Consider the following 54,817-nt stretch of genomic DNA (forward strand, 5'->3'; position numbering starts at 1 on the left):
TTCCGCTGATCTCGGCGGTGGGGCACGAGACCGACACCACGCTGATCGACCATGCCGCCGACCGGCGCGCGCCCACGCCCACGGCGGCCGCCGAGATGGCGGTGCCGGTGCGGCTGGAGCTGATGGCAGCGGTCGACGGGCTGGGCGGGCGGCTGCGGCGGGCGGTGTCGGAGGCGGTGCGCGGGCGGCGGCAGCGCCTGACCGACCTTGGCCGCGCCTTGCCGCGGCCCGAGGTGGTGCTGGGCGGCGCGCAGCAGCGGCTCGACCAATGGGCCGAGCGGCTTCCGGCGGCGCTCAGGACCGCGGTGCTGAAGAAGCGCGGGGTGCTGAGCGAGGCCTCGGCCGGGTTGCGGCCCGGCGCGGTGCGGGCCGGGATCGCGCAGCGGCGGGAGCGGGCCCAGAGGGCGGGGACGCGGCTGGGGCCGGAGCTGTCGCGGACGGCGGCGCGGGCACGGGAGCGGCTGGAGGCTAGGGCCGGGCGGCTGCGCCCGGCGCTGGTGCGCGACCGGCTGGCGCGGGGCGCCGAGCGGGTGGCGGGGCTGGCCGCGCGGCTCGAGGCGGCGCAGCGCGGGCAGGCGGAAACGCGGGGGCGCCGGCTGGAGAGCCTGTCGCGGCTGCTGGGCTCGCTCGGCTACGAGGAGACGCTGAAGCGCGGCTTTGCCGTGGTGCGCGAGGGCGACGAGGTGGTGACCAGCGCGGCGCGGGCGAAGGCGGCGGTGGCGCCGCTGGAGATCCAGTTCGCCGACGGGCGGATGGTGCCGGGCGGCGGCGCAGTGCGGAAGAAGGCCGCCCCCAGGGAGGCGCCGCCGGAGCAGGGGGACCTGTTCTAGCGCGGGCGGTGCGGCGCGGCCGGTTGCGCCCTGCGGGGGGGGGCAGATTGCCCGGCCTAGGGCTCAGACGCCCACATCGGGGCCGAGGCAGAGCATCGGCTCGTCGGCGTCGGTGACCTCGTAGAGCTCGGTCTGGGAGGGGTCATCCTCGAAGAGCGCGCGCATGCCGCCGGGCTCGTTCCAGAAGGTCCAGCATTGCGGCGAGCCGGGCTGGTCCTCGTAGACGAAGCAGATGAACTGCTCGGCCTCGTACCAGTAGCCCTCCTTGCATTGCCCGTCGAGAAACGACCAGCGGACGCGGTTGCCGGGCAGGTATTCTTCCACGCCGTAGGCCTGACCGTGGTTGTTGTAATAGAGCGTGCGGCCCTGGGTGTAGGCGTCGAACTCGGAGGCCGACATCGGCTCGGCGGCGACGGCGGGAGTGGCGGCGGCGAGGGCCGTGGCGAGGAGGAGAGAGCGCATGGGGTCCGGGGGCCTGTGGTTTTGCCGCAGCATGGCAGATGCGGGCGGGTGGCGAAAGGGCCGGGCCTGTCACGCCCGCGCGATCTGGCTCTCCGCCGCCGGTGCTGCCGCCTGCGTGGGCGTTCTGGCGCGCAGGCGGGCGACGCGGGGGTTCATCACCCGCCGCCAGAGCCGGGGCATCAGCGCCAGCGTGGCCATGCTGGGCAGGGGCGCGGGCAGCATCGGCGCGCCGGAGGGCAGGGTGAGCGCCGGGTAGGGCGTGGCGGGGTGGGCGTGGTGGTCGGAATGGCGCGGCGCGTGGAGCATCATCAGCGAGGAAAAGACGTGGGGGGCGTTCCAGCTATGGGCGTCGGTGACGGGCTCGTACCTGCCGCCCGGCAGCTTGGCACGGCTGAGGCCGTAGTGCTGGACGTAATCCGACATCAGCAGCTGCGCGGTGGCGTAGGCGGCGAGGCCCGCATGGGCGGTAAGCCCGGCGGGGCCGAAGGCGAGGGCGGAGAGGGTGAGCAGGGCGGCGGCACCGGCGATGTACTCGAGGTAGGGGTTTTGCCAGCGGGGCTTGCCGGCACGGGCGAGCATCTCGCGCTCGGCGGCCAGCCCGGCGCGGAAGCTGCCGGACCAGGCGCGCAGCGCGAAGCGGTAGTAGCTCTCGTCCAGGCGGGCGGAGTTCGGGTCGTCAGAGGTGGCGACGAAGCGGTGGTGCACCTTGGGGTGGGCCGAGGCGTGGTGGCCGAAGAGCAGCGAGACATAGACCCAGCGCCCGAGCGCGCGCGGCAGGCGGGAGCTGCGGTGGATCAGCTCGTGGGCGTTGGAATTGGAAACCTGGCCCATGAAGAGGCCGAAGGCGAGGAAGGCCAGCACGCGCTCCCAGGGGGCGAGGCCGGTGGCGCCGGAGACGGCGGCGATGCCGAGGGCGAGCAGGCCGAAATGGGCGAGGGCGAGGCTGGCCGAGAGCGCGTCGGCCCAGCGGCCCGGCTCGGTCGTGCCGGTAGGCCGGGTGCCGAGGCGGCGCAGCACCTGGTCGGTCACGGCGGAGAAGAGGGTGAGGTAGAGGGCGGCGGCGATGATCCACCAGCCGCCCGCGATACCGCCCGCCGCGAGCAGCGCGACCGGGGCGAGGGTGATGGCGGCGAAGAGGACGGCGGGGGGCATGAGGTCTCCGGGTTTGCGCAAGGATAGGAGCGGCGGGGGGCAGAAGGAAGGGGGCGATGTGGCGCGGGTGGGGCGGTTGGTCGGGGCGGGATCGGGTGGCGGGCGGCGCAGGGGGGTGGCGCTCCCACCCGCCCACCCCGCGCCACCCCCCTGCGCCGCGGTGCGGAGCCTGCGCGTTGGTGGGGGGGGGCCGGTGGCGCGCGGGGTGCTTGTGGAGGGGCGTGCCGGTGCGGTGAGCTATGCCGGTGGTGGGACGCGTGCAGGTGGTGGGCATCGCGCCGGTGGCCGAGGCGGCGTGCGTTGGTCGGAGCAGGGAGCGCGGGCCGGCGCGAGGGCGGGTGGGGCCTTCCATGTCGGGGGCCGAGGGATTAGGTCAGGAGGGCAAGCAGGAGAGGGGCGGATGGCGTTTTTCAGGAAGCTCAAGGACAAGCTGTTCAAATCCAGCTCGAAGCTGGACGAGGGGCTGGAAGCGATCGTTGCCGATGGCGGCGAGGCGGAGGCGGTCGAGGAGGTGGAGGCCGTCGAGGCCGGCATGTTGGTGACGGCAGGGGTGGGGGCGCCGGAGGGGGCGTCATCCGAGCCGGTGCCGGCTGCGCCGGAGGTGCCCGCGCCGGAGCCCGAGCTGCCGCCGGTGCCCGAGCCCGAGGTGCCCGAGCCTGACCTCCCGCCCGCGCCTGAGCCCGCGCCCGAGGTGCCGCCTGCGCCTGGGCCCGGGCCGGAGATACCCGAGCCCGACCTGCCCGAGCCGGAGGTGCCGCAGCCCGAGCCCGACGTGCCGCCGATCCCGGTGCCGCCTGCGCCGCGCGCCGGGGAGGAGGCCGCGCCGAAGCGGGCCGGCTTCATTGGCCGGATGCTGGGGCGGGGCGAGGCCACGGTGGTGCGCCGGGTGCTCGACGACGACATGGTGGAGAGCCTCGAGGAGCTGTTGATTGCCTCCGACATGGGGGTGGACACCGCGCTGCGGGTCACCGCGAACATGGCCGAGGGGCGCTATGGCCGGAAGGTCTCGACCGCCGAGATCAAGCAGTTCCTGGCCGATGAGATCACCCGGATCATGGAGCCCGTGGCCCGCCCCATGCCGCTTTATCCCACCCGCCCGCAGGTGGTGCTGGTGGTGGGGGTGAACGGCTCTGGCAAGACCACGACGATCGGCAAGCTGGCCTCGCAGTTTCGCGCGGCGGGCAAGAAGGTGGTGATCGCGGCGGGCGATACCTTCCGGGCAGCGGCGGTGGAGCAGTTGCAGGTCTGGGGCGAGCGGGCGGGCGTGCCGGTGATGACGGCGCCGGAGGGCAGCGACCCGGCGAGCCTGGCCTTCGACGCGATGACGAAGGCGCAGGCGGATGGGGCGGACCTGCTGATGATCGACACCGCGGGCCGGCTCCAGAACAGGGCCGACCTGATGGAGGAGCTCTCCAAGATCGTGCGCGTCATCCGCAAGAAGGACCCGGACGCGCCGCACAACACGCTGCTGGTGCTGGATGCCACGACCGGGCAGAACGCGCTCAGCCAGGTGGAGACCTTCCAGAAGATGGCCGATGTCTCGGGGCTGGTGATGACCAAGCTCGACGGCACCGCCAAGGGCGGCGTGCTGGTGGCGCTGGCCGACAGGTTCGGCCTGCCGATCCATGCCATTGGCGTGGGCGAGCAGATCGACGATCTCGACGCCTTCGACCCGCGCGAGTTTGCCGAGGCGCTGACCGGCGCCGGGTCGGGCGCGTGATCCGCGCGGCGGCGCTGGCCTGCCTGCTGCCGGGGCTGGCGGCGGCGCAGGAGTACGACACGATGGACCGCGCCCAGTGCGAGGCGCTGCTGAAGCGGGCCGACATGGTGCAGATGGGCGCGGTGATCGAGGCCGCGGTGCTGGCACCGGAGGACGGCTGGTGCCGCTACGCGGGGCTGCGCCTGAAGGGGCCGAACGGCTACATGGATTACGGGCTCGACCGGGCGCGGCTGCGGATCGGCGGCGCGGAGCGGCTGGAGCACGGGCTTCCGCCGCTGGCGGTGGAGCTGGAGATCGAGGGCGCGCATTTTGCCTACACGGGTGGGCTGGATGCGGGCATGCGCTGGCTGATGACCGAGCAGATGAAGGCCGATGGCGGCATCGGGCTGGTGCTTCGGGCGCATTGGGACCGGGAGGCGAAGGCGCTGGTGCTGGAGGAGGCCTCGGCGGATTTTCCCTGGGACAACGGGGTGCGGCTCTCGGCGCGGGTCGAGGGGATCGACCTGACCGACCGGGTTTCGACGGAGCGCTCGGCGCCCTTTGCCGGGGTCACGGCGCTCGAGCTGGAGTTGGTGACCCACGGGCTGTTCGAAAGCGTTTTCATGCTGCCGATCGGGCCGTTGCTGCTTGAGGGGGCAGAGGAGCCGGAGGCGCGGGTGGCGGAGCTGAAGCAGGCGGCGCGGGCGGTGGTGGCGGGGCTTCCCGAGGTGCTGCTCGACGAGGCGTCGCGGGAGGCGGCACTGGCTCTGCTCGAGGACCTGCCGCATCCGGTGGGGCGGCTCCTGGTGCAGGTCGCGGCGGAGCCGGGGCTGGGGATGGCGCAGGCGGGGCCGCTGGCCCTGGGCGCCGCCGCCACGCCCGAGGGGCTGGCAGCGGTGCTGGCGGGCGTCAGCGTTGCGGTGGACTACGCGGGCGACCGGGCGCCCTAGCTATCCGGCCAGCCGCAGAAGGACGATGCCGCCCACGATCAGCCCGATGGCGGCGAGGCGCGCGGGCGAGGCGGGCTCGCCCAGCACGAGGATGCCCAGGGCGAAGCTGCCCGTGGCGCCGATGCCCGTCCAGATTGCGTAGGCGGTGCCCAGCGGCAGGCTGCGCATGGCCCAGGCCAGCAGGGCGAAGCTGGCGATCATGGTGACGAGGGTGACGAGGCTGGGGCCGGGCAGGGTGAAGCCTTGCGACTTTTTCATCGAGTAGGCCCAGAGGACTTCGAGCAGACCGGCGAGGAGGAGGGCGACCCAGGGCATGGAGGACTCCGTGCTGCACGGGTCGTCCCGAGTTTTGGGGGAAGCGCGGGTCGTCCCGCAGGGCTCATGTAGGCCCTTGGGCCAGGCGGATCAACCCTCGCCGCCCAGGCGCATCAGCACCTTCAGCAGCCAGAGCACGCTGATGGTGATCGCCGTGGCCATGGCGGCGAGGGGCAGCTGGCCCGCGCCGCAGGCGAGGCCGACGCCGCCGGCGAGCCACATGGAGGCGCCGGTGGTGGTGTTGCGCACCGTGTCGCCCTTGGTGAAGATGATCCCCGCCGCGAGGAAGGCCACGCCCGCCGTCACCGCCTCGATCAGGCGCAGCGGATCGACGCGCATGTTTTCCTGCGGGCCGAAGCTGAGTTCGGAGAGCTGCTGGCTGATGACGATGAAGAGGCAGGCGGCCAGGGCGATGAGGATATGGGTGCGCAGGCCCGCGGGCTTGTCGCGCCACTCGCGCTCGAGCCCGATGAGCCCGCCCAGCACCGCCGCGGCGAGCAGCCGCACGAGGGCGACGGGCCAGGGCACCGCGGCGAAGGTGCCGGTGAAATCGGCGGCGATGGTTTCCACGCTGGTCTCCCCGTGTCGGTTGACATGACAACCCCGGTCGACCGGGACGGTTCCGGTGGGCGCTTGCGGGCCGGGGGGCGAGGCGGCAGGGTGCCGGGTGTGCGCGACGAGGCGGAGGGCAGGGGTGGTGAAGCGGGTGAGGCCATGGGCGGCGGCGGTGTGCTGCATCTGGATCTGGGCCGGGCCGGGTGCGGCGCAGGTGGCTTGCAGCGAGATCGTCGACATGGTGACGGTCTGGGCCGATGTGCGGGGCGTGGAGGTGGAATTTGGTCCGCAGAGCCGTTTTGACGACGCGATGCAGGGCTGCACGGCCACGGATGCGACGATCCGTTTCGATTCCGCGCCGCTGGTGCTGACGGCCGAGCGGATCTCGGTGGAGGGGGTGACGCTGGAGGCCTGGGTGCGGGGCGCGGCGCAGGATCCTGGCATCCTGGTCGTGCAGGCCGAGGGGCTTTCGCCGCTCGGGGCCGGGCGCGCCTGGGACTTCGGGGCGCAGGTCGGCTGGGACAGGGCGAAGGGGCGGCTGGTGATCGCCGAGGGCGAAGTGCGGGGCCCGGCGGATGCGACCCTGCTTTCGCTGCGCGGGGCCCTGCGCCTGGCGGACCTTGCGGTGGACGCCTTGCACATGCGTGCGGAGGGACGCGGGGCCTTTGACGCGCTGGTGCTGCCGCTGCTGGCGCGGGAGTCTCCGGAGGCCTGGAGCGGGGCGCTCGCGACAGGGCTGGAGGCACTGCCGGAGGAGGTGGCCCCGCGCGAGAGCCGGGTGGCGCTGGCAGGCTGGCTGGCGCAGGCCGGGCCCGATGCGGGCGGGTTGACCCTGGTGCTGAGGACCGGGGCGCCCCTGGAGGTTGCACCGCTCCTCGCCGCGCTCCGGGGCGAGGGCGCGCTGGGGCCGGCACTGGCGGGCGGGGCCTTGCAGGCGTGGTTCGAGCCACCGGCGGCCGAGGGGCAGGCCGGCGAGTGAACGGCGCAAAGATCGCGGTTTTCATGGCGGGCGCAAGCGCAGTAGGCTGAGCGGCAAAACCTCATCAGGAGTCGCCTGCCATGAAATTCGCCGCCGCCGCCGTCTTTGCCTCGCTCTTCGTGACGCCTGCGCTTGCTCAGGACCTGCCGGACCTTCAGGGCCGGGAGATCACCGTGGTCACCGAGAACGCCTATCCGCCGTTGCAGTACATGAAGGACGGCGAGGCGGTGGGCTGGGAGTATGACGCGATGGCCGAGATCGCCGCGCGGATCAACATGACGGTCGCCTACGAGAACATCAGCTGGGACGCGATGATCCCCGCCGTCTCGGAAGGGCAGTACGACCTCGGAATGACCGGGATCACCATCCGGGACGACCGCAGGGAGATGGTGGATTTCTCCGATGCCTACATGCGCAGCGAGATGTCGATGCTGGTGCGGGGCGACGAGGCGCGGTTCGCCGATGCGGCGAGCTTTGCCGCCGACGACGACCTGCTGGTGGCCGCCCAGCCCGGCACCACGCCGTTTTACGTTGCGGTCTACGACGTGCTGGATGGCAACGAGGCCAACCCGCGGGTGAAGCTCTTCGAGACCTTCGGGGCGGGCGTGCAGGCGCTCAGGGCGGGCGACGTGGACCTGGTGCTGACCGACGGCGTGGCCGCCGAGGGCTACGTGGCGGCCTCGGACGGGGCGCTGAAGGTGGTGGGCGAGAAGCTGGGGACAGAGGACTTTGGCTTCATCTTTCCGAAAGGCTCCGACCTCGTTGCGCCGATCAACGCGGCGATCGCCTCGATGGCCGCGGACGGCACGCTGGATGCGCTGAACAAGAAGTGGTTTCTCGACACCAAGCTCGGCGAGTGAGGGAGCGGCCCGGCGAGAAGGACTTTCCGTGGTGGCTGGTGATCCTGGCCGCCACGGGGGCGGTGCTGTTTGCGCAGGTCGTCGCGGATGATCTCTATGCGCAGGTGCTGGAGACCCTGAGCAAGGGCGTGGCGATCACGGTTTTCGTGACGCTGGTGGCCTTTTCGCTGGCGACCCTGCTGGGGCTGGTGCTGGCGATGGCCTCGATGTCGCGCTGGCTGGTGGCGCGGCAGGCGGCGCGGCTCTACGTGGAGATCGTGCGGGGCGTGCCGATCCTGGTGCTGCTGCTCTACGTGGCCTTCGTGCTGGCGCCGGCGCTGGTGGTAGCGGTGAACTGGGTGCTGACCTCGCTGGGGGGCGAGGGCATCCGGACGCGGGATTTTTCGCTGCTCTGGCGGGCGATCATCGCGCTGACCATCGGCTACTCGGCCTTCATCGCCGAGGTGTTCCGGGCCGGGCTCCTCTCGGTGCCGGAGGGGCAGATCGAGGCGGCGGAGGCGCTGGGGCTGAGCCCCTGGCAGAGGTTCCGGCTGGTGCGACTGCCGCAGGCCTTTCGGGTGATCCTGCCGCCGCTGGGCAATGACTTCATCGCCATGATCAAGGATTCGAGCCTGGTGTCGGTGCTCGGCGTGACCGACATCACCCAGCTCGGCAAGGTCACGGCGGCGGGGAACTTCAGGTATTTCGAGACCTACAACGTGGTGGCGCTGCTCTACCTGGTGATGACGGTGAGCCTGTCGCTCGTGCTGCGGCGGGTGGAGAAGCGGTTGGCGGTGGGGCGGTAGGTTCACGCCGAGTGATGCACCTGCCCGATGCGGCGCTGACGGCTGGACCATCCCGCAAAGCAAATATATGCCCTCAGCATGAGTTCGTGGATCACCTCCCTGGAAGGCACCGAGGCCGGGCATGTGGCGGCGCTGGGGCTGGCGCTGATGGCGGCCTTTCTGCATGCGGTCTTCGGGGCGTTGCAGAAGGGGCGGCATGATCCGTGGATGAGCCGGGGGGCGATCGACTTCTGCTATGGCGCGATGGCCGCGCCTTTCGCGCTTTTCGTGGTGCCCTGGCCCGAGCCGCACATGTGGGTGATCTTTGCCGGGGCCTACGTGATCCACGTAGCCTACAAGATCTGCCAGGCGATGACCTATACCCGTGGCGCCTATACGGTGGTCTACCCGGTGGTGCGGGGCACCGGGCCGCTCTTTGCGGTGATCGGCGCCGGGCTGGTCTTTGGCGAGCGGTTCACCGGCGGGCAATGGGCCGGGGTGGCGGTGCTGCTGGCGGGGATCTACGGGCTCGCGGTCTACAACCTGCGGACCGTCACCCTGCAGCGCGAGACCATGGTGGCCGCCCTCGGCTTCGCCGTGCTGACCGGGCTCTTCGTGGCGCTCTACACCACCTATGACGCCTATGGCATCCGCGCCACGGCGGACCCCTTCACCTTTCTGGCCTGGTTCTTCTTCATCGACGGGCTGGGATTTGCGCCCTGGGTGGCGATGCTGCGCTATCGCCGGATGGCCGAGCCGCCCGCGCTCGGGCCGCTGATGGCGCGGGGGATGATCGGCGGCGTGGTGGCCTTTTTCTCCTTCGGCGCGATCATGCTGGCGACCCGGCTCGACAAGGTGGGCGAGGCGGCGGTGCTGCGCGAGACCTCCACCGTCTTTGCCGCGCTGATCGGGTGGCTGCTGCTGGGTGAACGGGTCGGGCCGCGACGTTTGGCCCTTATGGCCTTGATCGCGGCGGGTGCGGTGATAGTTGAGATGGCAGGTTGAAACGGAGATGAGCATGGCAGAGAAGAACGTGCCCGGATGGGTGAAGACGGCGCTGGAGTTCGGCCCGGTGCTGGGCTTCTTCGTGGCCTTCTTCCTGCTGAAGGGGGAGAGCTACATGCTCTTCGGCCACGAGGTGAAGACCTTCACCTACATCACCTTCTGGTTCGTGCTCGCCATGGTGATCTGCATGGGGGCGCTCTGGGCGCTGACCGGCGCGCTCAGCCGCATGCAGGTGATGACGCTGGTGCTCGTGGTCTTCATGGGCGGGCTGACGGTGGTGCTCGACAACGACCTCTTCCTGAAGCTGAAACCGACGATCCTTTACGCGCTCTTCGCCGGCATTCTCGGCATCGGCCTGCTGCGCGGGCAGAGCTACCTCGCCCGGCTGATGGAAGGCCTGCTGCCGATGACCCACGAGGGCTGGATGATCCTGACCCGGCGGTTCGTGATCTTCTTTGCCGTGCTGGCGGTGGCCAATGCGGTGGTGGCCTTTGCGCTGAGTTCGGGGGTCTGGGTGACGGTCAAGACATTTGGCCTGCCGGCGGCGCTCTTTGCCTTCATGATGACGCAATATCCGCTGATCGAGAAATACGGGACCGAGGGCGAGCGGGGCGGCAAGTGAGTTTGGCCGGTCGGGCCTGTAGCGGATAGTCGGGGCAGGGCATTTCATGGAGTTCTGGATCGTGGCCGCGCTCGCGGCCTTCATGATGGGGCTGTCGAAGGGCGGGGTGCCGATGCTGGCGATGCTCTCGGTGCCGATGATGTCGCTGTTCATGGACCCGGCGCTGGCGGCGGGGCTGCTGCTGCCGCTCTACATCGTGGCCGACTGGTACGCGGTTTACCTGTTTCGCCGGGCGTTCTCGGCGCGGCTCTTGAAGATCATGCTGCCGGGGGCGGTGGCGGGGATCGTGGCGGCCTTCTTTGCAGTGTCGCTGGTGCCCGGTGATGCAATCAAGCTGCTGGTGGCGGGCATCGGGTTTTACTATCTCTTCGGATCGGTGAAAGGCCGGTTTGCGCGGCAGGCGCCCGCGCCGCGCGAGGCGGACGTGCCGCGCGGCGTGTTCTGGGGCACGTTGGCGGGGTTCACAAGCTACATCTCCCATGCCGGCGGGCCGCCGTTTCAGGCCTATGTGCTGCCGCAGAAGCTGGACAAGATGGTGTATCTCGGCACGGTCACGATCTTCTTTTCGGTCGTCAACCTGCTGAAGGTGCCGCCCTACATCATGGCCGGGCAGATCACCGGCGCGAGCCTGGGCGATGCGGTCTGGCTGGCGCCCTTTGCCCTGGCCGGAGCGTGGAGCGGCTCACGGGTGGCGCGCTGGCTGCCGGAGAAGGCGTTTTACCTGCTGGTGGAGGTGGCGCTGGCGGTGGTGTCGGGGAAGCTGGTTTGGGAGGTTTTGGTTGGGTGAGGATGCACAGACAGGTATCGACGGAAGATGAAGCTCATTGCCCTGCCGGTAGCGCTCCTTGTCTTTGTGATGGCGAACGATACGCTACTTGAGGAAAACGGCGCCGAGAAGAGAGACGCATGGGATGAAAGCCCTTAACACTGGGACATCTTCCTGCTTATCTGATTTAGTCCATGATGGCGTTCTTGGGAGAAACAGTTTGCTTCGACTAGCTTTATTACTTGCCTCGGTGGGAATTGGTATGTGTTGCGCCAAGAGCGCTTCTGCCCAAGACTCCATTGCTCGCTGTGTTAGTATCAAGAATGAGGTCGCGCGTCTGAACTGCTATGATGCTGCAGCGTCCTCATTCGCGGATGTCGATCGTGAGGGCCGACCAGTAGAAATACCTACCAAGCCAACCGTGGCAGACGGGACGGGGAAATGGAATTATCAATCTTCTTCGGACCCGCTGACAGATGAGGCTGTTTTCACTGCTTATGTGACGTCGGACTATCCGTCCGCCGGAAGGGATCCTATACTTTTTGTAAGGTGCAAGAGCAACTCGATTGACGCCTACATTGCTTGGAACGAGTATCTTTCTGACAATACCACGGTCACCGTGCGCTTCGGGGATGACGAACCTGAAACCTCAAACTGGGCTTCGGCTGTCGACGAAACAGCAACCTTCGTTCCGGGCGGAAGATTACAAGCCTTCCTGACACGCATGATGACTGTCGATAAGCTCACGGCGCGGATTCAACCCTATAGAGAAGGGCCCGTAACGGCGGTATTCGATCTTACTGGCATGAAGACGGTTTTCGATCCTTATAGGGATTTATGTCGTTTGGAGAATAGTTGACTGGCGTTTGTTCTATTCGAGGGCGGTGAGGATCCACTTTGGTGCGAATACCTCGTTATGGTAGCTCATTGCCCGTCCGGTATCTCCCAGAAGGCTTCCGTTGAAGCCTGAGACGGCCAATTTGCCATTCTCGAAGTCCCGTAGGTTCTGGAAAAAGACCCTTATCAAATAGATCGGGTTCTGCCCACCTTCACGTCCCCAGATGAATTGGCAGCCCAACTCGCGGAGCATCGGTTCGGGAAGCGCATAAAGGCCTTGCCCATCGTCAGAAAAAACAATCGAATCAAAGTCGCCGTCAATGAGCCTGCCGATTTGGAAGATGCTTCGAACGCCAACAATGACAGTCGCATCTGCAGGAACATACACGATGTCGAGCCAGAGTTCGCGACCTTTCCGTTCGACGTCAAAGATAACCCCTTCGGAGCTTTCCGATGCGTTCAGGTAGTTTTGTATCTGATTCATCGATACAGATTGGGGCTTCAGATACGGTTCCGGCGCGGTAAACTCCGGCCACTTCGTACAATCTGTCTCGGCAGGCACCGCGTGGCCCAAGAGGCACATTGTTAGAGCTGTCAGTACTAGTGATCGCACATTCATTGTCTCTCAACCATAGAGTCATACTCACAATGCAGGAATAGTAGGGCAGAGCAATCGAGAATGATATGACCGCTCGGAATTAAACCCGAGATTACTCCCGCTTCCCGAACAACACCTTCTGTGCGTCCTTGTCGTCTTGCAGATTGGCCCGCTTGTCGGCGGCCAGGGCCTTGCCCTTCTGCACCGCGGGTCGGCTGCCCACGAGGTCAAGCCAGCGGGAGAAGTGGGGCTTGTCGGAGATGTCCTGCTGCTGGCCTTCCCAGAGGATCGCCCAGGGCCAGATTGCCATGTCGGCGATGGAGTAGTCGGAGCCGGCGACGTATTCGTTTTGCGCCAGGCGCTTGTTCAGCACGCCGTGGAGGCGGTTGACCTCGTTGCGGTAGCGGTCTTTTGCGTAGGGCAGGTCGTTGGGCGGGTCCATCGAGGGGGCGTATTTGAGGAAGTGGTGGGCTTGGCCGGCCATCGGGCCGAGGCCGCCCATCTGCCACATCAGCCATTCCTCCACCGCGATGCGCTCGCGTTCGGTGGCGCCGTAGAAGCGGCCGGTCTTGCGGGCGAGATACATCAGGATCGCGGCGCTCTCGAAAACCGAGATCGGCTGGTCGCCCGGCCCGTCATGGTCGACGATGGCGGGCATGCGGTTGTTGGGAGAGATGGCGAGGAACTCGGGCTTGAACTGGTCGCCCGCGCCGATGTTCACCAGATGCGTCTCGTAGGGCAGGCCCATCTCCTCGAGCGCGATGGAAACCTTCCAGCCGTTGGGGGTGGGCCAGTAGTAGAGGTCGATCGGTGCCATGGGGTTCTCCTGAGTGGGTCAGGGGTCAAGATGGCGTACGGTTTCCGGCGGGCAAGGCGAAAGTGGCGAGACGGACGAGATTTGCCGCCATGCGGCGCGGCGCGGGGGCGGGCAGGGCGGCGCGCAGGCGCGGCAGCAGCGAGGCATCGGAGAGCGCCGCGCGGTAGAGCGAAAACAGGCCGGGGGTGAGGTAGGTGGCGCCGTGGCAGACCCAGGCCTGGGGCGCGGCGACGGGGTGGCCGAGCCGCGAGAGCGTGGCGCGGGCTTCGGCGCAGGAGAGGTCGAGGTCGCACCAGCGGGCGCGGCCGGCCATGCCGCGGGCGAGGGTGGTGCATCCGCGCCGTCCGGGGGCGAAGCCGTACTCCATCAGCAGGTCGAAGGCGCGGTTCTGGCGGGCGGTGACGTTGAGCACGTCGAGCGCCGCGCCGGCGGCGCAGTCGAGCGCATGGGCGGCGGGCGCGCGAAACTCGCAGGCGGCCAGCAGGATGGCGCGGTGGGCGGTGCCGGGGGCGAGGTGGCGCAGGGCCTGAAGCGCGACGCGGGCGCCGAGCGAATGGGCGATCAGGGTGATGCGGCGGGAGGGCGCCAGCGCGGCGGCAACCTCGACCAACTCGGCCAGCGCCCGGCCCGCCTCGGGCGCCCGGCCGTAGGCGCGCCAGATCGAGCCGCGGCTCTCCCAGCCGAAGCCCAGCGCCACCGGCGATCCGGCCGTGCCCGTGCCGAGGCGGCGGCCCCAGGCCTCGGGGCAGGTGGGCCCGTAGAGTTTGCGGTGCGGGCAGCGGGCGGGCTGGCCGGGCGAATAGGAGAGACCGTGGACCATGATGGCCAGCGGCGCATCGGGCGCGGTCTCGGCCAGCGCGGAGCGGAGGCGGGAGACGGTGCCGGCGGGGTCGGCCAGGCGGTTGCCGTCGGCATTGGCATGGGTCAGAGGCATCGGGACCATCCCCACGGGCTCGGGCCGCGGCGCGGGGCCGCCAGATCTGGTGGCTTGGTGCCTGAGGATTACTACGTCTGCATTAAGCGCCGGTTACAGCGGTGTGACAGGGCGCTAAGGTGTCTTGGCCGCCACGCGGGCCGGGAACGGGCAGGGCATGGCGGCGTTCGGAAGACATGGGATTTGACATGACGGCACATCTGCGGGCCCTCGGCTGGCTGAAGCGAAACGTGGAGCTGCGGGTGCTGGCCGGGCTGGTGCTGGTGGTGGCGGGCGGCTGGGCCTTTGCCGAGCTGGCCGACGAGGTGCTGGAGGGCGAGACCCGCAGCCTCGACGAGGCGCTCCTGATGATGTTTCGCACGCCGGGCGACCTCGCCGACCCGATCGGGCCGGGCTGGGTGGAGGTGATGGGGCGCGACGTGACCGCGCTGGGCGGCGTGCTGGTGCTGTCGTGCTTCACCTTTGCGGTGGCCGGGTTTTTCGTGATCCGGCGGGCCTGGGGCACGGTGGCCTTCCTGCTGGCCTCGGTGGGCGGCGGCATCGTGCTGTCGCAGGGGGCCAAGCTGGCCTTCGACCGCCCGCGCCCCGAGGTGGTGCCGCATGGGGTGGAGGTGATCACCTCCTCCTTCCCCTCGGGCCATTCGATGATGGCGGCCGTGACCTACCTCACCCTTGGCGTGCTGGTGGCGCGGGTCATGCCGAGCCGCGCGCTGAAGGCCTACGCGCTGGGCCTCGCCGTGGCGCTGACAGTGCTGGTGGGGGTGAGCCGGGTCTACCTGGGCGTGCACTGGCCGACGGATGTGCTGGCCGGGTGGCTCGCCGGGGCGGCCTGGGCGATGGCCTGCGTGCTGGGCGCGCACTGGCTGGAGCGGCGCGGCGCCGTGGAGCCGGCGGCCCCGCCCGGAGATGCGGGGCCGCCCTAACCCTCTTAGTCGAGGACTGCCGAGAGCAGGCCGAGGACGGCGACGACCTGGGCGGTGTCGCTGTCGATCCGGACGACGCGGTTGTCGATTACCCGGTATTCCTGCCCGCGGGCCGGTTTGGGCAGGCGGCGGAGTTCGTGGGCGCTGAGGCGACGGGCCTGGGAGCGGGCCTCCTGCCGATCCTCGCGGCGCTCGTCGCGGCGGGCCTCCTGCCGGTCTTCGCGGCGCTCCTCGCGGGCGTCCTGGCGGCGCTTCTGCACGCAGGCGCGGCTCTCCTTGCCGAAGCATCCCCGCGCGTCGGGCGCGGCGGAGAGCGGCGCGGAGAGGGCGATGGTGCTGGCGAGGATGGCGAGGCCGGTGAGGGCGGGGGTGGTGGCGCGGGTCATGGGGTTTCCTCCTGCTCGGGTTGCGCTTGTGGAGGGTTGAACGCGCGGGGCTGCGGGCTCTGTCGCAGAAAAATCGGCGGCGGCTTTATGGGGCGAGGGATTGACCGTTGCCCTGTGCGGGCGTAATTGAGCGGCACAAGTGGCGATTTGTTCACCGGATTGCGGGCCACTCTAAACACTTCCGCTAAAGAGGTCAGGCAGAGGGAGCCCCTCGTCGCTTGGCAGCGGTGAGGGCTTTTTGTTTGGCGAAGGAGGCCAATCATGTCTGACCAGAAATCGGGCCAGAAATCGGGCCAGAAGACCCGGACCAATCTCGTTCACGGTGGCACGCGGCGCTCGCAGTACGGCGAGGTGAGCGAGGCCATCTTTCTTACCCAGGGCTTTGTCTACGAGACCGCGGCGCAGGCCGAGGGGCGGTTCGAGGCGCTGGGCGAGGACGAATTCATCTATGCCCGCTACGGCAACCCGACGGTGCGGATGTTCGAGGAGCGGATCGCGCTGCTGGAAGGCGCGGAGGATGCCTTTGCCACGGCTTCCGGCATGGCGGCGGTGAACGCGGCGCTGGTGGCACCGCTGAAGGCGGGCGATCACGTGGTGGCCTCGCGGGCGCTCTTTGGCTCCTGCGAGTACATCCTGAGCGAGATCCTGGTGCGCTTCGGCGTCGAGGTCGACTTTGTCGACGGCACCGATCTTTCGGCCTGGAAGGCGGCAATCCGGCCCGACACGAAGCTGGTGTTCTTCGAGGCGCTCTCGAACCCGACGCTGGAAGTCATTGATATCAGGGGCGTCTCCGAGCTGGCCCATGCGGTTGGCGCGCTGGTGGTGGTGGACAACGTCTTTGCCACTCCGATCTTTCAGCGGTCGCTGGAACTGGGGGCGGATGTGATCGTCTACTCCGCCACCAAGCATATCGACGGGCAGGGCCGGGTGCTGGGCGGCGTGGTGCTGGGCAGGCGGGACTTCATCCGCAAAACGCTGGAGCCCTACCTCAAGCACACCGGCGGGGCGATGAGCCCGTTCAACGCCTGGGTGCTGCTGAAGGGGCTGGAAACGCTGGACCTGCGCTGCCGCGCACAGGCGGAGAACGCCGACAAGGTGGCGCGCGCCCTGGTGGGGCATGAGAAGGTGGCGGCGGTGCTCTACCCCGGCCTGCCGGACCATCCGCAGCACAACCTTGCGCTGGCGCAGATGGAGAAGCCGGGCACCATGGTGAGCTTCGAGATCAGGGGCGGCAAGGAGGCGGCCTTCCGGTTTCTCGACGCGCTGGAGGTCGTGGTGATTTCCAACAACCTCGGCGATGCCAAGAGCATCATCACCCATCCGGCCACGACAACGCACCAGCGGCTCTCGGACGAGAAGAAGGCGGCGCTGGGGATCACGCCGGGGCTGGTGCGGCTGTCTCTGGGGATCGAGGATGGCGAAGACATCCTGGCCGACGTGATGCGGGCGCTGGAGATGGCCTGACGGCCCTGGCTTCGGTTTTTCACATCCCCAAGGAGACAGTGCCATGAGCGCCCCTGTTCCCGCCCCCGAATTTCGTCATCTCACGCTCTGGCCCGCCCGTGGCGCCCGGTTCGGCGATGGCAGCCTTGCCGCGCCGAAACCTGCCGATCCGGTGAAGGATATGGCCGAAACTGCTGTGGATGTGTCGCCCGCGACCCAAGGATAGCTTGCCAGAGCGGTAGGATGCCCCATATCAGGGCGCATGGCCCGCACCCGTTTGAAAGGGGGAAATTGCCATGAACATCCATGCGGCCGCGCTCGATGCGGCGACGGAGGAGGAGGCCCGCGCGGCTCTGGAGCTGCTGCGGCGCTGGGCAAAGGGAGCGACCCCGGAGGAGGTGGCCGCGCTCGATCCGGCGATCGCCCGGCTCCTGCCCGATGCGCCGTTGCCGAATTATCCCGCGCTGGCGAGGGCTTATCCCGAAGAGTTCAAGGTGGACGAGGCCTACAAGGCCGGGCTGCCGGACTTGCAGAACGGGCCGTCGAGCCTTATCCGCGGCGCGCGGCAGCATATCGAGCATGTGGGGATTTCGAACTTCCGCCTGCCGATCCGGTTTCACCGGCGGGACGGCGGCGACATCACGCTGGAGACCTCCGTCACCGGCACCGTGAGCCTGGAGGCGGAGAAGAAGGGCATCAACATGTCCCGCATCATGCGGACCTTCTATGCCCGCGCCGAGGAGGTGTTTTCGCTCGACGTGGTCGAGGAGACGCTGGAGGCCTACAAGGGCGACCTGGAGAGCTTCGACGCCCGGATCCAGATGCGGTTTTCCTTTCCGATGAAGGTGGGGAGCCTGCGGAGCGGGCTGGAGGGCTATCAGTATTACGACATCGCCATGGAGGTGGTGGATACGGGCGGGCGGCGCAAGAAGCTGATGCACCTGGATTTCGTCTACAGCTCGACCTGCCCCTGCTCGCTGGAGCTTTCGGAGCACGCGCGGCGGGCGCGGGGGCAGCTTGCCACGCCGCATTCGCAGCGCTCGGTGGCGCGGATCTCGGTGGAGTGCCTGCCCGGCCAGCGGCTGTGGTTCGAGGACCTCGTGGAGCTGTGCCGCCGCGCGGTGCCCACGGAGACGCAGGTGATGGTGAAGCGCGAGGACGAGCAGGCGTTTGCCGAGCTGAACGCGGCCAACCCGATCTTCGTGGAGGATGCGGCGCGCAGCTTTTGCGAGGCCCTGCAGGCGGAGCCGCGGGTTGGAGATTTCCGGGTGGTGGCGAGCCATCAGGAATCGCTGCATTCGCATGACGCGGTGGCGGTGCTGACCGAAGGCGGGACCTTCGCGGCGCAGAGCCTTGACCCCAGGCTGTTCACGACGCTGGTGCATGGCGGCTGAGGCCGGCTGCGATTGAATTTCTCGCCCTGCACGGAATCAAGCCGAAGGCGCCGTGCAGCGCCGACCCGCCCCCCGGGGCGGCGCTTTGGTGAGGCCAGAGCTTACCACGAAGGTTGAGCTACCACGGCACGATAAAGTGCCCCGCAGAATCGTCGGGAGCGCCACCCCGCAGGTCGGCGCTGCACGGCTTGCGTTGCTGAAGTTTGCAAGGGGAGTAGGGACAAGTCCCGACCTACAAGGGTTTCGACATGCGGGTGAGGTGGTGGGTGGTGTCGCCGGCCGTGTAGCTGCCGGTGTGGCCCGTCGCGGTGAAGCCCTCGCGCTCCCAGAAGGCGCGGCCCCTTGGGTTGGCCTCGAGCACCGCGAGGGTGAGGGCGGGGCTTGAGGCCGCGCGGGCGCGGGCCTCGATATCGGCCAGGAAGATCCGGCCGAGGCCTGCGCCGCGCGCCCAGGGGCCGAGCAGCAGCAGGCCGAGGTAGGCGTCGCCCGGTTGCGGAAAACCGAAGGAGAGCTCCGCGAGGCCGGAGAGCCGGCCATCGAGAAAGAGGCCGAGGCGGTGCGCGGCGGCGGGGTCGCAGCCGGGCGGGCCGTCGGTGAAGAAGGCGCGGGCCTTTGCGGCACCGGGGGGTTGTCCGTCGGCCATGACAAAGTAATCGGGCGCCTCGGCATAGAAGGCGGTGATGGCGGCGAGGTCGCGCTCGGGCGTGAGCGGGCGGATGCGGGGCGGGGTCATTCGGCTGCAGCGCGGCGCATGAGGCCTTCGCGGGGGGCTTGGCTCGCGGGGAGCTTGACCTCGGAGGCGAGGCCGAGGGTTTCGAGGATGCGGATGAACCAGAAGCCCGGGTCGAGCTGGCCCTTCTCGACGCCGAGGCGGGCGGAGTGGGGGAAGGCGTGGTGGTTGCCGTGCCAGTTTTCGCCGAAGGTGACGAGCGACCAGCCGGGCAGGTTGTAGCCCTGCACCGGCAGGCCCGCGATGTGCCAGCCCTGTTGCCCGCTCCGATGGCAGAAGTGGCCGACCATCCAGTGCAGGGTGAGCGAAACCCAGACCCGCAGGCAGATGCCCCAGAGCACCCATCCCCAGCCGCCGAGCAGCCAGAGGGCGAGGGCGAGCGGGAGTTGCTGGGCCATCCAGCTGCGCTCGACGAGGCGGTGGAACGGGTCGTGGGCGACCTGCGGCTCGATCTCGAGCCGGGGCGGGCGCTCCAGCTGGTAGCGGCACATGAGCTGCCAGTAGCCGTCCTTGAAGAACCCGGCACCGTGGGAGGGATGGGGCGGGCAGAGCGCCTGCCTCTGGTGCCAGTCGCGCATGTCGTGGGCGCGGATCATGCCCAGGGGGCCGGCCATGCCCACGAGGGTGCCGAGCCAGACCAGGAGGCGCTCGAGCCAGCGCGGCGTGGTGAAGCTGCGGTGGATCAGGAGACGGTGCATGCCGACGGAGTGCCCGGCGCAGATGGTGAGGGCGGTGAGGGCGAGAAACGCCGCGAGGCCGCCCCAGGAGGGGAAGAGCGCGAGGGCGGCGAGGCCGCCCAGCCCGTGCCCGCCCCACCAGAGCGCCTTGGCGGGCTCGAAGACGACCCGGCCGGTGGTGGCGTCGCATCCCGGCCCGGCCTTCACCCGCTCGGTATCGACCAGTTTCACCCCGCTCTCCTCACCCGCTGTGACCTATCGGAACATAAAGCGTCGTATTGGAGCAATCGGAATGTGACCAAGCCCATAACGTCGGCCCGGAACCGGATTGACGCAGGCCCGCGGGCCGCTACTCCGGTGCCTCGGAACACTCACCCCGCAAGGACGCCACATGAGCACCTACACCCTGACCGTGACCTGCCCATCGACCCGTGGAATCGTGGCGGCGATCTCGGGATTTCTGGCCGAGAAAGGCTGCAACATCACCGACAGCGCCCAGTTCGACGATCCGGGCACCGGCAACTTCTTCATGCGGACGAGTTTTGTCAGCGAGGAGGGTGCGAGCCTCGCGGCGCTGCGAGAGGCCTTCGGGGCGGTGGCGGAGCCCTTCGCGATGGATTGGGCCATTCATGACGATGCGCAGAAGATGAAGGTGATCATCATGGTCTCCCGCTTCGGCCATTGCCTGAACGACCTGCTCTACCGCTGGCGGATCGGCGCGCTGCCGGTGGAGATCGTGGCGGTGATCTCCAATCACCTCGACTACCAGAAGGTGGTGGTGAACCATGACATCCCGTTCCACCACATCAAGGTGACCGGGGAGAACAAGCCGCAGGCCGAGCAGCGGATCATGGACGTGGTGGAGGAGACCGGGGCCGAGTTGGTGGTTCTGGCGCGCTACATGCAGGTGCTGAGCGATCAGATGTGCCAGAAGATGGCGGGGCGGATCATCAACATCCACCACTCCTTCCTGCCGAGCTTCAAGGGCGCGAATCCCTACAAGCAGGCCTTCGAGCGCGGGGTGAAACTGATCGGGGCGACGGCGCATTTTGTGACCGCCGACCTCGACGAGGGGCCGATCATCGAGCAGGACACGGTGCGGGTGACCCATGCGCAGAGCGGAGAGGACTACGTGAGCCTTGGCCGCGACGTGGAGGCGCAGGTGCTGGCCCGCGCGATCCATGCCTTCATCCATCACCGGGTGCTGATGAACGGCAACAAGACGGTGGTCTTTCCGGCCTCGCCGGGCGGCTATCGTTCGGAGCGGATGGGGTAGGCGCAGGTCGGCACAAGGTCCGACCTGCAGCGGGTGGGTTGGCCCGGCGGTTCGCCGCGACCGCCCGCGCCCGTGGCGGGGTCGGAGTGGGGGCGCTGCCCCCACACCCCCGAGGTATTTGGACCAAGAAGAGGGGGCGCGGCGCGCCTCGATCCCGGCTCGGGGCCGGGCCGGGCGGGAGACTGCGCCGTGGATCGGCGCGGGGAGCGGGGGGCCGGACGTGGCGGGCAGGGGCGCGCGTTAACCTTGATTTCGGGTTAACGCGGGGCGGTGGCTTGACACGCCGCGCGGGCCACGCCAACGGTTTGCCTCATGTTTGACTTCCGCCCTGTCGGCTATGTGATCGGCCTTCTCACCGCCATTCTCGGGGCCATGATGCTGCTGCCCATGGCGGCGGATCTCTATTATGGCAACAGTCATTGGCCGGTGTTCCTGGAGAGCGGGATCATCACCATGCTCTGCGGCGGGCTGATCGCGCTGGCCTGCGCCAACGGGGTGACCGAGGGGCTGACGCTGCGCCAGACCTTTCTGCTGACCACGCTGGTCTGGGTGGCGCTGCCGCTGTTCGGGGCGATTCCCTTCATCCTCGGCGAGACCGAGGCGCGGGTGGTGGATGCCTTCTTCGAGGCGATGTCGGGGCTGACGACCACGGGCTCCACGGTGTTTACCGGGCTCGACTTTCTGCCCCAGGGGATCCTGCTGTGGCGCGGCATCCTGCAATGGCTGGGGGGCATCGGGATCATCGTCGTGGCGATGGTGTTCCTGCCCGAGCTGAAAGTGGGGGGGATGCAGATCTTCCGGTCGGAAGCCTTTGAGACCATGGGAAAGATCCTGCCGCGCGCGACCCAGATCGCGGCGCAGATCTCGGTGATCTACCTCGGGATCACGCTGGCCTGCCTGCTGACCTACCTGATCCTCGGCATGAACGGGTTCGACGCCCTGGTGCATGCGCTCACCACCGTCTCGACCGGGGGGTTCTCGAATTACGACGCCAGTTTCGGCAAGTTCCAGGGGGCGCCGGAATATGCGGCCTCGGTGTTCATGGTGCTCGCGGCGCTGCCCTTCGTGCGCTACGTGCAACTGGTCAACGGCAACGTGACGCCGCTCTGGCGCGACAGCCAGGTGCGGGTGTTCCTGTCGATCATCGCGATCCTCGTGCTGATCACCACCCTGATCCTGACCTCGGTCTTTCCGCATCACTGGGAGCAGGCGATGCGGGAGGGGCTGTTCAACATCACCTCGATCATGACCGGCACCGGCTACGCCTCGGTGGACTACATGAAGTGGGGCGGATTCCTGGTGATCATGTTCTTCTTCATCGGGCTGATCGGGGGCTGCGCGGGCTCCACCGCCTGCTCGGTCAAGATCTTCCGTTACCAGCTGCTCTTTGCCTCTATCCGGAGCCAGATCCGCACCATCCACTCTCCGTCGGGCATCTTCACCCCGCGCTATGACGGGCGGCCGGTGGGGCAGGATGTGCTGTCTTCGGTGATGAGCTTCTTCGTGCTCTTCACGGTGTCCCTGGGCGTGCTCGCGGTGATGCTCAGCTTCACCGGGCTGGACTTTACCACCTCGATCTCGGGCGCGGCGACGGCGATTGCCAACATCGGGCCGGGTTTGGGCGACATCATCGGGCCGGCGGGCAACTTCAGCACGCTGAACGACACCGCCAAGTGGCTGCTTTCGGCCGGGATGCTGGTGGGGCGGCTCGAGGTGCTGGCGGTCTACGCGCTCTTCACGGTCAACTTCTGGCGGTCGTGATCGAGGCGGGGGGGCGTGGGTGGACCGCGCCAACCGCCCGACCCTATTCCCAGCAGCTCACCAGCACGGTCATGTCCTCGGCCAGCGTCGTGATGTCCTCGGGGGCCAGCGCGGAGCCGCTCTCGGAGGCTGCGGGGGAGAGGCCGGCGGCGGAGAGGAACGCGGCGATGGCGGGCACGGAGGCGGCGAACTGGACGTTCTCGGGAAGCTGGCGGCTGCCGTCGGCCGGGCGGGCGAGCAGCATGCCCATGACCGCGCCGGACTGGTCGATCACCGGGCCGCCGGCATCGCCGGGCAGGGCGGACAGCTCGAGGCGCTGCATGCCCTCCTCGCCGTTCAGCCCGCGCAGGTCGGCCAGGGTGCCGAAGGTGACGGTGGGCAGGCTGAGGGTGTCCTCGTAGCTGTAGCCGGCCACCGCGACCTCGGACTTGAGCCGGGGCGTGGCGGCGGCGAAGCGGGCGTGGCCCAGGGGCGACAGCGGCTGGCGCGGTTGCAGCAGGGCGAGGCCCAGGGTGTCGTTGCGGGCGGCGATGTCGGCTTCGTAGGCGTCGTCGATGGTGACCTTGCCGCAGCGGCCCAGCACCTCGGTGGTGGTCAGCACGGCACCGCGCTCGTCGATGTAGAAGCCCGAGCGCGACAGTTCGGGCGTGCGGATCTCGAGGCCGGCCATGAGATCGACCCGCTGCTCCTCGGCGCCGGTGCCGGCGGTGTCGGGCAGGATCGCGGCGGTGGGCGTGAAGCTCTCGCGCATCTGCTCGACCACGGCGTTCATGATCCTGGCGTCCTCGGGTTTCCAGACCAGGGTGAAGCCCTTCACGGCGCCGCCGTCGAGCCGGGCGTAGGTGTAGCTCTGGATCTCGGCGTTCTCGCCTCTCAGCACGAAGCTGCGCTCGGAGCGGCTGCGCTCGCCCTCGGGCGGCACGATGGTGAGGGTCTGGAGGATGTCGTAGAGGCCGTAGAGGGTGCGCTGGTCGCCGGACTGGGAGATGAGCAGGAGGCGCACGCCGCGGTCGTCGGAGGGCGTGTAGTGCACGAAGGGCGGCTCGACGTGGTCGAACTGCACCAGGCCCAGCGGCGCGATCACCTCGATGCCGGCGCGGTCATCGGCCAGCTGTGCCAGGCCGAGGGCCGAGAACTCGGCGCGGTAGCCCTCGACCAGCTCCCGGCGCTGGGCGGTGGTGAGCACGCCGGTGGGCTCGTAGCCCCTGGCGGCCTGATACTCGGCCATCGAGCGGCGGGTGCCGGGGCCGAAGGCGGCGTCGATGGCGCCCTGGTAGAAACCCTCCCACTTGAGCGCCTCCTGGAGCAGGGCGCGGCCGTCGCGGTCGAGCTGGGCCTCCGAGCGACGGGCCTGGGCGGGGGTTTCATCGGGCAGCGCGGGCTCGGGCGCGGGCGTGGCCTCGACCATGGCCTCGGGCCGGGGTTCGGCCTCGCTCCCGGCCTCGGCGGTCACCTCCGGCGCGGGGTCTGCCGCCGTGCTGGGCGCGACGGGCGGGGCGTTCAGCGTGTCGGCCCCTACCGGCCAGAACTGCTGGCGGAACTGCTGGGGGAAGGCGATGAAGCTGTCGACCGGCACCAGGCGTTCGCGCTTCAGCGCGGCCAGCTCGCGGTCGGCGTCGTCGGGCGCGTAGGGCCCGAGCGCGATGGCATACCAGCCCGAGCGCATCCGGAAGCCCGCGATATTCGGGAAGGCGGCGGCATAGGCGCGGGCACGGGCCTCGGCCTCGGCCAGGGTGGGCTGGGCCTCGATCTGGACCCAGACGGTGCTCTGGGCCGTGGCCATGCCCCCGGTCACCACCGCAACCATCAGCCAAATCGCCGCAATAATCCGCTTCGTCACAATCGTCATGCCCTGCTCTGTCCCGTTCCCTGTCGGGGCGCCGAAGGGGGGCGCCCCGCTTGATTTCGGGCAATCTATCAGCCCGGTCGGCGGGTGCACCCCAAATATCCGTGTGCCGGAGGGCAACCCGGAGCGGCGCGGCAGGGACGCCACAGGCAAACGGTTTGACCGGCGCGAGGCCCGGCACTATTGAGGCGCTGCACCACGAAACCCGAGGATAGCCGCACGATGGCCGAGCCGATGAGCCCCGAGAAACCCCGTTCCTTCCAGGAGATCATCCTGCGGCTTCAGGCCTATTGGGGCGGCAAGGGCTGCGCCGTGCTGCAACCCTATGACATGGAAGTGGGCGCAGGCACCTTTCACCCGGCCACCACGCTGCGGGCGCTGGGCAGCAAGCCTTGGGCCGCGGCCTATGTGCAGCCCTCGCGGCGGCCGACCGACGGGCGCTACGGCGACAACCCCAACCGGCTGCAGCATTACTACCAGTACCAGGTGCTGATAAAGCCGAGCCCGCCGGACCTGCAGGAGCTTTATCTCGGCTCGCTGGCCGCCATCGGGATCGACGCGAGCCTGCATGACATCCGCTTCGTCGAGGACGACTGGGAGAGCCCGACGCTGGGTGCCTGGGGGCTGGGCTGGGAGGTCTGGTGCGACGGGATGGAGGTGAGCCAGTTCACCTATTTCCAGCAGGTCGGCGGCCATGACTGCGCCCCGGTCAGCGGCGAGCTGACCTATGGGCTGGAGCGGCTGGCGATGTATGTGCTGGGCGTGAGCCACGTGATGGACATGCCCTACAACGACCCGCAGACGCCCATTCCGCTGACCTATGGCGACGTGTTCCGCCAGACCGAGGGCGAATACTCGCGCTGGAACTTCGACGTGGCGGATACCGCCACGCTGCTGAAGCACTTCGAGGATGCCGAGGCCGAGTGCCGGAGGATCCTCGCGGCCCCGGCGGAAGACCCCAAGACCGGGCGCCGCATCGTGATGGCCCACCCGGCCTACGACCAGTGCATCAAGGCCTCCCACCTGTTCAACCTGCTCGACGCGCGGGGCGTGATCTCGGTCACCGAGCGGCAGGCCTACATCGGCCGGGTCCGGGCGCTGGCCAAGGCCTGTGCCGACGCCTTTGTCCAGACCGAGGCGGGCGGCTGGGTGGCGGAGGCCGCGGCCCCGGAGAAGGCATGAACGGCAAGCTGGTTGGAGGGTTCATCGTGGTGTCGGCACTCGTCGTGGGCGCGGCGATCTATTACCTTCAGGAATATTTCTACTACGCGCCGGTGGAGTTGGCCTCGGGCGAGGCGGCTGTGGAGATGACCACGCTGGCGGGCGGTGCGCCGGAGGCGATCATCGCGGACGGGTTCGAGGGCACGGATGCGACCTCCTCCCCGATCCGCTACCGCGCCTGCTTCACCACCTCGATGAGCCTCGCCATGCTGAGCGAGACCTATGCCCCCTACGAGGCGGCGGTGCCGCTGACCGGGCCGGGGTGGTTTGACTGCTACGACGCCGAGGAGATCGGCGCGGCGCTGCAGGCGGGCCGGGCGCTGGCCTTCACCGGGCAGGCCAACATCGAATACGGAATCGACCGGGTGGTGGCGATAGGCGAGGACGGGCGCGGCTGGGTCTGGCACCAGATCAACCCCTGCGGCGCGGCGGCCTTCGACGGCGACCCGCTGCCGCCGGGCTGCCCCGACCCCGAGACATTCAAGGCGGCGACGCCGAAGGAAGGCGAGAGCAATGGCTGATCTTCTGATCGAACTCTTCAGCGAGGAAATCCCGGCGCGGATGCAGGCCAAGGCCGCGAGCGACCTGAAGAAGCTGGTGACCGACGGGCTGGTGGAGGCCGGGCTGACCTATGCGGGCGCGCGGGCCTTCTCGACCCCGCGCCGGCTGGCGCTGGCGGTCGACGGGTTGCCGGCCAGGAGCCCGGCCACCCGCGAGGAGCGCAAGGGGCCGCGGGCCGACGCGCCGGAGAAGGCGGTGGAGGGCTTTCTGCGGTCGACCGGGCTTGCCCGCGAGCAGCTGGAGGAGCGCGACACCGGCAAGGGCGCGGTGCTCTTTGCGGTGATCGAGAAGCCGGGACGCAGCGCCGAGGAGATCGTGGCCGAGGTGCTGGAGGCGGCGGTGCGCAACTTTCCCTGGCCGAAGTCGATGCGCTGGGGCGCGGGCAGCCTGCGCTGGGTGCGGCCGCTGCATTCGATCATCTGCCTGCTGAGCGACGAGAGCGGGGCCGCCGTGGTGCCGCTGGAGATCGACGGGATCACGGCGGGCGATGTGACGCGGGGCCACAGGTTTCTGTCGTCCGGGGCGATTTCCGTTGTGAATTTCGAGGACTACGAGGCGAAGCTGAAGCGTGCCAGAGTGGTGCTCGATGCCGGGGAGCGGGCCGAGGCGATTGCCCATGACGCGGCGCAGCTGGCCTTTGCGAAGGGGCTGGAGCTGGTCGAGGACAAGGGGCTCTTGGCAGAGGTCGCGGGGCTGGTCGAATGGCCCGTGGTGCTGATGGGCGAGATCGAGGAGCAGTTCCGGGGGCTGCCGCCGGAGGTGCTGCAGACCTCGATGAAGGAGCATCAGAAGTTCTTTTCGGTGAAGAACCGGAATGGCCAGATCGTGAGCTTTGTCACGGTGGCCAACATGGAGACGCGCGACAACGGCGCGACGATCCTCGCGGGCAACCAGAAGGTGCTGGCGGCGCGGCTGTCGGATGCCAAGTTCTTCTGGGAGAACGACCTGCGGGTGGCGAAGAGCGAGGGCATGGAGGCCTGGACGAAGCGGCTGGAGAACGTGACCTTCCACAACAAGCTCGGGAGCCAGGCGGACCGGATCGCGCGGATCGCGGCGCTGGCCGAGAGCCTTGCGCCGATGGTCGATGCCAAAAAGGAGTTGGCCGGGCAGGCGGCGCGGGTGGCGAAGGCTGATCTGTCGTCCGAGATGGTCTTTGAATTCCCGGAACTTCAAGGGCTTATGGGGCGGTATTACAGCGATGCCTCAGGTTTGCCTGCCGAGGTTGGGGCCGCCTGCCAGGAGCACTACTCGCCGCTGGGTCCGTCGGACGATGTGCCGACCGCGCCGGTCTCGGTGGCCGTGGCGCTGGCCGACAAGCTGGACACGCTGACGGGGTTTTGGGCGATCGACGAGAAGCCGACCGGGAGCAAGGACCCGTTTGCGCTGCGGCGGGCGGCATTGGGGGTGATCCGGTTGGTGCTGGGGAATGGGCTGCGGCTCGCGCTCGCTGAGGTGATCGGCCAATCCGAACACAAGGCCGAAGGGCTTGCCGACGACCTCCTCGCCTTCCTCCACGACCGCCTGAAGGTGCATCTGCGCGATCAGGGTATCCGGCATGACGTGATCGACGCCTGCCTGGCGATGCCGGGCAAGGATGATCTGACGCTGCTGGTGAAGCGGGCGGAGGCGGTGCAGGCCTTGCTTGGCACGGAGGACGGGGAGAACCTTGTGCAGGGGTTCAAGAGGGCCAACAACATCCTCACCCAGGCCGAGGCGGCCGATGGGGTGGAATATTCCTTCGGGCCGGATGCCAAGCTGGCGGAAGGGCCTGAGGAACAAGCGCTTTTCGCGGCGCTGGATGCCGCCGAGCCTGCGATCGCCAGCGCGCTCGAGGCCGAGGACTTTGCCGCCGCGATGGCGCGGATGGCGGCGCTCAGGGCGCCCATCGACGCCTTCTTCGACAAGGTGCAGGTGAACGCCGAGAACGATATTCTGCGGCGGAACCGGCTGAACCTGCTGCACCGCATCCGCGAAACCTGCGGCAAGGTGGCGGATTTGTCGCGGCTGGAGGGTTAAGCCCTTGGTCGGGTTGGTCTTCGCGCCGGCGTCACTCTAACGTCACACTTGCCCGACTCGCCGATCGGCGTATTCTGCACCACAGAAAGGATTGCTGCGTTGCAGAAACCAACCCAGATCGCCGGTTTTACCGAGATTACCGCCACAGCGACGATGGCGTCGGCGACTCATGGCGGCCGCGCGAAATGCCTGCAGCGGCTGATCCGGCTGGGCCTGCCGGTGCCGCACACGGTGGCGCTGTCGTTCGGGGCGGTGAAGGGGCTGGCTTCGGGGCAGGGGTTTGACGTGGCGCAGCTGCTGGCCGTGTTCGGCGACCGCTCCCTGCTCTGCGTGCGCCCCTCCAGCCAGGACCCGGACTGGGGCGGGCCCGGCGCGATCCTGAACATCGGCATGAACGACCGGCGGCACCTGGAGCTGAGCCAATCCCACGGCGAAGACGCCGCCTCGATGCTCTACCTGCGGTTTCTCCAAAGCTACGCGGTGCATGTGGCGCGGCTCGATGCCGATGCCTTCGACCTGACCGAGGCCGACCCGACGGAGCGGCTGAAGCAGGCGCTGATCATCTACGAGGAAGAGGCCGACGAGCCGTTTCCGCAGGATGCGGAGGTGCAGCTGCTCGAGGTGCTGCGCTCGATGGCGCGGGCCTGGGAGGGCACCACGGCGCGGCTGCTGCGACAGGCGCGCGGCGCGCCGCCCGATGCGGGGCTCGGCCTCGTGGTGCAGGAGATGGCGCTGGGCGTGGGGCCGGGCGAGAGCGGCTCGGGGGTGATCCGCTTCGTCGACCAGGTGACCGGCCTGCGCCGGGTCTCCGGACGCTACCTGCGCCAGAGCTTCCTGCGCGATGCGCTGGAGGCGGGTGGCGGGGCGCTCTACCTGCTGAACGATCCGCGCGGACCGTCGCTGGAGGCCGAGCAGCCCGAGATCCTGGAGCGGCTCAACGAGATGGCCGACATCTGCCGCGCGCGGCTGCGCGAGGAGATGGAGATCGAGTTCACGCTGGAGCGCGGCAAGTTGCGGGTGCTGGATGCGGTGCGGGTGAGCCGCAGCCCGCGGGCGGCGCTGAAGATCGCCGTGGGGCTGGCCGAGGAGGGCATCATCAGCCGCGAGGAGGCAGTGATGCGGGTCGAGCCGCGGGCGCTGCCCGAGCTTCTGCACCCGCAGGTGGACCCGAAGGCCCGGCGCGACGTGGTGGTGCGCGGCATTGCCGCCAGCCCCGGCGGCGCCATCGGCAAGCTGGTGTTCTCGGCCCATGCGGCGCAGTCCCATGCCGCCCAGGGCGAGCCCTGCGTGCTGGTGCGGCGCGAGACCACGCCGGAAGACATTCGCGGGATGCATGTGGCCAACGGCATCCTGACCGAGCGCGGCGGCATGACCTCCCACGCGGCAGTGATCGCCCGGGGCCTCGGGCTGCCCTGCATCGTGGGCGCCAGCGGCATCCGGCTCTCGACCTCCAAGAAGACCCTGCGCACCTTGGACGGGCGGGTGCTGAAGGAGGGCGACCTCGTCACCATCGACGGCTCGACGGGCGAGGTGCTCGCGGGCGAGGTGGAGATGCTGGAGCCGGCGCTGGACGACAGCTTTCAGTCGTTGCTCGACTGGGCCGATGCGGCGCGCGACATCGGCATTCGGGCCAATGCCGACACGCCGGCCGATGCGCAGACGGCGCGGATGTTCAAGGCCGAGGGCATTGGCCTCTGCCGGACCGAGCACATGTTCTTCGAAGAGGGGCGCATGATGGTCATGCGCGAGATGATCTTTGCCGACACCGAGGAGGATCGCCGCGCCGCGCTCGACCAGCTCTTGCCGATGCAGCGCGAGGATTTTACCCAGCTCTTCGGGATCATGGTCGGCCAGCCGGTGTGCATCCGGCTGTTCGACCCGCCGCTGCACGAGTTCCTGCCGTCGGACCGGGAGGGCGCCCGTGCGCTGGCCGAGGCGCTGAGCTTGCCGGTGAGCGACGTGATGCACCGGGTCGAGGCGATGGCCGAGTTCAACCCGATGCTGGGCCTGCGCGGCGTGCGGCTGGGCGTGACCGTGCCCGAGATCTACGACATGCAGGCCCGCGCGATCTTCGAGGCCACGGTGGCGGTGGGCCGCAAGGGCGCCCATGTGGTGCCCGAGATCATGCTGCCGCTGGTCTCCGCGCGCCGCGAGGTGGAGCTGCTGAAGACCCGGATCGACGGGGTGGCGGCGGCTGTGAAGAACGAGACCGGGGCGTCGTTCGACTACCGGCTGGGCGTGATGGTCGAGACCCCGCGCGCGGCCTTGCGGGCGGGCGACATTGCCGGGCACGCGACCTTTCTGAGCTTCGGCACCAACGACCTGACCCAGATGACCTATGGCCTGAGCCGCGACGACGCGGGCAAGTTCATGGGGGCCTACGTGCAGCAACAGGTGTTTCCCGAAGACCCGTTTCACACCCTCGACCAGGAGGGCGTGGGCGAGCTGCTGATGCTGGGGGCCGAGCGGGCGCGGGCGGCGCGGCCCGGCGTGACCCTCTCGGTCTGCGGCGAGCATGGCGGCGACCCCGACACCATCGCCTTCTGCCGGGCGGCCGGGTTCGACTACGTCTCCTGCTCGCCCTTCCGGGTGCCGGTCGCGCGGCTTGCGGCGGCGCATCTGGCGATTCGGGATGAACTTGGTGAGGCAGCCTCCGGGCTTCATTAAGGTTTTTTTAAGAAACAAATGGGGCCGATTGGCCACGTTCCGGCAACAATATGCGCAGAACTGCGCCGATTACCCCGCGTCAAGGGCGGAAGGGTAGACTCCCGCACATTTCTTCCGATAAGCGCCGCTTCGGCTTGGCACGAGCCTGGGACGTGCTGCGAATACGAGAAGACAATGCTGAACCCCCGCCGGACTTTGCCCGCGCTGGCCGTGGCCCTGTTGAGCCTGACCACCGCGGCCGCCCCCGCCCACGCCGAAACCGTGATGTCGACTTCGACGGCGCCGACCGCCGTGATCGAGGCCTCAGCCCCGGTGGATCCGGGACTCGACCGGCAGCTGGACGCGCTGCTCGGGCAGGAGCGGAAGGCCTTCGAGGCCGTGGGCGGCAAGCGGATCAAACGTCTGGCGACGGCACCACGCGGCACCTACGGCACCCCCGGCAGCATCGACGTGAAATACAGCGCAGGCTGGATCGACAGCCAGCCGCGCGTCACCTCCGGCGGGTCCGAATGGTCGTGCCTGGCCGAGGCGCTCTACCACGAGGCCCGCGGCGAGACGATCAAGGGCCAGTTCGCCGTGGCCGAGGTGATCCTGAACCGGGTCAGCTCCCGTGCCTTTCCCGGCTCGGTCTGCGGCGTGATCCACCAGGGCACCGGGCGCAAGTACCAGTGCCAGTTCACCTACACCTGCGACGGCTACTCCGACGCGATCCGCGAACGCGGCGCCTACGAGCGGGTGGCCAAGGTCGCCTGGCTGATGCTGAACGGCGCGCCGCGCACGCTCACCAACGGCGCGACCTACTACCACACCAACGCGGTGCGCCCGTCGTGGTCGCGCAAGTTCAAGCGCACGGCGCAGATCGGTGTGCACAGCTTCTACCGGGGCTGAGGCCCGGCCCCGGACGTTGCGGCATGACATCGGCGCAACGTTGCCATGTTGCATGCAGTTTCACTAATATGTGAGTAGAACCCCCGTGCTGCACATGGCAGGTCGGGTCCAAACGACGAACCGCGACAGAGGTCCTGATCCCATGATTTCCAGACGACGCCTTCTTGCCGGCAGTGCCGCACTCGCTGCCGCCCCCGCCATCAGCTGGGCCGAGGAGATCGACCCGATGTCCGCCAGCCGCCAGCAGCAGGTGCGCCGCAATGCCTCGAGCTTCTCCTCGCAGGACTGGCGCAATCACTTCAGCGAACTGGGCAAGGCCTCGATCGTCTGCGACACGATCAGCCGCGCGCTGCACTTCTGGTCGGGCGACGGCTCGGTCTACAAGGTCTACCCGACCTCGGTGCCGATGACCGACGACCTCAAGCGCACCGGCTACACCGAGGTGGTGCGCAAGAAGGTTGGCCCGGACTGGACGCCGACTCCCTCGATGATGAAGCGCGACCCCAGCCTGCACTACATGCCGCCGGGCCCCGACAACCCGCTGGGCACCCACGCGATGTATCTCGGCTGGCCCGCCTACCTGATCCACGGCACCCACGACACCCGCAAGATCGGCCGCCGGTCGTCCTCGGGCTGCATCGGCACTTACAACGAGCTGATCGCGGAGCTCTTCGAGCTGACCCCGATCGGCGCCCAGGTGCGGGTCATCTGACGGCGCTCCGGCGCCATTGAACTCGGACGCTGGTCATGGAATGAGGCGAGGCATGGATGAAACCGGCCTCGCCTTTTCCGTTCACGCGCCGCGTGACGTGATCGCCCTTCGGGAGCTCTACCGCGACGTGGAGATCGGCGCCTTTGCCGACGAGCGCGGACTGGTGCAGAAGCTCTGCTTCGAGGTCCATGCCGAGGTGACCGGCGAGCCCGCCGGCGACGATGTGGACAGGGTGGTGAGCTACGACACGCTGATCGGCGCGGTCGATGCCTCGCTGGCCGAGGGCCGGGTCGATCTGCTGGAAACGCTGGTCGACCGGATCGCCGCGCGGGTCTTCTCGGAGCCGAGGGTCGCCCGCATGGCGGTGCGGATCGACAAGCTGGAGCGCGGCGCCTTCGTGCTGGGCGTCGAGGCGCTCAGGGTGAGGGGCGAGGTGGAGCCTGTGGCGCTGCCGGCCGCCGTGCCCGAAGTCTGCCTGATGGTGCTGGGCTCCGCCGTGCCGCCTGCCGAGGGGCCCGTGCTCTACGTGGTGACCCCCGGATATGTGCCGAAGGCGCGGGGCGAGGAGGCGAAGGGCCGGGTGATGCTGCTGGCGATGGAGCAGGCCGCCTGGATCGCGGCGGAGGCGGTGGAAGGCGCGCGCGTGGTCGCGTCGCGCACCGAGATAGGCTTTTGCGCGGCCCAGGGGATCCCGGCCTTCTGGGCGCCGTCCCGGCTGGTGCTGGCCGCCGTGGAGCCGCCGGAGCCGCGCCCCGAGGCGCTCGCGGACTGGATTGCCCGGGAACTGGCGAAATGAGGTATGTCCGCCCGCTGGTGCAGGTGGACCCGGCCCGTCCCGAGGGCGCGGTGACGTTGGCGGGCGGCTGGTGCTGGTTCGACCGGGTCGAGGTGCTCTCGCGCGAGGCCCCGCCGGCCGTGCTGCCGGTGCAGGCGCTGACGGCGCAGGAGCTGGCCCCGCTCACCGCCCCCCGCGCGCCGGTGGCGGGGCTGTCGATGGATGCGCCCCGCGTGATGGCCATTCTGAACCTCACGCCCGACAGCTTTTCGGACGGGGGCAGCCACTTCGGGCGCGAGGTGGAAGACGGCCTGGCGCTGGCCGCGGAGGCCGACCTGCTCGACATCGGCGGAGAGAGCACACGCCCGGGGGCCGAGGAAGTTTCGATAGAAGAAGAGACCCGCCGGGTGGTGCCGGTGATTGCGGCGCTGCGGGAGTCGGGCTGCGGCACGCCGATCTCCGTCGATACCCGCAAGGGCGAGGTCGCGCGCACTGCCCTCTCTGCGGGCGCGGACATGATCAACGATGTGTCGGCCATGCTGTTCGACCCCGGGATCGCTCGGGTGACGGCGGAGGCGGGCGTGCCGATCTGCCTGATGCATGCCCAGGGCCGCCCCGAGACCATGCAGGACGACCCGCGCTATACCGACGTGCTGCTCGACGTCTATGACCACCTTGCCGCCCGCGTGGCGGCGGCGGAGGCGGCGGGGATCGACCGCGCCCGGATCGTGGTGGACCCGGGCATCGGCTTCGGCAAGCGGCTGGAGCACAACCTCGCGCTGCTCGGGCGGCTCTCGCTCTTTCACGGGCTGGGGTGCCCGGTGCTGCTGGGGGTCAGCCGCAAGCGGTTCATCGGCACCATCGGCGCGGCCGAGGTGGCGGCGGAGCGGATGCCGGGCAGCCTCGCGCTGGCCGTGCTTGCCGCCGGGCAGGGGGTGCAGCTATTACGGGTGCACGATGCGCGGGAGACCCGGCAGGGCCTGAGGCTCGCCGCCGCGCAGTGGGGCATGTGAGGGGGCCGAGATGGGCAGGACGCTGTTTGGAACCGACGGGGTGCGCGGCAAGGCCAACGAGGCGCCGATGACCGCCGAGATGGCGCTGAAGCTGGGCGCGGCGGCGGGCCGCTACTTTCGCCGCGACGGCTCCAACGGCCACCGGGTGGTGATCGGCAAGGACACGCGGCTCTCGGGCTACATGTTCGAGAACGCGCTGACGGCGGGGCTCACCTCCACGGGGATGAACGTGCTGCTGCTCGGCCCGGTGCCGACGCCGGCGGTGGGCTACCTGACCAGCTCGATGCGCGCCGACCTGGGGATCATGATCTCCGCCTCGCACAACCCGGCCCATGACAACGGGATCAAGTTCTTCGGGCCGGACGGGTTCAAGCTTTCGGACGAGGCCGAGGAGGAGATCGAGAGGCTGGTGGAGCGCGGCGTGGAGCCGGCGGCGGCCGACAACATCGGCCGGGCCCGGCGGATCGACGACGGGCGCTTCCGCTATGTCGAGCGCGCCAAGGCGAGCTTTCCGGTCGGGGCCTCGCTGGCCGGGCTGAAGGTGGTGGTGGATTGCGCCAATGGCGCGGCCTACCGGACCGCGCCCGAGGTGCTCTGGGAGCTGGGCGCCGAGGTGGTGCCGCTGGGCGTGTCGCCCAATGGGTACAACATCAACGACAACTGCGGCTCGACCTCGCCCCAGGCGGCGGCGGCGGCGGCGGTGGCCCATGGGGCCGACGTGGGCATCTGCCTGGATGGCGACGCCGACCGGGTGATGATCATCGACGAGACCGGCGCGATTGCCGACGGCGACCAGGTGATGGCGCTTCTGGCGGCGCGCTGGGGCGACTTGGGCCTGCTGAAGGGCGGCGCCCTGGTGGCCACGGTGATGAGCAACCTCGGGCTGGAGCGGTTTCTGGAAGGGCGCGGCCTGCGGCTGGAGCGCACCGGCGTGGGCGACCGCTACGTGGTGGAGCGGATGCGTGCGGGCGGGTTCAACCTGGGCGGCGAGCAGTCGGGGCATATCGTGATGACCGATTACGCCACCACCGGCGACGGGCTGCTGGCGGGCATCCAGTTTCTGGCCGCGATGGTGGCCACGGGCCAGCGGGCGAGCGCGCTGGCGCGCAGCTTCGAGCCGGTGCCGCAGATGCTGAAGAACGTGCGCTATGCGGCGGGCCAGGACCCGCTGGAGGCCGCACAGGTGAAGGCCCGGCTGGAAGCGGCGGAGGCCGAGCTGGCCGGCAAGGGGCGGCTGCTGATCCGCAAGAGCGGCACCGAGCCGCTGATCCGGGTGATGGCGGAATGCGAGGACGAGGGGCTGCTGAAGCGCGTCGTCGATGGCATCGTCGCCGAGGTGGAGGCCGCCAGCGCGGCCTGACCTGCCTATTGCCTGGGCGGTGCGGTCACAAAATGGTCGGAATTTCCTGTTAATTCGAAGGGACACACTGCGCGGTGGTGCGGCCCTGTATGCCGCACCGCAGAAAGGGCGCAGGTTGCACGCAGGGAGGCCAACGCGAGCAGCGAGGAGCGATCCCATGTGTCTGACCACCGAAGCCCTCTACCTCTTTCTCAGCTTGATGCCTGCGGAGCTTCTGGACCTCTCCGCCGATCGGGTGGTGCTGAAAGCCGAAACCCGTGAGGCCCATTGGGTCTGGAATGGCGAGAGCTGGTGCACGATGGCGCCCCAGGTCGATGCCGACTACAGGCTGGACCCGGCGGCCTGAGCCGCGACCGGGCCTGCCGGAAGGGGCAGGCCCGGGGCTGCGCCTCAGCCGCGCAGCTTGTGGTGCAGGATGATCGGCACCACGAGGTCTTCCTCGTCGGTGAGATGCCGGGCAAGAAAGGCCTCGGCGGCAACGGCCTCGTCATGGAAGCCGCGCGCCTCCTCCTGCATCTGGCCGGGGTCCAGGTGGGCGAGCTGGATGATCCGGTTGCCCTTGCGGGTGAACCGCTCCAGCAGGGCGTCCATCTCGACATGGTCGGCCTCCAGCATCTCCAGCCCTTCCTCGAACCGCGCGTCCGCCCGGTTCAGCTCGGGAAAGAACCGCTGATCCTCCCAGGCGTGGTGGCCGTGGAGGTTGCGCACCAACCGGTCGCCGAAGCGGGCGAGGGAGCGGGTGAAGGCGTCATCGTCCATCGTGGTGTCGATGTAGCTCTCCGTATCTTCCCGGGTGACCCGGGCGAGATCGCGGAACATCTGGTGAGCCCCCATCCACTTGGCGACGGAGGCGGCGAAGTTCGGGTGCCCCGGCCAGGTATCGCGCGGGGTGGCCCGAAGGAGGGTCTGCATCTCGGATGGCAGGCCCTCTCTGGTGCTCACATGAAGGTTGGTCATGCGGGGCAGATGGGGGCGGCGTTATATTATATCAATGTGCGACCCGGCCCTGCTCCTTGTGCGCCTGCGCTCACGGGCGGCGGAACAGCCGGGTGAGCGCGCCCCATTGGCTGAGGAACACGCCGGAGAGGATCAGCGCCATGCCGAGAAAGAGCGAGCCGGGCAGATCCTCGGAGAGGATCAGCCAGCCGAAGAGGATGGAGCAGAGCGGCACCAGGTAGTTTGTGAGGCTCATGAACACCGGGCCGGCGGAACGGATCACCAGGATGCGCAGCAGGTTGGCCCCGGCGGTGGGCACCAGGCCTAGCAGGGCGAGCATCAGCAGCCCGTTCGTGCCCGGGTTGGAGGGCGCGCCGTGCACGAGAGCCGCCACGGGGATGACGAAGAGCGCGCCGATGGCCACGGTGGCGAAGGTGAGGCCGATGGGGTCGATCGGAGGCAGGCGGCGCATCATCACAGAGGAGACGGCATAGCAGCCCGCCGCCGCCAGGCAGGCCGCGCGGCCCCAGCTCTCGTTTGCGGTGCCCGTGGCCGAAAGCGCCTCGGGCCCGATCAGCGCCGCAACCCCCGCGAAGCCGAGCAGAAAGCCCGCCGTGCGGCGCAGGGTCATCCGCTCGCCAGGAAGGAACAGGTGGGCGAGCGGGAGGATGAAGAGCGTCACGCTGGCCATGGAGACCCCGGCGAAGGCCGAGGGCACGAATTGCTGGCCCCAGCTCAGGCACATGAAGGGAATGGCCGAGGACAGCAGCGCCACGAGGGTGAGGCGGGGCCAGTCGGTGACCGGGGTGGTGAACATGCGCCCGCCCCTCAGCCGCCAGACCAGCGCCGTGAGAAGCGCCGCAAAGCTGACCCGCGCCGCGGCGACCCAGAAGGGCGCCGTGGTTTGCAGCGCCAGGCTCTGCACCATGAAGGTGCCGCCCCAGACCACGCCGAGGGTGGCGATCATCGCCCAGCTTCGGGCCGTGATGTCAGGGGCTTGCACGTTCATCCTGCTCTCCCGGAAGAGACAACCCCGGCGCGGTGGCCGGGGTTGCTCGGTCTTGCACAGGCCGGTTCGGGCCGCGCCTCAGTTGCGCGACTTGTCGACCATCTTGCCGGCGGAGATCCAGGGCATCATGGCGCGGAGCTTTTCGCCCACGGCCTCGATCTGGTGCTCGTCGTTGATCCGGCGGGTGGCCTTGAAGTTGGGCTGGCCGACGGCGTTTTCCTGCATGAAGTCGCGGACGAACTTGCCGCGCTGGATATCGTCCAGCACCTCTTTCATGCGCTTCTTGGTCTCGTCGTAGGGCAGGATGCGCGGGCCGCTGACGTATTCGCCATACTCGGCGGTGTTCGAGATCGAGTAGTTCATGTTGGCGATGCCGCCCTCGTAGATCAGGTCCACGATCAGCTTCACCTCGTGGAGGCACTCGAAATAGGCCATCTCGGGGGCATAGCCCGCCTCGACGAGGGTTTCGAAGCCCATGCGGATCAGCTCGACGAGGCCGCCGCAGAGCACGACCTGCTCGCCGAAGAGGTCGGTTTCGCACTCTTCGCGGAAGTTGGTCTCGATGATGCCCGACCGGCCGCCGCCGATGGCGGAGCAGTAGGAGAGGCCGATCTCGAGCGCCTTGCCGGAGGCATCGTTGTGCACGGCCACGAGGCAGGGCACGCCGCCGCCCTTGGCATATTCACCGCGCACGGTGTGGCCGGGGCCCTTGGGGGCCATCATGATCACGTCGACCTCGGCGGGCGCCTCGATCAGGCCGAAGTGCACGTTGAGGCCGTGGGCGAAGGCGATGGCGGCGCCGGGCTTGATGTTGTCCTTGACGTATTTGTTCCAGGTCTCGGCCTGAAGCTCGTCGGGCATGGTGAACATCAGCAGGTCGCACCAGGCGGCGGCTTCGGCGATGCCCATGACCTTGAGGCCTTCGCCTTCGGCCTTCTTGGCCGAGGGGGAGCCTTCGCGCAGGGCGACGACAAGGTTCTTGGCGCCCGAGTCGCGCAGGTTGAGCGCATGGGCGTGGCCCTGGGAGCCGTAGCCGAGGATGGCCACCTTCTTGTCCTTGATCAGGTTGATGTCGCAATCGCGGTCATAATACACGCGCATGTCTGTCCCTCCGGGAGTGGTTTCATTGCGGCGGGTTGTAGCGGTGGTGCGGCGCGGGCGGGAGGGTTGGAGTTGACGTTTTTCGCCCCATTTGAGAAATAGTCATTCGTCATTTGCCAGATGAGCGGGATTATCATGCTTGACGATCACGACAGGCGCATCCTCCGGCAGCTCCAGGCCGAACCCACGCTGAAGGCCGCAGAACTGGCCGAGCGGGTCGGGCTCTCGCCGCAGCAGGCTTGGCGGCGGGTGGAGCGGATGGAGCGCGAGGGCGTGATCCGCGGTCAGGAGGCGGTGATCGACTGGGAGACGTTGGGCTTTGCCGTCCGGGTCTCGCTGCGGGTGACGCTCGACAAGACCCTGCCACGCGCCTTTGACGAATTCCTTGAAGCCGCGCGCGCGGTGAGGGAGGTGACGGAGATTCAGACCTTTCTGGGACGGGTCGACGTGCGGCTCGAAGTGATCGCCCGCGACATGGGCCATTGGACGCAGGTCTATCGCCGGAAGATCATGGCGCTGCCGCATATCGCCGACATCGAGGCGCTGATGCATGTGAGCCGCATCAAGGTGCAGGAGGCGCTGCCGGTATGACGCTGGACGAGCTCGACTGGGAAATCCTGAGGGCCTTGCAGGCCGATGGCCGCCAGTCGGCGGGCGCGGTCGGGCGCAGGCTGGGGCTCTCGCAACCGGCGGCCTGGCGGCGGATCAAGCGGCTGCGCGAGGCGGGAGCGATCTCGGGGCAGAGGCTCAGGCTCGACGCGGAAAGGCTGGGCTTCGGCGTGACGGTGTTTCTTGGCGTGAAGCTCGCGACCAAGGGCCGGATATCGCTCGAAGATTTCGAGCGGGCCGTGAGCGCCATCCCCGAAGTGCAGACGGTGGAACACGTGCTGGGGCTCTACGACTACCGGCTGCGGGTGACGGCGCGCGACCTGGCCGACTTTGAGCGGGTGCTGCGGCGGCGGATCATGGCGCTGCCCGGCGTGGGCAACGTGGAGGCCAACGTGCTGCTCACCGAAGAGCGGCGCCCGGGGCCGATCGGGGGATGAGCGGGGCTCCGCCACGCACCCCGGGGTATTTGCAGGACCAATGAGGAGCGGGACTTTGATTCTCGGCGCGGCAGGGTTAGCTAGGGGCGCACGGACAAGGGAGAGACAGCCATGAGTGCCTTGCGCGGAGATATCGACCCGGACGGACTGCTGGAGTTCTCGGTGGTCTTCACCGACCGCTCGCTGAACCATATGAGCAAGGCCTTTCAGGGCGTCATGCGAGACATCTCGGCCGGGCTGAAAGCCTGCTACAACGCCCATGCCGTGGCCGTGGTGCCGGGCGGCGGCACCTATGCGATGGAGGCCGTGGCGCGGCAGCTGGCCAAGGGCGAAACCGTGCTGGTGGTGCGCAACGGGTTCTTCTCCTACCGCTGGAGCCAGATCTTTGCGGCGGGCGGGATTCCGGCCGAGGAGATCGTGATGAAGGCCCGGCGCGAGGGCAACGACGTGACCGCGGCCTTTGCGCCCGCGCCGGTCGAGGAGGTGGTGGCCCGGATCAGGGCCGAGGCGCCGGCTCTGGTGTTTGCGCCCCATGTCGAGACGGCGAGCGGGATGATCCTGCCGGATGATTACATCAGCGAAATGTCCAAGGCAGTTCATGAGGTTGGCGGGCTGATGGTGCTCGACTGCATCGCCTCGGGCTGCATCTGGGTCGACATGGAGGCGACCGGGGTGGACGTGCTGATCTCGGCGCCGCAGAAGGGCTGGTCGGCGCCGCCTTCTGCCGGGCTGGTGATGCTCTCGGCGCGGGCGGAGGAGAAGGTGGCGGAATCCAAGTCCGACAGCTTTGCCGCCGATCTCGGCAAGTGGCTGGCGATCATGCAGAGCTATGAGGCGGGGGGCCATGCCTACCACGCGACAATGCCGACCGATGCGCTGCGGGTGTTCCGCGATGCGCTGAAGGAGACCGAGGCGAAGGGCTTCGACACGGTGAAGGCCGCGCAGCAGGCGCTGGGCGACGGGGCGCGGGCGCTGATGGCCGAAAAGGGCCTGAAGAGCGTGGCCGCAGAAGGCTTTGGCGCGCCGGGCGTGGTGGTGGTTTACACCGACGACCCGGAGTTGCAGACCGGCCGCGCCTTTGCCGCCGAGGGCGTGCAGATTGCCGCGGGCGTGCCGCTGATGGTGGACGAAGGCGCCGACTACAGGAGTTTCCGCATCGGGCTCTTCGGGCTCGACAAGCTGGCGGACGTTGAGGCGACGCTCGGACGGCTCGAGCGGGTTCTCGACAAGGTTATCGCCTGAACCCTAAGGGCGGGTTAACCGCCCATCCCTGCCTTCATTACTGCACGGCGGAGCGGCGGCAGGTCGGCCACGGCCTTGAGGCCGGAGAGCCGGAGCGATTGCAGCGGCGGCAGGCCGGAGCGGGTGAGGCGATTGTAGAAGCCGATGGCGGCAACCCGCGCGGCCACGTCGCGGGCGCGAGAATTTTCGTAGCGATCAAGGTGTTGCCGGGAGCCGAGGGCGTCTGGCGTGGCGCTCTTCAGGAGGGCTGCGAGATCGTTCAGCGAGGTGTTGAGCCCCTGCGCACCGATCGGCGGGATCACATGGGCGGCCTCGGCGATGAGCGCGGTGCGCTGGGCGGTCAGCGCCCTGGAGCGCAGCGTGATGATCGGGAAGACCGCGCGCGGAGAGGCGAGGGTGAGCGGGCCCAGGAGCCCGGCGGAGCGGGTGGTGGCCTCGGCGGAAAAGGCCTCTGCGTCAAGGGCTTGCAGACGCAGGGCCTCGGGTCCGGGGTTCATCCAGACGACGGCGGAGGTGGGGGTGCCATCCTCGTCCGGCAGCGGGATGAGGGTGAAAGGGCCGCCCTGGTTGTAGACCTCGGTGGAGATGTCGCGGTGCGGCTCGGGGTGGGTGACGGAAAAGGCCAGGGCCTTTTGCCCGAAACGCGAGATTTCGGCCGTGATTCCGGCGGTTTCGCGCACCGCGCTGTCGCGCCCGTCGGCACCGATGACGAGGCGGGCGCGGAGGCTGCTGTCATCGGTCAGCCGGACCAGTGCCTCGCGCTCGCGGGTGACCATGGAGGCAAAGCCGGCGCCCCAATGGAGAGCTACATTCGGGAGCGATTCCAGAGCGTTGAGCAGCACATCGGCGATGCGCCAGTTCATCAGGTTCTGCGCCAGAGGGGGCGTGCCGGGGGCGTCGGAACGGAAGGCGCGGGAGTCGCGGGTGCGGGGGGGCCAGCCGGTCGTGTCGGTGATATGGAGCTCTTGCAGGGGCTGGGCATGGGGGGCGAGCCGGGCCCAGAGGCCGGCCTCGGAGAAGAGCGCGATGGCGGGGTCAAGAAATGCGGTAGAGCGTTGATCTCCTTGCGTTTTGTCGCGCCTCGGCGGGGCGGGCGCGGCGAGGGTCACGCGGTATCCGGCCTGGCCGAAGCAGGCGGCGGCGGTGAGGCCGGCGATGCCGGCCCCGGCGATCAGGATATCGGTGGTTTCCCGTGTCATGACGGGGATTTAGGGCGCGCGGGGGGCGATTGCCAAGAGGGCGGATCGGCGCAGGTGGGGGTTTTGCAGAAATGCAGGTACGCGCGGCCGAAACAGCCGTTAACCGCAACAATGCCACAGGGCACAACCGATACACAACCCATGCACAACCGATGCATACGGCATTTTTGCAAGACGGCGAGAGGTTAACCCACCGGGCGGTGCATCAGAGCAGGGTCAGAAATCCGGTCAGGTCGCTGGTGTGGTGATGGATGTGCGGGGCCTCCAGCCGCTCGGGCGCGACGTGGACCGTGCGCATGCCCATCGCGTGCGGCGCGGCGAGGTTGCGGGGGTCGTCCTCGAACATGGCGGCGCGGGTCGGGTCGAGCCCCGCGCGGGCGAAGACGGCCTCGAAGGCGGCGCGCTCGGGCTTGGGCCGGAAGCCCGCGTGCTCGACCCCGAAGACCTCGTCGAAGAGGCCCGAGAGCCCGCGGGCGGCGATCACCCGCTCGGCGTAGGACCGGGAGCCATTGGTATAGACGAACTTTCGGCCGGGCAGGGCGGCGATGGCGGCGGCGAGCGCGTCATCCGCCTGGAGATGGTCGAGCGAGATGTCATGGACATGGGTGAGGTAGGGCGCCGGGTCGAGCCCGTGCACCTCCATCAGCCCGGCGAGGGTGGTGCCGTATTCGGCCCAGTACTTCTTGCGCAGCGCGTTGGCCTCGGGCTCCTCGATGCCCAGCGCCTCCATCACCCAGGCGGTCATCCGCACCTCGATCTGGTCGAAGAGCCGGGCCTCGGGCGGGTAGAGCGTGTTGTCGAGGTCGAAGACCCAGGCCGCGACATGGGAGAAGAGGGGGGCATGCGACATGGGGCGGACGCTAGGTGGTGCCGGGGTGCGGCGCAAGGCCCGCTTGCCTTGGGGCGGCGCGGGGGCATAGGCTCGCCGGACGGGACAGGAGAACGACGCATGCCGAGTGAACGGCCCCCGCAGAAAGACGCCTACGGGCTGATCCTCGAAGCGATCGACCACGGGACCTACAAGCCCGGCGACCGGCTGGTGGAGAGCGAACTGGCCGACCGTTTCGGGGTGTCGCGCACGCCGATCCGGGAGGCGCTGCAACGGCTGGAGACGCAAGGGATGCTGGTGCGCGACGGGCGCAGCCTGATCGTGGCCTCGCTCGACCACAACGCGCTGGCGGAGCTCTACATCGTGCGGGCCGAGCTGGAGGGGCTGGCGGCAAGGCTGGCGGCGCGCCATGCCACCGCCGAGGAGGTCAAGGTGCTCGGCCAGATGGTGCAGGACGACCGGGCGCGGGTGAGCGACCCGGCGGCGCTCTCACGCTCGAACCGGCGGTTTCACCGGCAGATCCACCTGGCCAGCCACAACCGCTTTCTGATCCAGCAGCTCGACCTGGTGCACCGGTCGATGGCGCTGCTGGCCACCACCTCGCTGGCCGCCGAGGGGCGGGGCGAGGCGGCGCTGGCGGAGCATCAGGCGATCGTCGATGCGCTGGCGGCCGGGGATGAGGCGGGCGCCGGAGAGGCGCTGCGCCGGCACATCTCGGCGGCCTTCGAGCAGCGGCTCAGGTTGGACGCGGCGCAGGATTGAGCGCCGCGGGTGCGGGCGCATTGGCCGGGGCCACCACGATGATCGGCGCCAGCTCGTCGTCTTCGGCGTGCAGGCCGTGGGTCGTCTTGTCCCAGTAGAAGGGCTTTGTGACGATCTCCCAGAGCGCCTTGTAGGAGGCGAGCGAGCCCAGCGGGTAGTAGAAGTGCAGGGTGGGCACCCATTTGTAGAGCGCGGGGTGGCCGGCGCGGCGGGTGCCGGTGAGGCCGGTGGCAATGTTCACCAGCTCGGAGGCGAAGAAGGTGATCGCCAGGGTCCAGACCGCCCAGCCCGGCATCCAGCCCGAGAGCGGGTGCCAGAGGCCCAGCACCACCAGCCAGAAGCTCCAGAGGAAGGGCGCGAGGACGAACTGGCTCAGCGCGCCGAGGAACAGCAGCTGAAACCCGGCGAACTGCCAGGCCCCGAGGTCGCGCCAGAGCCGGGCCGGGTTGCGCATGTGCACCGCCCAGGTGAGCGCGTAGCCCTTGAGCCAGCGCGAGCGTTGCTTGACCCAGGGCAGGGCGCGGCAGTTGGCCTCCTCGAAGGTGGTGCTCTCGATCAGCTCGGTGCGGTAGCCCATGCGGTAGAGCCGCATGCCGAGGTCGGCATCCTCGGTGACGTTGTGGGCATCCCAGCCGCCGATCTCGTCGAGCGCCTCGCGGCGGAAGAACAGCGTGGTGCCGCCGAGCGGGATGGCCCAGCCGAGCCGGGCGAGACCGGGCAGCACGACGCGGAACCAGCTGGCGTATTCGACGGCGAAGCAGCGTGACAGCCAGTTGGTGCCGGCGTTGTAGAAATCGAGCGCGCCCTGGAGGCAGGCGACCTCTGCGGGGCGCTCGTGGAAGCGCTGCACGACCTTGTGGATCTGGTCCGGCTCGGGGGCATCCTCGGCGTCCCACACGCCGACGATGGAGCCGCGGGTGAATTCGAGCGCGTAGTTCAGGGCGCGTGGCTTGGTTTGCACCGCGCCGCGCGGCACGGTGATGACCCGGATCCAGCCGGGCAGGGGCGTGCGCGAGAGGGTGAGGCGGGTGGTGTCGTCGGAGGCCTCCATGACGAGGCAGACATCGAGCAGCTCCTTGGGGTAGGTCAGCCGCGAGAGGCGCTGGATGAGGTGGCTGGCGATATGCTCTTCGCGGAAGAGCGGCACCATGACCGAGACCACCGGCAGCCGGGCGATGGCCGGGCGGCTGCGGCGGCTGTTGAAGGCGGGCAGCGCCGAGGCCAGGGCGAGCGGGGCTGCGGGCGGCGTGGCGCGGGCCGCGGCCTCGAGGTCGGCGCTGGCGCGGCGGCGTGCCCGGGCCTCGGCCCGCAGGCCATGCCAGACCAGCCCGGTGGCGGTGGCCTTCAGGGCCATCTGCAGCACCAGCGTTGCCACGGCCCAGCCGGTGAGCAGGGCGAAGCCGAGGCGCGGGGCGGCGAGGGCAATGAGCAGCGCGGCGATGCAGAGGGCGAGCAGAACGCGCTGCTTGCGGCGGGAGACGAACTCGCGGCAGCTCAGCGGCTCCGCCACCCGGCTCTCGGCCCGGCGCACCAGGGCCTTGGCGCGGATCTGCTGCACCGCCTGGAACACCTCCTGCTCCTGGGCCAGCGCCATGACGACCGGCCCGAACATGCGTGTGAGGGCCTCCTCGTGGCGAGCAAAGAGGTGCGGGCGGGCGGTGATGACGACGGTGAGCGAGCCCAGCCGCCGCCAGGGCAAGATGGTGTCGCGCAGGCAGCGCTCCGGGGTGTAGCGGTCCACCAGCCGGGGGTCGGGCGGCTCGAAGGCGGGGTCGATCACCCGCGCGCGCCACTGGGTGGCCAGGGCCGCCATCAGCTGGGCCTGGGAGATCATGCCGTGGGCGAGGAGGATCTCGCCCAGCCGGGCCTCCTCGCGCTGCTGCATGGCCAGGACCTTGAGCAGGTCGGCCGGGGCGAGCACGCCGGCATCGACGAGCACGGTGCCGAGCCGGGGCCGCTCGGCCTCGACCGGGCGCCGCGGCGTGACCAGACGCAGCGCACTGCCAAAATCTGACTCGGCAGCGCCGGTGGTGCGGCGCTGCGGCAGCGGGTTCAACACACGCTGTTCCTTCCCCTGGTGGCCGCGGGGGTCAGGCTTGGCAGCGGACTCCCGGAGGCAGACGTGGAGGCCCAGCAGCCGCCACGGTGCCACATTGCCGCCCGATTGGTTAAGGAACTGTTAAGAGTGCTCGGCGCGGCGCCGAAACGCCGCGCCGGGGGCGCGTCAGACGGCCACCTTCTCCTTCATCGCCGCCGCGAAGCGCTCGAAGAGGTAGAAGCTGTCTTGCGGGCCGGGGCTGGCCTCGGGGTGGTATTGCACCGAGAACACCGGGCGGCCTTCGACGGCGATGCCGCAGTTGGAGCCGTCGAAGAGCGAGACGTGGGTTTCCTTCACCCCGGCGGGGAGGGTCTGGCTGTCGACGGTGAAGCCGTGGTTCATCGAGGTGATCTCGACCTTGCCGGTGGTGAGGTCTTTCACCGGGTGGTTGGCGCCGTGGTGGCCGTGGTTCATCTTGATGGTCCGCGCCCCGAGCGCCAGCGCCAGCATCTGGTGGCCGAGGCAGATGCCGAAGACCGGGATGTCCTTTTCGAGCACCGATTTGATCATCGGCACGGCGTATTCGCCGGTCGCCGCCGGATCGCCCGGGCCGTTGGAGAGGAACACGCCCTCGGGCGCATGGGCCAGCACCTCCTCGGCGGTGGCGGTGGCGGGCAGGACGGTCACGTCGCAGCCCGCCGAGGCGAGGCAGCGCAGGATGTTGCGCTTGGCGCCGTAGTCGATGGCCACCACCTTGTGGCCGGGCCCCTCGCGGCGGGTGAAGCCCTCAGGCCAGGCCCAGCGCATCTCGTCCCAGCGGTAGGATTGGGCGCAGGTCACGTCTTTCGCGAGGTCGAGCCCGGTGAGACCGGGAAAGCCGCGGGCGGCGGCGATCAGCGCCTCGATGTCGAAATTGCCCTCGGGGTCGTGGGCGAGCGCCACGTGGGGGGCGCCCTGCTGGCGGATGGCGCGGGTCAGCCGCCGGGTATCGAGCCCGCCGATGCCCACCCGGCCGCGCTTTTCGAGCCAGCCCTGGAGCTTCTCGGCGGCGCGCCAGTTCGACGGCTCGGTCGGATCCCATTTGACCACCATGCCCTCGGCCACCGGATCGGCGGTTTCGTCATCCTCGGGGTTCACGCCCACATTGCCGACATGGGGGAAGGTGAAGGTCACGATCTGGCCCGCGTAGGAAGGGTCGGTCATGATCTCCTGGTAGCCGGTCATCGCGGTGTTGAAGCACAGCTCGGCGGTGCGCACGCCGGTTGCCCCGAAGCCTTGTCCGTAGAACAGCGTGCCATCGGCGAGGGCGAGGCAGGCGGTGGGTCTGGGCTGGCTGGGCATGGGCGCGACTCCTTCGGGGCAAGGCAAATCCGCCCGTGTCTAGGGCGGCGGGGAGGGGGCGTCAACCCGCTGTGGGGCGGGTTTTGGGCCGGTGCCTGGCCGGTGCCTGGCCGGTGTCTGGCCGGTGCCTGGCGCGCGCGAGGCCCATGCCGGGCGGGGGAGGCGGCGGCGTGAAACGGGCTGTTTCCGTGGCGTCCCCCTGCGCCCTGCTTGCCCCGCGCCGCCGGGCCGCTTAGGGTGCGCCCTTGTCTGGCCCGGGGGACGCGCACCCACTCATCGCGCGGCGGGCGCAAACAGGGAAATGGACTGCATGGATATCCGCACCCGCGTCGCCACGGCGCTGAAGGAGGCGATGAAGGCCAAGGAGGCCGACCGCCTCTCGACGCTGCGCCTGATCAACGCCGCGATCAAGGACAAGGACATCGCCGCACGGGGCGAGAACGGCGCCGGTGAGGCGGGCGTGACCGATGCCGAGGTGCTGGGCATCCTGGGCAAGATGGTCAAGCAGCGCCAGGAGAGCGCACGGGCCTACGAGGAAGGCGGGCGGCTCGATCTTGCCGAGCGCGAGCTGGCCGAGGTGAAGGTGATCGAGGAGTTCCTGCCGCAGCAGCTTTCCCAGGCGGAGACCGAGGCGGCGGTCAACGAGGCGATTGCCGAGGTGGGCGCCGAGAGCATCCGAGACATGGGCAAGGTGATGGGCCTCCTGAAGGAACGCTACACCGGCCAGATGGATTTTGGCGCCGTCGGCCCGATGGTGAAGGACCGGCTGGCCTAGGAGAAGGCGGGCAGATTGACCACCCTGCGGCTGCCCGGAGCGGTGGGGGGTGAATTTCCGCCACGCACCGGCCTGCGCCGCCGCCTGTCTTAGCCCGGCAAGGTCGGAAAGGCCGACCGGATCCGCGCCTCCTCCTCCGAACCCACGGCGAAGCGCTCCACGAAGCGTGCCTTGAACGACACCCGCCCGCGGCGGGCGCCGAAGTTCTCGCCGTGGTTGAGGATGTAGAGCGCGGCGGGCGCGTGCAGGGGGGCCAGCGGGCGGCCCGCCAGCGCGGCGAGGTAGGGAAACATCCGGTGCTCGTGGGCGGTGAGCGCCTCCAGAAAAGCGGCATCGCCCGGATCGCGGGTGCAGCGGAAGGCGGCGCAGGAGCCGCAGAGCTTCCAGAAGGGTTTCTGCCCCGGCTGGGCGAGGCTGCGGCGGGCGGCGCGGGCAAAGGTGCCGGTGCCGACGTTCATCAGCCATCCGTCCTGCACCAGGTAGCCACCGGGCATGCGGCGGGTCAGCATTTCGGCCACCGCGCCGCGGGCGAGCAGGTCGTCGGCATCGAAGGGCATCACGTAGCCATCCTCCGGCCCGTGGTCGGGCAGGGCGCGGCAGAGGGCGGCGAGCTTGCGCCACTTGTCGTTGCCCTCGACCGCTTCGGTGAAGGGCAGGAAGATGATGCGGGGGTCGTCAGGGAGAGCGGGCGCGTCCTGCCCGCAGACCAGCGCCCGCCAGCGGCTATCGGTCTGGGCCGCGAGGCTGGCCAGCGTCTCGGAGAGACGCGCCTCCACGGTGGCCCAGTCGCCGACGTGGTGGCGGCCTACCAGCGGGATCAGGAACACCACCTCGGGGGCCGTGGGCGCGGCCAGCGGCTGCGCGCGGCGCGCCAGCGCGGCCTGCTCGGAGGGCGCGGGCCCGAGCGCGCGGGCCAGCGCGGGCGAGAGGGCGGCGGCGGCGCGGAGCGCGGCGCGTTTCCATTTGGGGGTGGCGGGGGCTTGGGCCATGGCGGGGTCAGTCGCGAAGCGGCAGGAGGGCGGCGAGGTCGGCGTGGAGCGCCTTGCGCTCGTCTTCGCCGAGAAACGCCCCGATTTCAACCTCGCGGCCCTTGCCGGAGAGCGTGATGTAGTGCGGCACCGGCCCGCCGGTGCGGTGCAGGGTGACCCGGACCCAATGGGGGTTTTCCTCCCAGGTCTGCGCGGGGCCGCGCGGGTTGTGCCGGGTGAGGGTGAGGCGGCTGTCTGTCAGGGTCAGCTCCTCGAGGATCTCGCCGTCGCGGTAGCTGCGTTGCAGCAGCGCGTAGAGCAGCCAGAGCGCGCCCAGCATGAAGGGCAGGAGGCCCCAGAGCACGGGCGTGCCCAGCGCCGGGATCAGCGGCACCGCCAGCAGTGCCGCCGTGGCGCCGATGAACCAGACGAAGCCGACCCTGGGCAGCGAGCGGTGCGGCCAGGCCTGGAGCCGGGCGCGGGTGCCTTGGGGCGGAGGATCGGACCAGGTGTAGGGCATCGGGGGTGAGTCTATCCCTGCGGCGTGCCGGGGGCGAGGGGCGGCTCATCGGGGCCTTGCCTTGCGGCGCGGCCGCTCTTCGCCGCTGTGGGGGGCAGATGGCCCAGCCTGCGTGGGGATCGCCCGATGAAGAAAGGCCCCGGGCGCGGTGCCGGGGCCTTTGTCTTTTTCAGCCGGTCCGCCTCAGTGGTGGGCGACCTTGTCCCAGTCCTCGCGCTTGGGGAGCGTCTCGAAGGTGTGCTCCGGGGGCGGGGAGGGCAGGGTCCACTCCAGCGTGTCGGCGTGCTCGTTCCACGGGTTGGCCGCGGGCGAGGGCGCGCCCTTCCGCATCGCGTAGATGATCGTGACGATGAAGAACAGGAAGCTGGCGAAGCTGAGGAAGGCGCCCATCGAGCTGATGTAGTTCCAGAAGGCGAAGGCTTCGGGGTAGTCGATGTAGCGGCGCGGCATGCCCTGACGGCCCAGGAAGTGCTGGGGGAAGAAGGTCATGTTGGCGCCGATGAAGAAGGCCCAGAAATGGATCTTGCCTGCGGTTTCGGAGTACATCCGGCCGGTGAACTTGGGGAAGTAGAAGTAGATCCCGGCAAAGATCGTGAACACCGCCCCGAGGCTCATCACGTAGTGGAAGTGCGCCACGACGTAGTAGGTGTCGTGATAGGCGCGGTCGATCCCGGCCTGGGAGAGTACGACGCCGGTCACCCCGCCCACGGTGAAGAGGAAGAGGAAGCCGAAGGCCCAGAGCATCGGCGTCTTGAACTCGATGGAGCCGCCCCACATGGTCGCGATCCAGGAGAAGATCTTGATGCCGGTGGGCACCGCGATCACCATGGTCGCCAGCATGAAGTAGCTCTGCTGGGTCAGCGACATGCCGACGGTGTACATGTGGTGCGCCCAGACGACGAAGCCCAGCACCCCGATCCCGATCAGCGCCCAGACCATCGGCAGGTAGCCGAAGATCGGCTTGCGGGCGAAGGTGCCGATGACGTGGGAGATGATCCCGAAGCCGGGAAGGATCACGATATACACTTCCGGATGTCCGAAGAACCAAAGGATGTGCTGGTAGAGGATCGGGTCACCGCCGCCCGAGGGGGCGAAGAAGGTGGTGCCGAAGTTGCGGTCGGTCAGCAGCATGGTGATGGCGCCGGCCAGCACCGGCAGGGCCAGCAGGATCAGCCAGGCGGTCACGAAGATCGACCAGCTGAAGAGCGGCACCTTGAACAGCGTCATGCCGGGCGCGCGCATGTTCAGGAAGGTGGTGATCATGTTGATCGCGCCGAGGATCGAGGAGGCGCCCGAGACGTGGACCGCGAAGATCGCGAGGTCCATCGAGTAGCCGCCCTCGTTGGTCGACAGCGGCGGGTAGAGCACCCAGCCCACGCCGGAGCCGAGCTGGCCGTTGCCGCCGGGCGAGAGCACCGAGGCCACCGCCAGCGCCGTGCCGGTGACAAAGAGCCAGTAGCTGAGGTTGTTCAGCCGCGGGAAGGCCATGTCGGGCGCGCCGATCTGGAGCGGCATCAGGTAGTTGCCGAAGCCGCCGAAGAGTGCGGGGATCACCACGAAGAACATCATCAGGATGCCGTGGGCGGTGACCAGCACGTTCCAGAGGTGGCCATTGGGCGTGCATTCGGTGGCGGCATCGGCCACCATCCGGGCGCCCTCGGCGCACATGAACTGCACGCCCGGGTTCATCAGTTCCATCCGCATGTAGACGGTGAAGGCCACCGAGATGAAACCCACCACCGCGGCGGTGAAGAGGTAGAGAATGCCGATGTCCTTGTGGTTCGTCGACATGAACCAACGGGTGAAGAAGGACCGGTTGTCCTCGTGGTCGTGACCGTGAACGGTGGCGTCCGCCATAGGTGCTGCCTCCCGGCTTGCGTGTTTTGTCCGAGCGGTAGAGCGAAAAGGCCTGTGCATCGCGCAGCACGGCCCGGCTCTCCCTTCCGATCCTGCTTTTAGGCAAGCCGTTCAGGGACGGCAATGTGCAAGTGGTCGCAGGGGGTGGAATTCTGGCCTGCCCGAGCAGGTTTTGCGGCCCGCATCGGCCCGCATTGGCCCGGCTCATCCCCGGGCGACGGGCTGCGGGCGCCGTGCGGGCGACCAGAGGCAGCGCAGAGGCGCGTTTGGGCGGCGCGGGCGAGTCGGCCGCCCCGCCCGGCGTTTTGACACGCCCGCCGGAAGGGTGTCATATGGCCGCCAAGCTGCGGCGGGGCAAGGGGAGGAGCTCGGTTGGGCAAGCGGGTGCTGCTGGTGGAAGACGAGCCGAACATCATCGAGGCGATCCGGTTCATCCTGAGCCGCGATGGCTGGCGGGTGGACACCCATTCGGACGGCGCGACGGCGCTGGAGGCGGTGGCGCGCGCCCGGCCCGACGTGATGGTGCTCGACGTGATGCTGCCCGGGAAGTCGGGCTTCGACATCCTGCGCGAGCTGCGCGCCGACGAGGCCACCCGCAGCCTGCCGGTGCTGATGCTCACCGCCAAGGGCCAGGGCAAGGACCGCGAGCTGGCCTTGCAGTTCGGGGCCAACCGCTTCATGACAAAGCCCTTTTCCAACGACGAGGTGCTCGACTGCCTGCGCGAGCTGGCGGGCGAATGAGCCGCCTGGGCGAGGGCGAGGCGGCGGAGGGGCCGCCGGATGCGCCGCCCCCCGAGGCGCCCGCCAGCCGGCGGCTCATCGACATCGCCGACCGGGTGGATGGCGAGGACATTCCGCTTTTCCTGGCGCGCGAGACCTATCGCCGCCGCCGCCTGATGGATGCCGCGCGGCTGCTGCCGGTGGTGGGCCTCGGCCTGGTGCTGTTTCCGCTGCTGTGGATCGGCCAGGGCGCGGGGCCGCAGACGCGGGTCGGCGTGATCTACCTTTTCGCGGTCTGGGCGCTGCTGATCGCGGTCGCGGGCTTCGTGGCGGCGCGGCTCTCGGCGCCGCTGCCGCCGGGCAAGGCCGACGAGAGGGACGATGTCGTTTAACCTGCTCGTCGCGGTCTCGCTGCTCTACGTGGGCTTCCTCTTTCTGGTTGCCTTTCTCGCCGAGCGCCGCGCCCAGCGGGGGATGCCGCGCTGGCTGCGCTCGCCGATCATCTACACGCTGTCGCTGAGCGTCTACTGCACGGCCTGGACCTTCTATGGCGCGGTGGGCTACGCCGCCCGCTCGGGGCTGGAATACCTCACCATCTACCTCGGGCCGACGCTGGTGCTGACCGGCTGGTGGCTGGTGCTGCGCAAGCTGGTGCGGGTGGGGCGGACGCAGCGGATCACCTCGATCGCCGACCTGATCTCGAACCGCTACGGCAAGTCGAACGCGCTGGGCGTGCTGGTGACGCTGCTCGCGGTCATCGGCACCACGCCCTACATCGCGCTCCAGCTCCAGTCTGTCACGCTCTCGCTCGATGTCTTTGCCCAGGCCTCGGCGGAGGGCCAGGCGGAGCTCTCGGCCCGCAACGCGCTCTGGGTCGCGGGCGGGCTGGCGCTGTTCACGATCCTCTTCGGCACCCGCAACCTGGATGCCAACGAGCGCCATCACGGCGTGGTCACCGCCATCGCGGTGGAGGCGGTGGTGAAACTCATCGCCCTGCTGGCGGTGGGGATCTTCGTGGTCTGGGGGCTGGCGGGGGGCGTGGGCGACATGCTGGCGCGGATCGACGCCTCGCCGATGGCCGAATGGCCGCTGCACCCGAGCCGCTGGGCGGGGCTCACCTTTCTCAGTGCCGCCGCGATCTTCTGCCTGCCCCGGATGTTCCAGGTGCTGGTCGTCGAGAACTCGGACGAGGCGCATCTGGCCACCGCCTCCTGGGCCTTTCCGCTCTACCTGATGCTGATGAGCCTCTTCGTGGTGCCGATTGCGGTGATGGGGCTGGAGCGGATGCCCGCGGGCTCCAACCCCGACCTCTTCGTGCTGACCCTGCCGCTCAGCGAGGGGCGGGGCGGGCTGGCGGTGCTGGCCTTCCTGGGCGGCCTCTCCAGCGCCACGAGCATGGTGATCGTGGCGGCCATCGCGCTCTCCACGATGGTCTCGAACCACATTGTCATGCCGCTCTGGCTCAGCCGCCAGCAGGTGGGCGGGGTCACCATGGCGGGCGACGTGCGCGCGGTGGTGCTGACGGCGCGGCGGATCTCGATCGGGGGCGTGCTGCTGCTGGGCTATCTCTATTACCGGCTCTCGGGCGGGTCGGAGGCGCTGGCGGCCATTGGCCTGATCTCCTTTGCCGGGGTCGCGCAGGCGCTGCCGGCGCTGCTGGGCGGGCTGTTCTGGCGCGGGGCCACGCGGAAGGGGGCGATGGCGGGGCTGGTCACCGGCTTTGCGCTCTGGGCCTGGACGCTGTTCCTGCCGAGTTTCGGGCCCGGCGGGCCGATCGGCGCGGCGATCCTCGCGGAGGGGCCGCTGGAGATCGACTGGCTGCGGCCGCGCGCGCTGTTCGGCATCGAGGGCCTCGACCCGCTGGTGCATTCGCTCTTCTGGTCGGTGGGGCTGAACACGCTGGCCTTTCTCACCGTGTCGCTCAGCACCTTTCCGGGCCCGCTGGAACGGCTGCAATCGGCGCAGGTGGTCAATGTCTTTGCCCATACCGTCGGCGCGCGCGGTTGGGCGCGGGGCAGCGCCGAGGCGGAAGACCTGCTGATGATGGCGCAGCGGATCCTCGGCGCGGGCGAGGCGCAGGCGCTGTTCCGACGGCAGGCGGAGGCGCAGGGCAAGGGCGGGCAGCTGCCCGAGATCACGCCCGAGTTTCTCGGCCTGCTGGAGCGCGAGCTGGCGGGATCGGTGGGCGCGGCCACGGCGCATGCGATGGTGGGCCAGATCGCGGGCGGCTCCTCGGTGCTGGTGGAAGACCTGATGCGGGTGGCCGACGAGGCGCAGCAGATCCTCGAATACTCCAGCCAGCTCGAACAGAAGTCCGACGAGCTGGCCCGCACCGCCCGCCAGCTTGGCGAGGCCAACGAGAAGCTGACCCAGCTCTCGATCCAGAAGGACGCCTTTCTCAGCCAGATCAGCCACGAGCTGCGCACCCCGATGACCTCGATCCGCTCGTTCAGCGAGCTGCTGCGCGGCGGCGGGCTGGAGGAGGCCGATCAGGCCCGCTTCGCCGGCATCATCCACGACGAGGCCCGCCGCCTGACGCGTCTGCTCAACGACCTGCTCGACCTCGGGGTGATGGAGAACGCACAGGTGAGCCTCAACCTCGCCCCGGTGCGGCTGTCGGACCTGCTCGACCGGGCGGTGGCCTCGGGCGCGCCCGATGGCGCGGCGCTGCGCATCCGGC

55 protein-coding genes and 1 riboswitch (2 of these 56 cut by a window edge) are annotated in these 54,817 nt (G+C 69.1%); of the genes, 34 read left to right on the forward strand and 21 right to left on the reverse strand.

Annotated features, from left to right (window positions below):
- Positions 1–830, forward strand: partial view of an exodeoxyribonuclease VII large subunit gene (gene xseA / locus BUR94_RS03940; RefSeq protein WP_074254941.1) — the 3' portion only. It extends 721 nt beyond the left edge of the window; only the last 830 of its 1,551 coding nucleotides appear in the window; its start codon lies off the left edge, out of view; the stop codon is at positions 828–830.
- Between the two features lie 63 nt (positions 831–893).
- Here xseA and BUR94_RS03945 read toward each other — a convergent pair whose 3' ends face one another.
- Both BUR94_RS03945 and BUR94_RS03950 read right to left on the reverse strand, forming a co-directional pair.
- The gene (locus BUR94_RS03945) at positions 894–1,292 is read right to left on the reverse strand and encodes a hypothetical protein (RefSeq protein WP_074254942.1); all 399 of its coding nucleotides are present in this window, start codon (positions 1,290–1,292) and stop codon (positions 894–896) included.
- A 69-nt stretch (positions 1,293–1,361) separates the two neighbouring features.
- The gene (locus BUR94_RS03950; protein ID WP_074254943.1) at positions 1,362–2,444 is read right to left on the reverse strand and encodes an alkane 1-monooxygenase; all 1,083 of its coding nucleotides are present in this window, start codon (positions 2,442–2,444) and stop codon (positions 1,362–1,364) included.
- A 400-nt stretch (positions 2,445–2,844) separates the two neighbouring features.
- Between BUR94_RS03950 and ftsY the strand changes: the two genes are divergently transcribed.
- Together ftsY and BUR94_RS03960 are read left to right on the forward strand one after the other, a co-directional pair.
- Positions 2,845–4,164, forward strand: a complete 1,320-nt coding sequence (ftsY, locus tag BUR94_RS03955) for a signal recognition particle-docking protein FtsY (RefSeq protein WP_074254944.1) — start codon at positions 2,845–2,847, stop codon at positions 4,162–4,164.
- Positions 4,161–5,093: a hypothetical protein gene (locus BUR94_RS03960; RefSeq protein ID WP_074254945.1), complete on the forward strand. Its 933-nt coding sequence runs from the start codon at positions 4,161–4,163 to the stop codon at positions 5,091–5,093. The genes ftsY and BUR94_RS03960 overlap by 4 nt, the downstream gene beginning before the upstream one ends.
- Here the strand turns inward: BUR94_RS03960 and BUR94_RS03965 are convergent, their stop codons facing one another.
- Positions 5,094–5,408 (reverse strand): DMT family transporter, encoded by a 315-nt coding sequence (locus tag BUR94_RS03965; protein WP_074254946.1) that lies wholly within the window; start codon positions 5,406–5,408, stop codon positions 5,094–5,096.
- A gap of 90 nt (positions 5,409–5,498) precedes the next feature.
- The gene (locus tag BUR94_RS03970; protein ID WP_342745198.1) at positions 5,499–6,203 is read right to left on the reverse strand and encodes an MgtC/SapB family protein; all 705 of its coding nucleotides are present in this window, start codon (positions 6,201–6,203) and stop codon (positions 5,499–5,501) included.
- On the opposite strand from BUR94_RS03970, the gene BUR94_RS03975 reads away from it, so the two are divergent.
- From BUR94_RS03975 to BUR94_RS04005, 7 genes are all read left to right on the forward strand, one after another.
- The gene (locus BUR94_RS03975; RefSeq protein WP_139301215.1) at positions 6,178–6,942 is read left to right on the forward strand and encodes a serine/threonine-protein kinase; all 765 of its coding nucleotides are present in this window, start codon (positions 6,178–6,180) and stop codon (positions 6,940–6,942) included. The genes BUR94_RS03970 and BUR94_RS03975 overlap by 26 nt on opposite strands.
- A gap of 80 nt (positions 6,943–7,022) precedes the next feature.
- Complete coding sequence (locus BUR94_RS03980; protein ID WP_074254949.1) at positions 7,023–7,802, forward strand: transporter substrate-binding domain-containing protein; 780 nt, start codon at positions 7,023–7,025, stop codon at positions 7,800–7,802.
- On the forward strand, positions 7,799–8,587 hold the full coding sequence (locus tag BUR94_RS03985; protein ID WP_074254950.1) for an amino acid ABC transporter permease: 789 nt from the start codon (positions 7,799–7,801) through the stop codon (positions 8,585–8,587). Before BUR94_RS03980 ends, BUR94_RS03985 begins: the two co-directional genes overlap by 4 nt.
- Positions 8,588–8,665: 78 nt before the next feature.
- On the forward strand, positions 8,666–9,571 hold the full coding sequence (locus BUR94_RS03990; RefSeq protein WP_074254951.1) for a DMT family transporter: 906 nt from the start codon (positions 8,666–8,668) through the stop codon (positions 9,569–9,571).
- Positions 9,572–9,584: 13 nt separating this feature from the next.
- Complete coding sequence (locus tag BUR94_RS03995) at positions 9,585–10,193, forward strand: inner membrane-spanning protein YciB (RefSeq protein ID WP_074257571.1); 609 nt, start codon at positions 9,585–9,587, stop codon at positions 10,191–10,193.
- Positions 10,194–10,239: 46 nt separating this feature from the next.
- Positions 10,240–10,980 carry a sulfite exporter TauE/SafE family protein gene (locus BUR94_RS04000; protein WP_074254952.1) on the forward strand — a complete coding sequence of 247 codons (741 nt, stop codon included), beginning with the start codon at positions 10,240–10,242 and terminating at the stop codon, positions 10,978–10,980.
- 124 nt (positions 10,981–11,104) lie between these two features.
- On the forward strand, positions 11,105–11,818 hold the full coding sequence (locus tag BUR94_RS04005) for a type VI secretion system-associated protein TagO (protein WP_084192903.1): 714 nt from the start codon (positions 11,105–11,107) through the stop codon (positions 11,816–11,818).
- A 12-nt stretch (positions 11,819–11,830) separates the two neighbouring features.
- Here BUR94_RS04005 and BUR94_RS04010 read toward each other — a convergent pair whose 3' ends face one another.
- From BUR94_RS04010 to BUR94_RS04020, 3 genes are all read right to left on the reverse strand, one after another.
- Entirely contained in the window at positions 11,831–12,358 is a 528-nt protein-coding gene (locus BUR94_RS04010; RefSeq protein ID WP_139301216.1) for a hypothetical protein, read from the reverse strand.
- A 148-nt stretch (positions 12,359–12,506) separates the two neighbouring features.
- Positions 12,507–13,211, reverse strand: a complete 705-nt coding sequence (locus tag BUR94_RS04015; RefSeq protein WP_074254955.1) for a glutathione S-transferase N-terminal domain-containing protein — start codon at positions 13,209–13,211, stop codon at positions 12,507–12,509.
- A gap of 25 nt (positions 13,212–13,236) precedes the next feature.
- Positions 13,237–14,145: an alpha/beta hydrolase gene (locus tag BUR94_RS04020; RefSeq protein ID WP_074254956.1), complete on the reverse strand. Its 909-nt coding sequence runs from the start codon at positions 14,143–14,145 to the stop codon at positions 13,237–13,239.
- A 188-nt stretch (positions 14,146–14,333) separates the two neighbouring features.
- Between BUR94_RS04020 and BUR94_RS04025 the strand changes: the two genes are divergently transcribed.
- On the forward strand, positions 14,334–15,068 hold the full coding sequence (locus BUR94_RS04025; protein WP_245794368.1) for a phosphatase PAP2 family protein: 735 nt from the start codon (positions 14,334–14,336) through the stop codon (positions 15,066–15,068).
- Between the two features lie 5 nt (positions 15,069–15,073).
- Here BUR94_RS04025 and BUR94_RS04030 read toward each other — a convergent pair whose 3' ends face one another.
- A complete protein-coding gene (locus tag BUR94_RS04030; RefSeq protein WP_074254958.1) occupies positions 15,074–15,454 on the reverse strand; it encodes an RcnB family protein in 381 nt (126 codons plus the stop codon).
- A gap of 129 nt (positions 15,455–15,583) precedes the next feature.
- Positions 15,584–15,663: riboswitch (SAM riboswitch) on the forward strand.
- A gap of 52 nt (positions 15,664–15,715) precedes the next feature.
- On the opposite strand from BUR94_RS04030, the gene metZ reads away from it, so the two are divergent.
- The 3 genes from metZ (at position 15,716) to folE2 (ending at position 18,291) form a co-directional block, all read left to right on the forward strand.
- Positions 15,716–16,918, forward strand: coding sequence for an O-succinylhomoserine sulfhydrylase (gene metZ, locus BUR94_RS04035; protein ID WP_074254959.1), 1,203 nt, complete (start codon positions 15,716–15,718; stop codon positions 16,916–16,918).
- A 43-nt stretch (positions 16,919–16,961) separates the two neighbouring features.
- A complete protein-coding gene (locus tag BUR94_RS20610; RefSeq protein ID WP_175570419.1) occupies positions 16,962–17,123 on the forward strand; it encodes a hypothetical protein in 162 nt (53 codons plus the stop codon).
- A gap of 70 nt (positions 17,124–17,193) precedes the next feature.
- Positions 17,194–18,291 carry a GTP cyclohydrolase FolE2 gene (gene folE2, locus BUR94_RS04040; protein ID WP_074254960.1) on the forward strand — a complete coding sequence of 366 codons (1,098 nt, stop codon included), beginning with the start codon at positions 17,194–17,196 and terminating at the stop codon, positions 18,289–18,291.
- A 232-nt stretch (positions 18,292–18,523) separates the two neighbouring features.
- On the opposite strand, the gene BUR94_RS04045 is transcribed toward folE2, so the two are convergent.
- Together BUR94_RS04045 and BUR94_RS04050 are read right to left on the reverse strand one after the other, a co-directional pair.
- Positions 18,524–19,024: a GNAT family N-acetyltransferase gene (locus BUR94_RS04045; protein WP_074254961.1), complete on the reverse strand. Its 501-nt coding sequence runs from the start codon at positions 19,022–19,024 to the stop codon at positions 18,524–18,526.
- On the reverse strand, positions 19,021–19,929 hold the full coding sequence (locus BUR94_RS04050; RefSeq protein ID WP_139301218.1) for a fatty acid desaturase: 909 nt from the start codon (positions 19,927–19,929) through the stop codon (positions 19,021–19,023). The genes BUR94_RS04045 and BUR94_RS04050 overlap by 4 nt, the downstream gene beginning before the upstream one ends.
- Positions 19,930–20,089: 160 nt before the next feature.
- Between BUR94_RS04050 and purU the strand changes: the two genes are divergently transcribed.
- Both purU and BUR94_RS04060 read left to right on the forward strand, forming a co-directional pair.
- Positions 20,090–20,974, forward strand: coding sequence for a formyltetrahydrofolate deformylase (gene purU / locus BUR94_RS04055; RefSeq protein WP_074254962.1), 885 nt, complete (start codon positions 20,090–20,092; stop codon positions 20,972–20,974).
- A gap of 312 nt (positions 20,975–21,286) precedes the next feature.
- On the forward strand, positions 21,287–22,735 hold the full coding sequence (locus BUR94_RS04060; protein ID WP_074254963.1) for a TrkH family potassium uptake protein: 1,449 nt from the start codon (positions 21,287–21,289) through the stop codon (positions 22,733–22,735).
- Positions 22,736–22,778: 43 nt separating this feature from the next.
- Here the strand turns inward: BUR94_RS04060 and BUR94_RS04065 are convergent, their stop codons facing one another.
- Positions 22,779–24,584, reverse strand: a complete 1,806-nt coding sequence (locus BUR94_RS04065; protein ID WP_074254964.1) for a serine protease — start codon at positions 24,582–24,584, stop codon at positions 22,779–22,781.
- Positions 24,585–24,803: 219 nt separating this feature from the next.
- Between BUR94_RS04065 and BUR94_RS04070 the strand changes: the two genes are divergently transcribed.
- From BUR94_RS04070 to BUR94_RS04115, 10 genes are all read left to right on the forward strand, one after another.
- Positions 24,804–25,763, forward strand: a complete 960-nt coding sequence (locus BUR94_RS04070; protein ID WP_074254965.1) for a glycine--tRNA ligase subunit alpha — start codon at positions 24,804–24,806, stop codon at positions 25,761–25,763.
- A complete protein-coding gene (locus tag BUR94_RS04075; RefSeq protein ID WP_074254966.1) occupies positions 25,760–26,323 on the forward strand; it encodes a DUF6446 family protein in 564 nt (187 codons plus the stop codon). Before BUR94_RS04070 ends, BUR94_RS04075 begins: the two co-directional genes overlap by 4 nt.
- Positions 26,316–28,379: a glycine--tRNA ligase subunit beta gene (gene glyS, locus BUR94_RS04080; RefSeq protein WP_074254967.1), complete on the forward strand. Its 2,064-nt coding sequence runs from the start codon at positions 26,316–26,318 to the stop codon at positions 28,377–28,379. The genes BUR94_RS04075 and glyS overlap by 8 nt, the downstream gene beginning before the upstream one ends.
- Positions 28,380–28,532: 153 nt before the next feature.
- The gene (locus BUR94_RS04085; RefSeq protein ID WP_084192904.1) at positions 28,533–31,046 is read left to right on the forward strand and encodes a putative PEP-binding protein; all 2,514 of its coding nucleotides are present in this window, start codon (positions 28,533–28,535) and stop codon (positions 31,044–31,046) included.
- A gap of 174 nt (positions 31,047–31,220) precedes the next feature.
- Positions 31,221–31,934, forward strand: coding sequence for a cell wall hydrolase (locus BUR94_RS04090; RefSeq protein WP_175570420.1), 714 nt, complete (start codon positions 31,221–31,223; stop codon positions 31,932–31,934).
- Between the two features lie 142 nt (positions 31,935–32,076).
- Entirely contained in the window at positions 32,077–32,646 is a 570-nt protein-coding gene (locus BUR94_RS04095) for a L,D-transpeptidase (RefSeq protein ID WP_074254969.1), read from the forward strand.
- A gap of 52 nt (positions 32,647–32,698) precedes the next feature.
- Complete coding sequence (locus BUR94_RS04100; protein WP_074254970.1) at positions 32,699–33,442, forward strand: dihydroneopterin aldolase; 744 nt, start codon at positions 32,699–32,701, stop codon at positions 33,440–33,442.
- The gene (gene folP, locus BUR94_RS04105; protein ID WP_074254971.1) at positions 33,439–34,434 is read left to right on the forward strand and encodes a dihydropteroate synthase; all 996 of its coding nucleotides are present in this window, start codon (positions 33,439–33,441) and stop codon (positions 34,432–34,434) included. The genes BUR94_RS04100 and folP overlap by 4 nt, the downstream gene beginning before the upstream one ends.
- A 10-nt stretch (positions 34,435–34,444) precedes the next feature.
- Entirely contained in the window at positions 34,445–35,794 is a 1,350-nt protein-coding gene (gene glmM / locus BUR94_RS04110) for a phosphoglucosamine mutase (protein WP_074254972.1), read from the forward strand.
- A gap of 157 nt (positions 35,795–35,951) precedes the next feature.
- Positions 35,952–36,140: a hypothetical protein gene (locus tag BUR94_RS04115; RefSeq protein ID WP_074254973.1), complete on the forward strand. Its 189-nt coding sequence runs from the start codon at positions 35,952–35,954 to the stop codon at positions 36,138–36,140.
- 44 nt (positions 36,141–36,184) lie between these two features.
- Here BUR94_RS04115 and BUR94_RS04120 read toward each other — a convergent pair whose 3' ends face one another.
- The 3 genes from BUR94_RS04120 to ilvC all read right to left on the reverse strand — a co-directional run bounded on the left by BUR94_RS04120 (position 36,185) and on the right by ilvC (position 38,840).
- A complete protein-coding gene (locus tag BUR94_RS04120; RefSeq protein WP_074254974.1) occupies positions 36,185–36,751 on the reverse strand; it encodes a hemerythrin domain-containing protein in 567 nt (188 codons plus the stop codon).
- Positions 36,752–36,821: 70 nt separating this feature from the next.
- A complete protein-coding gene (locus BUR94_RS04125) occupies positions 36,822–37,739 on the reverse strand; it encodes a DMT family transporter (protein ID WP_074254975.1) in 918 nt (305 codons plus the stop codon).
- Between the two features lie 78 nt (positions 37,740–37,817).
- Positions 37,818–38,840 (reverse strand): ketol-acid reductoisomerase, encoded by a 1,023-nt coding sequence (ilvC, locus tag BUR94_RS04130; RefSeq protein WP_074254976.1) that lies wholly within the window; start codon positions 38,838–38,840, stop codon positions 37,818–37,820.
- 135 nt (positions 38,841–38,975) lie between these two features.
- Between ilvC and BUR94_RS04135 the strand changes: the two genes are divergently transcribed.
- The 3 genes from BUR94_RS04135 (at position 38,976) to BUR94_RS04145 (ending at position 41,128) form a co-directional block, all read left to right on the forward strand.
- Positions 38,976–39,431, forward strand: a complete 456-nt coding sequence (locus BUR94_RS04135) for an Lrp/AsnC family transcriptional regulator (RefSeq protein ID WP_074257574.1) — start codon at positions 38,976–38,978, stop codon at positions 39,429–39,431.
- Positions 39,428–39,886, forward strand: coding sequence for an Lrp/AsnC family transcriptional regulator (locus BUR94_RS04140; protein ID WP_074254977.1), 459 nt, complete (start codon positions 39,428–39,430; stop codon positions 39,884–39,886). Before BUR94_RS04135 ends, BUR94_RS04140 begins: the two co-directional genes overlap by 4 nt.
- A 111-nt stretch (positions 39,887–39,997) precedes the next feature.
- Positions 39,998–41,128 (forward strand): aminotransferase class V-fold PLP-dependent enzyme, encoded by a 1,131-nt coding sequence (locus BUR94_RS04145; protein WP_074254978.1) that lies wholly within the window; start codon positions 39,998–40,000, stop codon positions 41,126–41,128.
- A 14-nt stretch (positions 41,129–41,142) separates the two neighbouring features.
- On the opposite strand, the gene BUR94_RS04150 is transcribed toward BUR94_RS04145, so the two are convergent.
- Positions 41,143–42,327: an FAD-dependent monooxygenase gene (locus BUR94_RS04150; RefSeq protein ID WP_074254979.1), complete on the reverse strand. Its 1,185-nt coding sequence runs from the start codon at positions 42,325–42,327 to the stop codon at positions 41,143–41,145.
- Between the two features lie 205 nt (positions 42,328–42,532).
- Complete coding sequence (locus BUR94_RS04155) at positions 42,533–43,177, reverse strand: pyrimidine 5'-nucleotidase (RefSeq protein WP_074254980.1); 645 nt, start codon at positions 43,175–43,177, stop codon at positions 42,533–42,535.
- Positions 43,178–43,276: 99 nt separating this feature from the next.
- Here BUR94_RS04155 and BUR94_RS04160 point away from each other — a divergent pair, with 99 nt between their 5' ends.
- On the forward strand, positions 43,277–43,918 hold the full coding sequence (locus tag BUR94_RS04160) for a GntR family transcriptional regulator (RefSeq protein WP_074254981.1): 642 nt from the start codon (positions 43,277–43,279) through the stop codon (positions 43,916–43,918).
- Here the strand turns inward: BUR94_RS04160 and BUR94_RS04165 are convergent.
- Both BUR94_RS04165 and carA read right to left on the reverse strand, forming a co-directional pair.
- Positions 43,893–45,977 (reverse strand): glycosyltransferase, encoded by a 2,085-nt coding sequence (locus BUR94_RS04165; RefSeq protein WP_245794370.1) that lies wholly within the window; start codon positions 45,975–45,977, stop codon positions 43,893–43,895. The genes BUR94_RS04160 and BUR94_RS04165 overlap by 26 nt on opposite strands.
- Positions 45,978–46,142: 165 nt before the next feature.
- Positions 46,143–47,297: a glutamine-hydrolyzing carbamoyl-phosphate synthase small subunit gene (gene carA / locus BUR94_RS04170; protein WP_074254983.1), complete on the reverse strand. Its 1,155-nt coding sequence runs from the start codon at positions 47,295–47,297 to the stop codon at positions 46,143–46,145.
- A gap of 310 nt (positions 47,298–47,607) precedes the next feature.
- Between carA and BUR94_RS04175 the strand changes: the two genes are divergently transcribed.
- Positions 47,608–48,072 (forward strand): GatB/YqeY domain-containing protein, encoded by a 465-nt coding sequence (locus BUR94_RS04175; RefSeq protein WP_074254984.1) that lies wholly within the window; start codon positions 47,608–47,610, stop codon positions 48,070–48,072.
- 89 nt (positions 48,073–48,161) lie between these two features.
- Here BUR94_RS04175 and BUR94_RS04180 read toward each other — a convergent pair whose 3' ends face one another.
- The 3 genes from BUR94_RS04180 to ctaD form a co-directional block, all read right to left on the reverse strand.
- Positions 48,162–49,061 (reverse strand): glycosyltransferase family protein, encoded by a 900-nt coding sequence (locus BUR94_RS04180; RefSeq protein ID WP_074254985.1) that lies wholly within the window; start codon positions 49,059–49,061, stop codon positions 48,162–48,164.
- A gap of 7 nt (positions 49,062–49,068) precedes the next feature.
- Positions 49,069–49,560 carry a DUF2244 domain-containing protein gene (locus BUR94_RS04185; RefSeq protein ID WP_074254986.1) on the reverse strand — a complete coding sequence of 164 codons (492 nt, stop codon included), beginning with the start codon at positions 49,558–49,560 and terminating at the stop codon, positions 49,069–49,071.
- A gap of 183 nt (positions 49,561–49,743) precedes the next feature.
- Entirely contained in the window at positions 49,744–51,417 is a 1,674-nt protein-coding gene (ctaD, locus tag BUR94_RS04190; protein WP_074254987.1) for a cytochrome c oxidase subunit I, read from the reverse strand.
- A 372-nt stretch (positions 51,418–51,789) separates the two neighbouring features.
- On the opposite strand from ctaD, the gene BUR94_RS04195 reads away from it, so the two are divergent.
- The 3 genes in view from BUR94_RS04195 to BUR94_RS04205 are tightly spaced (each overlapping or abutting the next) and all read left to right on the forward strand, a layout consistent with a single transcriptional unit that may run on beyond the window.
- Complete coding sequence (locus BUR94_RS04195) at positions 51,790–52,158, forward strand: response regulator transcription factor (RefSeq protein WP_074254988.1); 369 nt, start codon at positions 51,790–51,792, stop codon at positions 52,156–52,158.
- Positions 52,155–52,529, forward strand: coding sequence for a hypothetical protein (locus tag BUR94_RS20860; protein ID WP_245794372.1), 375 nt, complete (start codon positions 52,155–52,157; stop codon positions 52,527–52,529). Before BUR94_RS04195 ends, BUR94_RS20860 begins: the two co-directional genes overlap by 4 nt.
- Positions 52,519–54,817, forward strand: the 5' portion of a protein-coding gene (locus BUR94_RS04205; RefSeq protein ID WP_074254989.1) for an ATP-binding protein. It continues 386 nt past the right edge of the window; only the first 2,299 of its 2,685 coding nucleotides appear in the window; its start codon is at positions 52,519–52,521; its stop codon lies beyond the right edge, outside the window. The genes BUR94_RS20860 and BUR94_RS04205 overlap by 11 nt, the downstream gene beginning before the upstream one ends.

This window comes from Vannielia litorea (genome assembly GCF_900142295.1).
In the GTDB taxonomy this organism is placed as follows: domain Bacteria; phylum Pseudomonadota; class Alphaproteobacteria; order Rhodobacterales; family Rhodobacteraceae; genus Vannielia; species Vannielia litorea.

Coding starts and splice junctions, on each gene's coding strand:
- metZ (WP_074254959.1), top strand. CDS start 15,716: ATGTCTGACCAGAAATCGGGCCAGAAATCGGGCCAGAAGACCCGGACC.
- BUR94_RS03965 (WP_074254946.1), bottom strand. CDS start 5,408: ATGCCCTGGGTCGCCCTCCTCCTCGCCGGTCTGCTCGAAGTCCTCTGG.
- BUR94_RS20610 (WP_175570419.1), top strand. CDS start 16,962: ATGAGCGCCCCTGTTCCCGCCCCCGAATTTCGTCATCTCACGCTCTGG.
- BUR94_RS04160 (WP_074254981.1), top strand. CDS start 43,277: ATGCCGAGTGAACGGCCCCCGCAGAAAGACGCCTACGGGCTGATCCTC.
- BUR94_RS04070 (WP_074254965.1), top strand. CDS start 24,804: ATGGCCGAGCCGATGAGCCCCGAGAAACCCCGTTCCTTCCAGGAGATC.
- ilvC (WP_074254976.1), bottom strand. CDS start 38,840: ATGCGCGTGTATTATGACCGCGATTGCGACATCAACCTGATCAAGGAC.
- BUR94_RS04060 (WP_074254963.1), top strand. CDS start 21,287: ATGTTTGACTTCCGCCCTGTCGGCTATGTGATCGGCCTTCTCACCGCC.
- BUR94_RS20860 (WP_245794372.1), top strand. CDS start 52,155: ATGAGCCGCCTGGGCGAGGGCGAGGCGGCGGAGGGGCCGCCGGATGCG.
- BUR94_RS03950 (WP_074254943.1), bottom strand. CDS start 2,444: ATGCCCCCCGCCGTCCTCTTCGCCGCCATCACCCTCGCCCCGGTCGCG.
- ctaD (WP_074254987.1), bottom strand. CDS start 51,417: ATGGCGGACGCCACCGTTCACGGTCACGACCACGAGGACAACCGGTCC.
- BUR94_RS03945 (WP_074254942.1), bottom strand. CDS start 1,292: ATGCGCTCTCTCCTCCTCGCCACGGCCCTCGCCGCCGCCACTCCCGCC.
- BUR94_RS03980 (WP_074254949.1), top strand. CDS start 7,023: ATGAAATTCGCCGCCGCCGCCGTCTTTGCCTCGCTCTTCGTGACGCCT.
- purU (WP_074254962.1), top strand. CDS start 20,090: ATGAGCACCTACACCCTGACCGTGACCTGCCCATCGACCCGTGGAATC.
- BUR94_RS04185 (WP_074254986.1), bottom strand. CDS start 49,560: ATGCCCTACACCTGGTCCGATCCTCCGCCCCAAGGCACCCGCGCCCGG.
- BUR94_RS04100 (WP_074254970.1), top strand. CDS start 32,699: ATGGATGAAACCGGCCTCGCCTTTTCCGTTCACGCGCCGCGTGACGTG.
- BUR94_RS04090 (WP_175570420.1), top strand. CDS start 31,221: ATGCTGAACCCCCGCCGGACTTTGCCCGCGCTGGCCGTGGCCCTGTTG.
- BUR94_RS04025 (WP_245794368.1), top strand. CDS start 14,334: ATGACGGCACATCTGCGGGCCCTCGGCTGGCTGAAGCGAAACGTGGAG.
- BUR94_RS04175 (WP_074254984.1), top strand. CDS start 47,608: ATGGATATCCGCACCCGCGTCGCCACGGCGCTGAAGGAGGCGATGAAG.
- carA (WP_074254983.1), bottom strand. CDS start 47,297: ATGCCCAGCCAGCCCAGACCCACCGCCTGCCTCGCCCTCGCCGATGGC.
- BUR94_RS04120 (WP_074254974.1), bottom strand. CDS start 36,751: ATGACCAACCTTCATGTGAGCACCAGAGAGGGCCTGCCATCCGAGATG.
- BUR94_RS04150 (WP_074254979.1), bottom strand. CDS start 42,327: ATGACACGGGAAACCACCGATATCCTGATCGCCGGGGCCGGCATCGCC.
- BUR94_RS04095 (WP_074254969.1), top strand. CDS start 32,077: ATGATTTCCAGACGACGCCTTCTTGCCGGCAGTGCCGCACTCGCTGCC.
- BUR94_RS03995 (WP_074257571.1), top strand. CDS start 9,585: ATGGCAGAGAAGAACGTGCCCGGATGGGTGAAGACGGCGCTGGAGTTC.
- BUR94_RS04135 (WP_074257574.1), top strand. CDS start 38,976: ATGCTTGACGATCACGACAGGCGCATCCTCCGGCAGCTCCAGGCCGAA.
- BUR94_RS04075 (WP_074254966.1), top strand. CDS start 25,760: ATGAACGGCAAGCTGGTTGGAGGGTTCATCGTGGTGTCGGCACTCGTC.
- folE2 (WP_074254960.1), top strand. CDS start 17,194: ATGAACATCCATGCGGCCGCGCTCGATGCGGCGACGGAGGAGGAGGCC.
- BUR94_RS03970 (WP_342745198.1), bottom strand. CDS start 6,203: ATGTCGACGATCTCGCTGCAAGCCACCTGCGCCGCACCCGGCCCGGCC.
- ftsY (WP_074254944.1), top strand. CDS start 2,845: ATGGCGTTTTTCAGGAAGCTCAAGGACAAGCTGTTCAAATCCAGCTCG.
- BUR94_RS04145 (WP_074254978.1), top strand. CDS start 39,998: ATGAGTGCCTTGCGCGGAGATATCGACCCGGACGGACTGCTGGAGTTC.
- BUR94_RS03990 (WP_074254951.1), top strand. CDS start 8,666: ATGAGTTCGTGGATCACCTCCCTGGAAGGCACCGAGGCCGGGCATGTG.
- glmM (WP_074254972.1), top strand. CDS start 34,445: ATGGGCAGGACGCTGTTTGGAACCGACGGGGTGCGCGGCAAGGCCAAC.
- BUR94_RS04015 (WP_074254955.1), bottom strand. CDS start 13,211: ATGGCACCGATCGACCTCTACTACTGGCCCACCCCCAACGGCTGGAAG.
- BUR94_RS04020 (WP_074254956.1), bottom strand. CDS start 14,145: ATGCCTCTGACCCATGCCAATGCCGACGGCAACCGCCTGGCCGACCCC.
- BUR94_RS04030 (WP_074254958.1), bottom strand. CDS start 15,454: ATGACCCGCGCCACCACCCCCGCCCTCACCGGCCTCGCCATCCTCGCC.
- BUR94_RS04155 (WP_074254980.1), bottom strand. CDS start 43,177: ATGTCGCATGCCCCCCTCTTCTCCCATGTCGCGGCCTGGGTCTTCGAC.
- BUR94_RS04065 (WP_074254964.1), bottom strand. CDS start 24,584: ATGACGATTGTGACGAAGCGGATTATTGCGGCGATTTGGCTGATGGTT.
- BUR94_RS04085 (WP_084192904.1), top strand. CDS start 28,533: ATGGCGTCGGCGACTCATGGCGGCCGCGCGAAATGCCTGCAGCGGCTG.
- glyS (WP_074254967.1), top strand. CDS start 26,316: ATGGCTGATCTTCTGATCGAACTCTTCAGCGAGGAAATCCCGGCGCGG.
- folP (WP_074254971.1), top strand. CDS start 33,439: ATGAGGTATGTCCGCCCGCTGGTGCAGGTGGACCCGGCCCGTCCCGAG.
- BUR94_RS04005 (WP_084192903.1), top strand. CDS start 11,105: ATGAAAGCCCTTAACACTGGGACATCTTCCTGCTTATCTGATTTAGTC.
- BUR94_RS04140 (WP_074254977.1), top strand. CDS start 39,428: ATGACGCTGGACGAGCTCGACTGGGAAATCCTGAGGGCCTTGCAGGCC.
- BUR94_RS04045 (WP_074254961.1), bottom strand. CDS start 19,024: ATGACCCCGCCCCGCATCCGCCCGCTCACGCCCGAGCGCGACCTCGCC.
- BUR94_RS04180 (WP_074254985.1), bottom strand. CDS start 49,061: ATGGCCCAAGCCCCCGCCACCCCCAAATGGAAACGCGCCGCGCTCCGC.
- BUR94_RS04125 (WP_074254975.1), bottom strand. CDS start 37,739: ATGAACGTGCAAGCCCCTGACATCACGGCCCGAAGCTGGGCGATGATC.
- BUR94_RS04115 (WP_074254973.1), top strand. CDS start 35,952: ATGTGTCTGACCACCGAAGCCCTCTACCTCTTTCTCAGCTTGATGCCT.
- BUR94_RS04000 (WP_074254952.1), top strand. CDS start 10,240: ATGGAGTTCTGGATCGTGGCCGCGCTCGCGGCCTTCATGATGGGGCTG.